Raw genomic sequence first — 56863 nt, 5'->3', positions numbered from 1 at the left:
AACGAAGCCTTCGCCGCCCAGGCCTGCGCGGTGTCGCGCGAACTCGGTTTCGATCCGGAGAAGGTGAACCCCAACGGTTCCGGCATCTCCCTGGGGCATCCGATCGGAGCCTCCGGCGCGATCATCGCCACCAAGGCGATCCACGAGCTGCAACGGATCAAGGGCCGCTACGCCCTGGCCACCATGTGCATCGGCGGCGGCCAAGGCATCGCCGTCATCTTCGAACGCGTCTGAAGGGAGCCGGTCGGGGCACGTCAGCCGGACTCCGCCCACGACACGGATCCTGCGGTATCCCGACCGGTTCCTTCGGCGCGTTCCGCCTTCGTGGCGGTGACATTCCAGCCTAGCCTCGTCCAAACGGAAGGGTTTGAAACATGAATACAGCCAAGTGCATCGAGCCCGTATCGCCGGCCACCAGCGCTGGCTCGCGCTTCGAACGCAACCGCCCCAGAGCCCTGGAACTGTTCGCCCAGCGCGGTTTCGCCCAGGTCAGCCTGCGGGAACTGGCCAGCCATCTCGAACTCACCGCCGGTTCGCTCTACAACCACTGCAGCAGCAAGGAAGAGCTGCTGCTGGAGTTCATCGAAGAGCACTACATGGCGCTGCTGTCGCTGTTCGACCGCCGCCACCGCCGGGAGTCCCCCAAGGCGACCCTGCAGGTGGTTATCCAGGGGCTGATCGCGCTGCATGAGTCCCATCCCTTGCACTTCCAGTTGGCGGCCCGCGACGCCAGCTGCCTCAAGCCGAGCCAGCGGCTGTACATCGACCGTCTGCGCCAGCAGTTGCGCCGGCAGCTCGACTCGCTGCTGTGCGCCGCAGGTCTCGTCGGCCCCGGGCAGAGCAGCGTGCCAGCCCTGGAACTGTTCGAGCACTTGCCGCTGTGGTTATCGAGCTACCCGCTGGACGAGCGGCTACGCGGCGAAGTTCTCATGCGCCTGCTGACGGCGGCCAATCCCGTTCCTACTTCGGAGATCCGGCCATGACCGACTACAAGGCGCCATCCTGGAAGAAGCCGGCAAGCTGGCCAGCGAATCCCTGGCGTCGCTGAACCGCTTTGGCGTTGAGGAAGGCGCACGCTGGAGCGACGGGGTGGTGACCACGCCCACCGGATTCAAGCAGACCTACGCCACCTACGCCTATCTCTGGTCGAGAATGGCCAGCGTGGCCAAGACCAGGCTGGATGCGGACCCCAGCTTCTACTCGGCGATGCTGGCCACCGCCCGCTTCTACTTCGACCGCGTCCGTCCTGCCTCGCATCGAGGGCCTGTCAGCCTGCCTGCGCGGGGGCGCCGACAGCCTCTTCGCAATCGAGGCGGAGCAGTTCTAGCGCTTCCGCGCCGGATTCAGGGTCGGTACATCCCCGTATGTGCCGACTCCCTTTCCTCTTGTCGGCGCTACATCTTCACGACCTGCCACGCAACGCAGCACAGCTACAATAAATGCGGAGCCCCACCCGCTCTCCTCCCTCATGAATGGACGCCTGGCAGCCGTACGACTGGCGCCCTCGCCATCGCGCCGATTGTTCCGGCAGAGGATTCTGGAGATGACAGCTCTTCAGCTTCGCGACATCCGCGACCCATTACCCGATCCCGAACTCGACGGATACGTCAGGTTGGCCGCAATCGCGTGCCAGGTGCCTATTGCCATGATGACGTTCCTTGACAAGGAGCGGGAGTGGTTTGGCGCGAAGCTGGGGGTGGTATCCGGGGAGTTGCCCCGGGCGGGCTCGTTGAGCGCCGTAGTGGCGGAGTCCAACGAACTGGTCCATGTGGAGGATGCCTCCACGAATGGACTGCTCCAGCACTGCACCCTGGTGGCGGGGCCAACAGGTATCAGACTCTTCGCCGGCGTCCCGCTCGCCGTGGCGGAGCGGGACGTGATCGGCGTGCTTTCGGTAGCGGATACCGTAAAACGCAGCCTCGAAGCCTCACAGGTCGAAGCCCTACGCTTGCTGGCTGGCCAGATCTCGAACCTGCTTCAACATAGGGCCTCGCTACGAAGCCGGCTGGAGGCAGCCAGCAAGGAGGCTGATGCGCTCGATGGCCTGAGGGAGAGCCAGCGCACGTTGCAGACCCTGGTCAGCAATCTCCCCGGCGTGGCGTATCGGAGCCTGAATGATATTTCCTGGCGTCTTGAAGTCGTCAGCGAAGGCTGCCAGAAGCTCATCGGCTATTCCGCCGCCGAACTCATCGAGGGGACTGTCAGGATGGTGGACGTCATTCACCCTGACGACATTGCCTCGCTCAGGCGCAAGGTTTCCAGAGCCTTGAAGACCAGGACGCCCTACCAATCCACCTACAGAATCAGGACCGCAACGGGGCAGACCAAGTGGGTCTGGGACAAAGGGTGCGGCGTCTACTCCGCGGACGGTACGGTGCTCGCGCTGGAAGGTTTCATCACCGACATCACTGAGCAGAAGCACGCCGAAGAATGTATCCGCAGAATGGCCTATTTCGATGAACTGACGGGCCTGCCCAATCGCCTGTCCATGAGGGATGCCCTGAGTACGGCCATCTCCACCTCAGGCGACTCGCACGACCCTGTTGCGCTGCTGCATGTCGAAGTCGACAACTTCCGCGAGATCAACGAGACGTTGGGCTACCACGAAGGTGACCGGCTGCTGCAGGAGGTTGCGACAAGGCTGCGGGAGACGGTGGACGCCAGCGAAGTAGTCGCCCGTATTGCCGAATCCTCTTTCTCGGTGTTGCTTCCAGGGATGGATGCCAGCCACGCGGTGCAAGCCGCGCGCAAGGTCCTGGAGGCCTTGAGCACGCCATTCGGGCTGGACGCCCTGCTGGTGTCCGCTGACTGCAGCATCGGAATCACCCTGTGTCCGGGGCATGGCAATGACCCCGATTCGCTGTTGCGTCGCGCGAATGTTGCCCGTTATGGCGCCAGACGCAGTGCGGAAAAAGTTGCCGTATATGCAGGCGCGCTCGACAGTGACAACGCTCAGCGGCTGATCCTGATGACCGACCTGCGTCGCGCTATCGACGGCGACGAGTTACTCCTGATGTTCCAACCCAAACTGCGCATGGATTCAAGGCGGGTGAGCGGCGTGGAAGCGCTGGTGCGCTGGAAGCACCCTGAGCGTGGCCTGATGGGCCCAGGCCAATTCATCGGTTTCGCCGAGAGCGCAGGCCTGATCACCCGGCTCACACATTGGGTACTGGCGGCTGCCGTTCGCGAAAGTCATGCGTGGCATGGCTCAGGCCACGCCGTGCCAATTGCGATCAATCTTTCACCCCATGACATTCGAGACCGGCAGTTGCTCGAGCAGATCTCGAGAGCCCTGGAGACCTGGGGCGGCACACCGGACTGGATCCAATTCGAGCTGACCGAAAGCTGCATCATGGAAGACCTGCCATTCGCCCGGCAAGTCCTCGGGCAACTCCGCGAGGCGGGCTTCAAGCTGTTCATCGATGACTTCGGAACCGGATACTCATCCCTCGCCTATCTCCGGAATCTTCCGGTCGACTACATAAAGATCGACCAGTCATTCGTGAAGGACCTCGACAGCGACAGCGAGTCAGCAGCCATCGTGGAAACCATCATCAAGCTTGCCCACAGCCTGGGCATCGAAGTGGTCGCAGAAGGCGTCGAGTCGGTTTCGACGATGCAGATGCTATCGAGCTGGGGTTGCGAGGAAGCCCAAGGCTACTGCATCAGCAAGCCGATATCCGGACATGACTTCCAGTCATGGAGCAAGGCGTTTGTATGAAAAGCCGTGAACAATGACCTTGCCGAGCTGCTAGATCGATCTTGAAGCCAGCATTTCCTGGATCCTCTGGGTAGCCTCCCGGGTCCGTGCCGCGAGCTTCTTCACCTCGTCAGCCACCACGGAGAAGCCACGCCCCACATCACCGGCTCGTGCCGCTTCGATGGCGGCATTGAGGGCGAGCATGTTGGTCTGGTCGGCAATACCCTTGATCACGCCCACGACTTGCGAAATCTGATCGTAAGTGGCTTGCATGCCAGACACCTCCCGCGCATGGATGGTTTCGGCCAACTTCTCGTCCGAGATGTCCCGTACGGCCCCGATGATGCGACAGAGCGTGCCATTGCAGTCCACGACACCCTGCCCCCTTTCCCGGTACCAGACCTCACCCCTGGATTTGTGCCTCATTCGGTACTCGACCGTATAGGGGAAGGATAGGTCTCCTACGCGCAGGTATTCGGTGACCACCTTCACGACCTGCTTCAGGTCATCCTGATTCACGATGGAGAAGTACCCCTCCCAATCGTCGTTGAAATCCCGTTCCGAATAGCCCACGAGCTCGCGGAACTGCTTCGACCAGCGCAGCTGGTTTCCCGGATGTTCCGGGTCGCCGTCGACGATGAACAGCTCCCAGCAGACCTCCGTCAGTGCATTCCGGGTCACCTCCCAGACCTGCTCCTTTTCCCTGTACAAAGCCAACTGTTCATTCAGGCCGGATAGCGTCAGGTTGCGCGCCTCGATCTCGCGCTGCAGCTCCTGTATTTCATCCCGGGCGGCCTGCAGACACACCCGCAAGTCACGAACCAGAGCGCTTTCAAGCTCTTTCTGTTCCTGCTCACAGTCAGGAAGCTCCTCAAGACTGAGCCGTCGCGCCAATACCTCGAAGCTATCACTCAACCACGGATACTTCTCGATCAGCCCACTCTGGTAGTCGGGTACGGGCGAACCGTTCAACAAAGACGCAATTCGCGAACTGACTTCTTCAGCCAGACGCTTCAGCTTTCTTCCGGAAAACATGGGCCCTCCGCAAAAACAGTGGATTCCATCGTTGGGCTGCGCCCAAAAAGAAGGGGCCAAGCGCCGGGTCACGACGGGGCCCCAAAAGGTCACGCTCACACCTTGCTGCCGCCTCGCGCAGCGGCACCAGCCGCTGGCAAGGAGGGCAATGTCGGCATCACTGGGTCTGCACGGGGACCACGCCACGCCGCGAGAACAGGACGGGATTGTCATTGGCGTCAAGCAGCGCAGCCGTTAGCGAAACCCCATCGGCCGTATGCTGCTCCATGAAGCTCAGCCCGCCGTCGCTGCTGCGCACCATCAACCCATCCAGGCCGACCACAACCACTTGCCGGCCTGATACCGCCACGTCGGTGATGGAGCTCTTGCTTTCAAGGGAAACTCGCTGCCATTGCTGCCCATTCGCCGACCCATGCAGCAGAGTGCCGCGCTGGCCACCGACCAAAAGGGTCCCATCGGCCAGCACAGCACCGGACCACAGGGTGCCTTCGTAGCCGGTGTCCAGATAGCGCCAGCTTTTCCCGTGGTCTTCGGAGCGCAACACCTGACCGCGTTCGGCAGTGGCATACAGGCTACCGTGGTCGTCGGCGAAAAGTCCCATCAGATTGAGGTCGGCGCGGCTATATCCCGGCGGCGCTTGCAGCGCCTGCTCGGTCCAGGTCTTGCCACCATCGTCGGTGGTCAGAACCAGCGACCAGAGGCCTACGGCAACGCCCTGCCGGGCATTGAAGAAATGCACCGCGAACAGCGGGCGATCTTCTTCGCTGGACAGGCGCTGGACCTGCCAGGAGTCGCCACCATCGCTGCTGTTCAGGATCGCCCCCCACTGGCCGACTGCCCAGCCCTGTTGGGCGTCGACGAAGCTCACCCCGGTGAGTGGTGAGGAAAGCGGTACAGAGCCGGCCTGACGGAAACTCTTCCCGCGATCGTCGGACAGCAGCACCATGCCGTGATCGCCCACGGCGACCACACGTCCGTTGGCCCACGTAGCACCCAGCACAGTGGCCTGGGCGGCGTTGCTCGACGGGGCTGCCGGCACGGCCTCCAGCGCAGCGGCCTGCAGCGACGCCAGCGGTAGCACGGCAGCCAGCGCGGCCCCCATGAGTGTATTCAGGTATCCCATGTTTCTCTCCTCAATGCGCCAGCGCGCCGATCATGCGCACGGGGCGCTTGCGCGGGAACACCCGCTCCAGCCAGACGGCGAATGCCGGCAGCACAGTCATGGCCATGACCATGTTGATCATGAACATGAAGGCCAGCAGCTTGCCCATGTCGGCCTGGAACTTGAGCTCGGAGAACGACCAGGTGGCGACACCAATGGCCAGGGTGATGGCGGTGAAGATGGTCGCCACACCGACCTCGAGCAGCGCATGCTCGACGGCCTTGGTGATCGGCTGGCCGTTGGCCTGGTGCAGTTGCAGGCGGTTGTAGATGTAGAAGGCGTAATCGACACCAATACCCACCGCCAGCACCATCACCGGAAGCGTGGCGATGGTCAGGCCGATCTGCAGCTCCTTCATGAACCAGTAGCCGATGAAGGTGCCGATGGTCAGCGGCAGGCAGCACACCAGCACGGCACGCAGGTCGCGGTAGACCACGAACACCAGCAAGGCGATGGCCGCGTAGACGTACAGCAGCATCGGCGTCTCGCTCTTCTCCACCTCCTCGTTGATGGCCGCGAGCACCCCGGCATTGCCCGAGGCCAGGCGCACCGAAACGCCCTGCATGGGGAACTCGGCACGGAAGGCCTTGGCGGCTTCGATCACCCGCTTGATGGTGGTGGCCTTATGGTCTGCCAGGTACAGATGTACGGCGGTCATGCTGCAATCAGCGCGCATGATTCCTGAGATACGAGCGACCTCGGTGGCCAGCGAGGAGTAGTTCATCGAGTCAATGGGGACCGCACTCATCTTCGGATTCCCCTCGTTGTAGCCCTCGTTGAACTGGCGCATGCCGGTTGAGAACGAGGCGACCGACAGGACCCCGGGAACGCCTTGCATTGCCCACACGAAGCGGTCCTGGTATTGCCCCAAGGCCACGTTCTCGCAGGCGCCGACGACCTCGCCGGACTCATCCGGCTGGACCTCGAAGACCACGCTCAGCCAGTCCAGACCGATGTCGTAGTTGCTGGCGATGGACACCGCATCGCGGTTGAAGCGGGAATCCTCGCGCAGCTCCGGTGCACCGGCCTGCAGCGTACCAACCACCCGATCATGGCTCTGCCAGACCGCCACGGCGAACATCAGCCCGGCCGCAACCAGCACCAACCGGGCATTGCGCCATTCGGCGAGGCGGGACAGACCGTGCAACCAGCGGCTGCGGCGCTCACGGGAAAGCTCCTCCGCGGCGGCGTAGCGGCCGTCGACCTTCAGCATCGAGGCCACCAACGGCAGCATCACCAGGTTGGTGATGATCTTGTAGGCCACGCCAAGGGAGGCGGTGATGGCCAGCTCGCGAACCATCGGAATCGGGATCAGCAACAGCGTCACAAAAGACACGAAGGCCGTCACCAACGCCAGGGTGCCGGGAATCAGCAGGCCGCTGAAGCTGGAGCGGGCGGCCTGCTCGGCACTCTTGCCACAGGCGATTTCGCGCACTATGTAGTTGATCTGCTGCACGCCATGGGACACACCGATGGCGAACACCAGGAACGGCACCAACACGGCGAGCGGATCGAGGCCGTAGCCAAGCAGACGCAGGCTGCCGAACTGCCAGACCAGCGAGGTCAGCGAACAGCCCAGGGCAAGCAGGGTGAAGCGCACGGAGTGGCAGTACCAGTACACCGCAGCGGCGGTCAGAAACAGCGCCAGCAGGCAGAACTCCAGTACCGCGGAAGCACCATCGGCGATGTCGCCGATCTGCTTGGCGAAGCCGATTATCTGGACCTCGAACTTGGCGTCCTCGAACTTCGCGCGAATCTGCTGTTCCAGGACCTGGTTGTAGGCCACGTAGTCCAGGTGGGCGCCAGAAGCATCGACCTCGTTGAGCTCGGCGGTGATCATCGCACTGCTCTGGTCACGCGAAACCAGGGTGCCAATGAAGCCTCCCTGGGCCGTGGAGCTGGCAATCTTGCCGATGATCTCCCCGTCGAGGCGCTCCGGCGTCACCGTGCCGGGAATCAACGGGTCGGCGCGAAAGCCCTCCTCGGTGATCTCGTTGACGAAGGAGTTGGGCGTCCACAACGACTGCACGCTACTGCGCGAAACGCTGGGCAGGAAGGTCACCGCCTGGGTTACGTCATACAGGCGCTTGAGCCCCGCCACGCTCCAGATATCACCCTCGCGCGCCTTGACCACTATGGTCAGGCGATTCGCCCCGATCAGGTCGTTGCGGTAGGCATGGAAGGTCTCGACGTACTCATGGCCAATCGGCAATTGCTTTTCGAAGCCAGCCTCCATACGCAGTTGCACGGCGAACCAGGCCATGCCCAAGGTGAAGACAGCCAGCAGCGCCAGTACTGCCCAGCGCTGCTTGAATAGCCAATCCTCCAGGCGTGGCAGCACGCCACGCCTCTTCACTTCGGTTATTTCTAAAACAGGAGTGTTCACAACATGCCTCACAGAGAGTGCGAAACCGACAGGCCAACGTAATCCCGATCACGCAGCAGCTGGTCGTAAGAGGTATCGCCATCGTTGAACTTCGCGTAGTTCAGGCTGACTTGCCAGTTCCCCGGATTGCGCACGAAGTTCACATACAAATTCATCGCGCTGGCGTCTCGGGTATAGGTCGAATAGATCGATGGCGTGCGGCCATTGCCCAGGGAGCGCTGGTAATAGACTCCCGGCGTCACCGTCCAGCCTGGGATGACGGTGCCGTCATAAGTCAGGCTGAAGTCGACATGCATCCCCGAGGAGCTCTTGTCGCCATGGGCTTTAGGCGGAAACTGCGACAGATCTTCCACCCAAGTGTTACCCCCCGCCGCAACCAGCTCACCGTTGAAGCTGTCATGCAGCCCCGGGTATTTCACCAACACCAGTTCCGACAGGAACGTACCCGTGCTGGCCCCGGTGAACTCGAGGAAGTCCGGGGAGTTGGCGTTGGTCATGCTGTAGATGCCCGTCAGGTGCCACTGGAATTTCTTGGTGTCCTTCCAGCATTCCCCTCCCCGCCCCGAACAAGGAGCAGGGCCAAATGCGAGGCCGGGCAAGGGATTGAGCGGTACTGCCTCCTTGGGGCGATAGGACAGCTCGGTGCCCACGGCCCAGTCGCCGATCGGCCGGTTGGCACTGATGCCGTAAAGCATGCGGTCTTCCGGGTAGACCCATGTGGGAGCTAAAGTCGCCTGGTTGTAGCTCACCTGCGGCAGCTTGTCGTGATAGCGCATTACGTAAAAGCCGTAATTTACGTCGCTATCCTCAGGCTGCCAGCGCACCGAGAGCCCCCATTGACCACTGTCGCGGGCATCCTTGTCATCGTATCCATAAGCTTCCATGCCCTCGCCGATCACGTTGTAAGTCGACCAATAGCTGCCCACTGGCGGCAATTCGCTCTTGTTCCAGCCGAACTGGTAATAAGCCTCGACGTTCACGCCGTAGCCCAGCCCCGTGGCGACGCTGAGCATAGGGGCCGGCAGCACGGCTTCCTTGAGCTGAACGCCTGGACTCGAGAGCGCCTGGAAGTCATAGGAGTTGGTGGCATTGATGCCACCAATCGCGAACAGGCTCTCACCCCAGTTGATGACCTGGTTGCCCAGGCGCGCGCGAACCCGTTGGTCGGCCACATCGAAGCTCTTGCTGACCCACAGATCGAGCAGGCGCGCCTTGAACTTCAGTTCGTCACGCGCATCATCGGTCAACCCGTCGCTGCCAATATCCGCCCCCAAGGCCTGCCGGAACTGAGTTTCGGCTCCCAACGACCCCGTGGTATCGGTAGCGGCGAAGTCACGCTTCCAGCTACCGCGCGCCATGAAGGTGAAGTCCTCGGGGAACTTCAACACCAACTCGTGGACACCCTTGATGTAGTTGGTGAACAGATCGCCCTTGCCATAGTTCATGTTGCCCTGATCGCCGATACCGGAAACGGTCGGGTCCAGGCATCCGCTGGGCGGATTGTGGCCACCCGCACCAGCATTGATCAGATCACATCCCGGAGACTGGGTACGCACACCCATGCCCGCCGAGAAAGTGGAGTCAAAAGATCCCCGGATATTGTCCGTCTCGAAGGTAAACCCCAAGGCCAGCGGTGCGGCACACGCAATGGCCAGGCCCGATGCTTGCGAAATTATTCTTTTCATATCGGCACCCTAATTCGCGGTTAGCGCTCGCTGATGGAACGCAGGTTGTCGGAGGTGTAGAAGTCGCGCTTCATGCGCGGGTTGTTGCCGCCCTCGGTGATCCAGCGGTGGTCATCCTTGCCTGCGCCAACCGAGGTCATGTCATACAGATAGCGACCGTCGACCAGGTTGTACTGAACCTGGGCCTCCATATCGCAGCTGCCTGTCTCGTACACCGGAATGGTGAAGCCCTCGCGCACCTTCCAGATCTGCCCCTGCTTGTCGTAGTCAACCGCCATCAGGCCGTTCCAGCTGTCCTCGTCGATGTAGAACACACGCTTCGGCGCCTGGTGACGCATACCCTGGCGCACGGTGGCCTCGACCACCCAGACGCGGTGCTGCTCGTAGCGGCGGAACTCGGGCGCGATGGCGTCGTCCTTGGCGAAGCTCGCGACCTTGGCAGAGGTGTCATAGGCGCCGAAGGAGTTGTAGGGCACGACCAGCTCCTGCTTGCCAACCAGTTTCCAGTCGAAGCGATCCATCGGGCCGTAGAAGATGTTGGACTCATCAATGGTGTACTGATTGTCCAAGCCGATTTGCGGTGCATCGTAGGAATAGGCCGGCATGCGGCGCACACGACGCTGACCCGGGAAGTAATAGAAGGTGGTGGTCTGCTCACCTGCCTTAGTGGTGAGCACACCGGCCTGACCGGCCAGGGAAACCGGATCGAAATAGGAGAAATAGGTCGCTGTCTCCATGCCGTCAGTCGAGGAAAACAGCTTGCTGCCCTTCTCTCCCCAGGGCGTGAACATTGTCCAGTCCAGTGAGGTGTTCAGCCAGTCGCCTCCGGCCTTGCGCGGGGAAATACCGGAGATGGTCTTGGTCATGTGAAAGCCGACGCCGCGGTAGTGCATCTTCATGTTCCACATAACCTGCGCGCCGGTGGTGGGCTGCGGGAACGGGATGCCGGGAACGTGGGCTTCTTCCAGGGCAAGACCGCTTGCGTCGAGCTTGGCGAAGCCGACGTTCTTCCTGGTGTTCTCGGCGACGAAGTCCGGCACGCCACAGCTGCGACGGGTCGGGTACACGTCCATGCGATAGCCTGGGATCTTCTTGAACAGCTCCAACTGCCCGGGCGAAAGCTTGCTCGCGTATTGCGCGACGTTGTTTGAGTCGATGCTGAAGAGCGGCTTGTCATCCTTGAACTTCCAGTGCTGGCCGCGCACCTGGCCGTAGCTCCACCCCAGATCCTGCTGACCGGGCGGCGTCCAGGCTGGAATCACCCCATCAGCGCTCGCGGCAACCTCCCCTCCCAACGGCGTTAGCGTGGTGCCCAGCAGGGATGCATCGCTCTCCGCAGCCTGAACCGAACAGAAGGCGGCCGATACCGCCAGCGCTACCAGCAGTTGCCTGACTCCACCTGCGATGGAGTTGCCGACATCGGGGCGCTGAATCACGTCTTTCATTGGGAGGTCCTCATGGGGCTTTAACCGGCGACCGGAGCTTCCTGGAAGGAAGAATCGGGCTGTGCCAGACTTCTGGTCATTCGACTTGATCAGATGACCAAGTCATTCGACCAACAGCAAACCATGTGCCAATCAACGACATTGCAATATTTTCCTTATATATCAGCTACTTAATATTTTTATAACAATTGTAATGTGATACCTGCACACCCAGCTATGCACCAACTTGCTTCAGGCGCGCGCACCAACATGGGAATTTACGAAACGATTGTTACCTTATTTCTCCAAACAGAAGAAGAGAGACACCGGGTACGAGCTCCACGCCGAATGGCGTTTCTGAAGCATAGGCGCCATTAACAGATACATATCGCTCCATGACGCCGCGAAGTGGCATGGGGTAGCATCCGCCGGCGCTGCCCCAACCCGGGCATTGGCGGCATAGCGACAGCAACGGAGAAACGTTCATGGCCAGAGTGGGCGCTGAACTGCGCAGGCAGGATTTCGTGAAGGCGACGGTCAAGGTGATCGCCGAACATGGCGTGGCCAATGCCACCACACGGCGAATCGCCGCTGAAGCCGGTTGCCCCCTCGCCTCGTTGCACTATGTATTCCGGACCAAGGACGAGCTCTTCTACGCCGTCTACGAATCGCTCTTCACCCTGCCCCAGCAGACCCTCGACCAGGTACCTGCCGGAACGACCCCGTCTGAGACGGCGGCGGAGATGCTGCGCCAACTGGTCAACTGGTTCTCAACCAATCCGGAACTGGCCCGCGCGCAATCCGAACTGTTCTTCTGGACCATGCGCAACCAGCCGGAGATGGCCAGCAAGATCTACTCGGTGGGTGTCGAGGCAACTGAACTGGCCCTTGAGCGCACCATCGGTAACCGTCTCGACCAAGCGGCGCTCAAGGCCACCAGCCGCACACTCATCCTGCTGTTCGACGGCCTGCTCGTAGCCTGGACCGCCCACAGCGACCTCGAGCGCTTGCGGGCGGAAACCGAAACAGCTTGCCGGGCGCTAGCCCTACTGGTGGAAGAGCACTGAGCCAGCCGCCGCGCAAGCGGCGGCCCCGTTACCGCAGGATCAGCCCCCCGCACCCGCCTTTCCGTCCCAGCCGCCGCCGAGCGCACGGAACAGGTCGACCAGGGCGATCTGCCGTTCGGTACTGGTCTCGATCAGCGCCAGTTCGTTGATGAAGCTGCTGCGTTGGGCGTCCAGGTAACGCAAGTGGCTGTCCACCCCACCCTCGTAACGGGCCCTGGCCAGTTTCAGGGTCTCGCTGCTGGTGTCCACCAGCGAGCGTCGGGCCGTTTCCTCGCGGCGCAGGGTATCGGTAGCCGCCAGGGCGTCCGCCACCTCGCGGAAGGCGGTCTGGATGCTGCCCTCGTAGGCGGCCACGGCGGATTCCTTGCGCACCTCCGCGAGGCTCAGGTTGGCGCGGTTGCGGCCGGCATCGAACAGCGGCAGCGTCAGGTTGGGCACGAAGTTCCATGAGCGCGAGCCGCCTTCGAAGAGCCCGGACATTTCCGCGCTGGAAGTGCCGAAGCTGCCGGTCAGGGTGATGCGCGGGAAGAACGCCGCGCGCGCCGCGCCAATATCGGCGTTGCGCGCCTTCAGGCGATGCTCGGCGGCAAGGATGTCGGGGCGCCGTTCTATCAGCTCTGAGGAGGTGCCGGGGGCGATGTCCTGCAACACCCGCAGCCGCTCCGGCGACACCGCCGGAATCGTCGCAGCCGCATCCGGTGTACCCAGCAGCAGCACCAGGGCGTTGAACGCCTGCTGCTTCTGCCGCTGGTTGCGCTCCAGTTCGGCGCGGGACTGTTCCACCAGCCCCAGCGCTTCCTGGTAGTCCAGCGCAGTGGCGGCACCGGCGCTGCGGCGCTGCTCGATCAGTACGAAGGAGTCCTCGCGGCTGGCCAGGGTGCGGTGGGTCAGTTCCAGGCGCTGCTGAGCACCGACATGGGTGAGATAGGCCTGGCAGACCTCGGCCACCAGCGCGATCCGTGCGCTGCGTCCCGCCTCTTCGGTAGCCAGATACTGTTCCAGTGCCGCATCGGTGAGGCTCTTCACCCGCCCGAACAGGTCCAGCTCGTACTCCGGCAGGGTGAGGCCGACCTGGTAACTGCGGCTGACATCCGTCGTGCCAGTAGTGGACAGATCAGCCGGCAGGCGCTGGCGATTGCCCGAGGCGCCGGCGGCGAGGCCGGGTACCCGGTCGGCGCGCTGGATGCGGTACTGCGCACGGGCCTGCTCGATGTCCAACAGCGTCTGGCGCAGGGAACGATTGTTGTCCAGGGCGATCCCCACCAGACGGCGCAGCTCGGCGTCGATGATGAAGGCCTGCCAGTCGAGGCCGCCGACCTCGGCGCCGGACTGATCGCTGGCGGTGTTCCAGGCCTGAGCCACGGGCGCCGCGGGGCGCTCGTAGGTCGGCGCCAAGGAACAGCCGCCGAGGGACAGGGCAAACACCAGCGCCGAAACGGTAAAGACGGAGTTGCGCATGATGATCACTCCAGAACCTGGGCCGGTTGTTCTACGTGAACGGGTTTGCGCCGCAGCAGCGACAGCACCCAGACGAAGCAGATAGGCACGAAGATCACCCCCAGCAGGGTGGCGCCAAGCATGCCGCCGATCACGCCGGTGCCGATGGCGCGCTGGCTGGCAGCGCCGGCTCCCGTGGCCAGGGTCAGTGGTACCACGCCGAGGATGAAGGCCAGGGAGGTCATCACGATGGGGCGGAAGCGCAGGCGCGCGGCCTCGATGGCGGCCTCGCGCAGGCTGCGTCCCTGCTCCCAGAGCTCCTTGGCGAACTCGACAATGAGGATCGCGTTCTTCGCCGCCAGGCCGATGATGGTGATCAGGCCGACCTTGAAGTACACATCGTTGGGCAGGCCGGCGGCGATCACCGCGAGCACTGCGCCCAGCGCGCCGATGGGCACGATCAGCATTACCGTCAGCGGGATCGACCAGCTCTCGTAGAGCGCCACCAGCACCAGGAATACGACCAGAATGGCCAGGGCGAACAGCTGGCTCGCCTGACCGCTGGCGACCTTTTCCTGGTAGGACAGGCCGGTCCACTCGTAGCTGATGCCAGATGGCAGCTGGGCGGCCAGGCGTTCCATTTCAGCCATGGCCTCGCCCGTGCTCACGCCGTACATGGCATCGCCGGAGATACGGATCGAGGGATAGCCGTTGTAACGCACGATCTGCACCGGCCCCTCTTCCCAGTGGGTGCTGACGAAGGCACTCAGCGGTACCAGCTCGCCGCCGGCGTTGGGCACATAGAGCTTGAGAACGCTTTCCGGGGTCATCCGCGCGCCCTGCTCCGCCTGTACCACCACGCGTTGCTGTCGGCCACCATTGGTGAAGTCGTTGATCACCGCCGAACCGAAGGCGGTGGACAGCGCGCTGTTGATCGACTCGAAGCTCACCCCAAGGATGCGCGCCTTGTCGCGATCGATCTCCAGCCGCAGCTGCGGGGCTTCCGCCAGGCCCTCCATCATCGCGTAGAGGATCTTCGGGTTGCCGTAGGCCTGCCCGAGCAATTGGTCGCGGGCCGCCAGCAGCGCTTCGCGCCCCAGACCGCCACGGTCCTGCAGGCGCAGGGCGAAACCGCCGGAGTTGCCCAGGCCATCTATGGGTGGCGGCGTCACCGCCATGATGGTGCCGTCGCCAGGCACGGCGAAGTGCTGGTTCACCGCCAGGGCTTCCGCCTCGGCGGATTGATCCGCGCCGCGCAGGGACCAGTCCTTGAAGGTGGGGAAAGCCAGAGCGGCGTTCTCGCCCATACCGGAGAAGCTGAAGCCCATCACCAGGAACGAATTCTCGACCGCCTCGCGGGACCGCAGGAAGCGCTCCAGCTCCTGGGCGGTGGCGTCGGTGCGTGCACGGGTGGCCCCAGGTGGCAACTGCATGTCGACGATGTTGTAGCCCTGGTCTTCCACCGGAACGAAGGACTCCGGCAGGCGCAGGTAGAAGAAGCCCAGCAACGCGACGATGCCGACGTACACCAGCATGAAGCGTCCGGCACGCTGCACCAGGCCGTTGTTCAGCACCGTGTAGCGTTCGGTCAGGCGGTCGAAGGCACGGTTGAAGGTGCCGAAGAACCCGCGCTTCTCGTGGTGCCCATGGGGAATCGGCTTGAGCAGCGTGGCGCACAGCGCCGGGGTGAAGGTCAGCGCGAGGAAGCCGGAGAACAGGATGGACACCGCCAGCGACAGGGAGAACTGCTGGTAGATGACCCCCACCGAACCCGCCATGAAGGCCAGCGGCAGGAACACCGCCGAGAGCACCAGGGTGATGCCGATGATGGCGCCGGACACCTGTCCCATGGCCTTGACCGTGGCGGCCGCCGGGGACAGCCCCTCCTCCGCCATGATCCGCTCGACGTTCTCCACGACCACTATGGCGTCGTCCACCAGAATGCCGATGGCCAGGACCATGCCGAACATCGTCATCATGTTCACCGAGAAGCCCAGCAGGTACATCACCGCCAGCGTGCCCAGCAGGCACACCGGCACCACGATGGACGGAATCAGCGTGTAGCGGACGTTCTGCAGGAACAGGAACATCACCAGGAACACCAGCACCATGGCTTCGAGCAGCGTATGGATCACCTTCTCGATGGCCACGTCGACGAAACGCGAAGTGTCGTAGGGAACGGAATATTCCACGTCGCTGGGGAAGCTCACCGACAGTTCGGCCAGGCGCTGCTTGACCGCTTCGGCAGTCTGGATGGCATTGGCGCCAGGGGAAAGCTGGATAGCGCCCGCCACCGCCGGTTTTCCGTTCAGGCGGGAAGAGAAGTTGTAGCTCTCGCTGCCGATCTCGATGCGCGCGACATCGGCGAGCTTCACCGTGGAGCCGTCGGCATTGGCGCGCAGGACGATTCGGCCGAACTCCTCCGGGCTGTCCAAGGTGCCTTTCACCGCCAGGGTCGCGGTGAGTTCCTGCTGGGTGCTGCCCGGCGAGCTGCCGAAGCTGCCGGCCGGCACCTGGACGTTCTGCCCGGCAATTGCGCTGCTCACGTCATCGATGGACAGCCCGTAGCCCACCAGTTTCTGCGGGTCGATCCACACGCGCATGGCGGCTTCGGACGAAAAGAACTGCAGCTTGCCGACACCGGGCACACGGCGCAGCTCGTTGTTGATATTGCGCGCGGCGTAGTCGCCCAACGCCGTGGTGTCGGCGTGCTGGGCGCCTTCCTTGTAGCTCAGCGCATAGATCAGCAGGAAACCGGCGCTGGTCTGCTCCACCTGGATGCCCTGGGTCAGCACGGACTGCGGCATGCGCGCCTCGGCCTTCTTCAACCGGTTCTGCACGTCCACCTGGGCCAGTTGCGGGTCGGTGCCGGGCTGGAAGGTGACCACGATTTCGGCGATGCCGTTGGAGTTGTTGGTGGACTCGAAATAGAGCAGGTCCTTGGCGCCATTGAGGGACTCCTCGACCACGCTGGTCACGGAATCCACCAGCACCTTGGCCGAAGCACCCGGATAGGTGGCCGTGACGGTAATCTGCGGCGGCGCCACATTGGGGTACTGCGCCACCGGCAGCAGGGGAATGACCAGCAGGCCGGCCAGGGAGATGAACAGCGCCACCACCCAGGCGAAGTTCGGGCGCTTGATGAAGAAAAGAGACATTGGGAAATCCTCGCGGCGAAGCCGGTGTTACTGACGTGCCGCTTGTTGGTCTTGCGCCTGATGCGCCTCCACCAGGGCTCCCGGCTGCAGGCCGGTGGCGCCACCGACTATGACCTGGTCGCCAGACTTCAGCCCTTCGCTGATCTGCCAGCGCGCCCCCTGCATGACACCGGTCTTCACGCTACGCGCTTCAGCCCGGCCATCCGCGCCGACCACCAGCACGTGGGCGCTGCCATCGGTGGTGCGCTGGACGGCGCGCTGCGGCACCAGGATGGCCTGGTTGTCTACTCCCTGGGGCGCCACTACACGCACGTACATGCCCGGCAGCAGTACGCCGTCGGAGTTCGCGAATTTGCCGCGCAGGGAAACCTGGCCGGTGCCGCGATCTACCGCCACATCGGTGAACAGCAGGGAACCCTTGGTCTCGTATTGAGTTCCTTCGACGCGAATCGATAGCGGACTGCCGTCGCCAGCGGAGAGATTGCCGTCCTTCAGCGCTTCACGGAGGCGCAATACATCCGCGGCGGACTGGGTGAAGTCGGCATAGACAGGGTCCAGTTGCTGGATGCGCGCCATGAGGGTGGCGTCGCCCTGCCCTACCAGCGCCCCTTCGGTCACCAGTGCACGCCCGATTCGCCCGGAAATCGGCGCGGTGACCGAGGCATAGCCCAAGTTCAGGCGCGCGGTTTCCAGGTCAGCCTGGGCCGTGCGGGTTGCCGCCTGGGCGGTGCGCAAGTCAGCAAGGGCACTGTCGTAGACCTGCTGGCTTACCGCCTCAACCTTCACCAGCCGCTCGTACCGTTTCATTCGCGCCTGAGCCTCGTTCAGCACGGCCTGGGCGCGCGCCAGCTCGCCTTCGGCGCGAGACACTGCGGCCCTCAGGGGGGCCGGGTCGATCTGGAACAGGAGCTCGCCGGCCTTGACGTCGGCCCCCTCCTCGAAGCGCTTCTGCACGACGATGCCAGCCACCCGCGCACGCACCTCCGCGACCCGCACCGGCTCGATCCTGCCCGGCAACTCCGAAGTCAGCACCAGCGACTCGGTAGCCACCGCCACCACGGAGACCGGACGCGGCGCCTCGACCGGAGCCACCTGTTCTTCCGCGGGCCCACAACCCACCAGTGCCACCGACGCCACCAGGGCACCGACCATTCCCACTACTCGTAAATTGCCCATGATTCACCCAAGGCTTGATTAAAAACTGGCCAAATGATCCCAGTTAAAATCAAATGAGTCAAACTTGACTCATTTTGGGCATTTGTGATTGAATGCATCACTCCCTTTTGGTGCTAAGGGCTTTTCTGCACAATGCGCGCAACCGAAAACCGAACCGAGGCCCACAGATGCCCCTGACCGCCAATGACGAACGACTCCTGAAGGCACTGGCCGTGGCCATAGTCGATCGCCCACGTGCGACGCTGAAGGAGTTGGCGGAATCGGCGGGGGTGAGCAAGGCGACGCTGCACCGCTTCTGCGGCACCCGCGACAACCTGGTGGAAATGCTGGAGTGTCATGGCGAGACGGTGCTAAATCAGATCATCGTCGCCGCTGACCTGGAGCGGGCCGAGCCGCTCGACGCGCTGCGCCGCCTGATCGGTGAACACCTGAAACACCGCGAGGTGCTGGTGTTCCTGATGTTCCAGTACAGCCCCGACTTCCTGACCCCGGAGGGAGGCGGCGCGCGCTGGCAGTCCTATATGCATGCCTTGGACGCCTTCTTCCTGCGCGGCCAGCAACAAGGCGTGTTTCGCATCGACATCACTGCCGCGGTCTTCACCGAACTCCTCACCATGATGATCTATGGCATGGTCGACGCCGAGCGCCGCGGACGCGTGGCCAGCTCCAACTCGGCCAGCGTGCTGGAGCAGATGTTCCTGCATGGCGCCGCTGTTTGAGCTCGGGCCAGGTCGCATTCCCGAGCTGGTCTTCACCCCCCGCGGAGCAGGCTGGCAAATCGTAGCCCGGATGAAATCCGGGAGCGGCGGTTGGACTTTCCCCGGATTTCATCCGGGCTACTGACACGTATCAGCCCCGAGCTCGGCCTTGCGCGAGCAAGCTCGCGCCTACACAAAGCCCCGCTTCATCCTTCTTTCCAGAGATGGCTACAGGCTACTGACCAGGTGCCCTCCATCCACTGCCAGCACGCTGCCGGTCATGAACGCACCGGCAGCGCTGGCGAGTAGAAGGAACGGGCCATCCAGCTCGTGAAGTTCACCTAGTCGACGCATGGGAACTTGCGCACGGATGTAGCTGTTGCTCTTGTCACTCTCGAAGAACGCCTCGTTCATCTCCGTCTTGAAGTAGCCCGGGGCTATGGCGTTGACACGGATCCCGTAGCGCGCAAGCTCCAGCGCCAGTGACCTGGTCAACTGCACCACACCGGCCTTGGCGGCGCAGTAATGGCTGTAGCCGGTGGCGACACGCAGACCGAGTACCGAGGCAACGTTGACGATGCTGCCGCCACGCCCGGCCTTGGCCAACCGCTGCGCGGCGACCTGGGCAACGCGCCAGACGCCGTCCAGGTTGGTCGACAGCATGGCACGCCAATCTTCCTCGCTGATCTCCAACGGGCGCTGGCCATTACCGATGCCAGCGTTGTTGAGCACCACATCGACCACCCCGAAGTGCGCCTCGGCAGCGTCGAAGGCCGCCTCGACGCTGGCTCGGTCGGTGACGTCGAGGGCGACCGACAGCGCCTGGGCGTTCTCCCACTTGATGTCCCTGGCGACTTGCTCGAGCCGTTCGACGCGCCGCGCAGCCAATACCACGCGGGCGCCGGCGCAAGCGGCCAGCCGCGCCAAGTGCGCGCCTATGCCACTGGAGGCGCCGGTGATCAGCACGGTTCGGTCGGCAAGGGAGAATTTCTGGGCAAAATCGTGACTCATCGGTACACCTCGAGCAGTGTGGCAGCACGCCTTGTATGCGTAGTAGGTTCCCTCTCCCTCCGAGAGACTGCCAGGATGAGGGGATGCGTGGTTGCCCCCATGGCCATCCCCGCTCCCGGGGCGAGAGGGAAATATCAGATTCTTTCGATGCGGGTCCTGCCAGCAGCGACCAGGCGCTCCAGCAGCGGTGTCGGCTGGAACCACATTTCGCCGTACTCACCGAGGGCGTGGCGGTAGCGCTGGATGCCGGCCAGCACCTTGTCCAGCCCCAACTGCTCCGCGTAGTGCATGGGGCCGCCGAGGTGGGCGGGGAAGCCGTAGCCGTTGATCCAGACCAGATCGATGTCGCCGGCGCGCAGGGCGATGCCTTCGTCCAGCAACTGGATGCCTTCGTTGATCAGCACGAACAGGCAGCGGTCCAGGATTTCCTGGTCATCCATGGGACGTCGGGGAACCTGCAGCTCAACGGACAGGCGCTCGGCCATGGCAACGACCTCATGATCGTCCTTGCGGTTGCGGCCCTCGTAGAGATAGAAGCCACGCCCGGTCTTCTGACCGTATCGCCCCATGGCGTACAGTTCCTCCCCAAGACGGCAGTAGCTTTCGTCATGGGCAGTGGTCGCGCGATTGGCGTCGCGTATCAGGAAGTTCACGTCAATGCCGGCCAGATCCAGCATGCTGAACACACCCATGTTCAGATCGAGGTCGGTTAGCACGCCATCTACCTGCGCGGGGGCAGCGCCCTCCAATACCAAGCGATGGGCTTCGCGGACGTAAGGCTCGAGCATGCGGTTGCCGATGAAGCCAAAGCAGACGCCGGAGATCACTGGCAGCTTGCCGATGCGCTTGGCGATCTTCATGGTGGTCGCCAGCACGTCCGGCGCGGTGGCCTTGCCACGCACGACTTCCAGCAGGCGCATGACGTTGGCCGGGCTGAAGAAATGTAGGCCGATCACGTCCTGCGGGCGGGAGACGGTCGCCGCGATGACGTCGACGTCGAGCGACGAGGTGTTGGTGGCGAGGATGGCGCCCGGCTTGCACACCTCGTCCAGGGTGCGAAATACCTGCTGCTTGATCTCCAACTTCTCGAACACCGCCTCGATCACGAGGTCGGCGTCGGACAGGTCTGCGTAGTCGAGGGTGCCGAACAGCAGGTCCATGCGCTGCTCCAGTTGCTCGGTGGTCATCTTTCCGCGCTTGACGCTGATCTCATAATGCTTGCGGATCTGCATCAGGCCGCGGTCCAGCGCCTCACCCTTGAGTTCGAGCAGGGCCACGGGGATGCCGGCATTGGCGAAGTTCATGGCGATGCCGCCGCCCATGGTGCCGGCTCCGATAACCGCAACCTTGTCGACCTTGCGTAGCGGAATGTCCGCCTCGATTCCCGGGATTCGAGCCGCCTCGCGTTCAGCGAAGAACACGTGGCGCAGTGCCTTCGACTGGCGCGAGGCCTCCGCCTGCTTGAACAGCGCCAGTTCGCGGGCGAGGCCTTCCTCCAGCGGCAGCAGGCAGGCGGCTTCCAGCGCTGAGAGCACCAGCCGGGGCGCCAGGCGGCTTTTCCAACGCGGCTCGTGCTCGGCGCGGTAACGGGTGAGGAAATCGTCCGGAAGGCCCTCGGCCGGTTCCGGCCAGGCCTCCGCCGGTCGTGCCGGAGCAGAACAACTGATGAGTTCGTAGGCGTAGGCACGCGCCTCATCCAGAAGCTGGTCGGCGCTGGTGGCTATGCGGTCGAGGATGCCCAGCATGCGAGCGCGCTCCGCATTTATCTGCGCACCCGAAAGAATCAGGTTCAGCGCCGACTCGGCGCCAATGAGCCGCGGTAGACGCTGGGTACCGCCGGCGCCGGGCAGGAGGCCCAGGTTGATTTCCGACAAACCGACTCGCGCGCTGGGCTCACCCACCCGGTATCCGCAGGCCAGGGCCAGTTCCAGGCCACCACCCAGGGCCAGTTTACCGATGGCGGCGACCAGCGGTTTATGGATCTCCGTCAGGCGTACCAGCATGCTGGGCAGGTCCGGTTCGGCGAAGGAGGCATCGCTGCCGAACTCCGAAATGTCGGCACCGGCGCTGAACAGCCCATGTTCGCCGTGGAGGATGATCGCCTGCACCCTGGTGTCGGCGGCCGCGCGCTCGCAAGCGTCGATGATGGCGGCGCGCAGCGGTTGGCTGAGTGCGTTGACCGGGGGACGGGCCAGGCCGATCAGGGCCAGACCGTCTTCGAGGCGGTAGTGGATAAGGTCGCTCATTGGATGGTCCTTACGTTGCGTTACCAGGTTTTCGAAACCCGGCGTTTTGCGGTCGAAGCGCAGCCAATTGCCGGCGCTGAGCGGGCAGACTTGACTTTCCAGACGGGTCAACTCCCGATCCGGGATTCGCATACGGCGTGCAGCCTGTCCCGGAGGAAATCGGCCTCACAGTTGATGGCGGCGACGTTCAGCGCACACGGCTGCGCCTACGCCCGGCAAGCGGAAGTACATTTGGTGGCCTTGGCTAATCAGAAATGCCGGAAAACGTCGCCGATGCTGGCGATCGGCAGTCCCGAACGGGGGCCGGCAATGACAATCAGGATCGGGGTACTAATGGAATGAATGGCACCGGCGGCCAGGATCACGACCAGGCAAGCGAACAGGAATTGGCGCATCAAAAACCTCCTTCATTCGGCCTGGAGCCGAATGCAGTGCCTTTTGTTATTGATGGCTTTGAGTCTGTTCGTTGCCAGGCGCGAAAGCTTTGCAGATCGCGCCACAAAATATGCAAATCATGCCTCAGCGAATCGTGGGCCACCTTCGAGCGTCAACTCCGCTTCCCGCTCTGAGGGCAATGGAAGATCGGATAAACAGGTTGGCGAATGCATACCGATAAGCCGATCGCCCCCGCCTGCCAACGGCTTCAGACCTTGGTGTAGGATCGTTCGGGCAAGCTGTATCCAGAACGGGCGTGTACTGCCCCACTCGTTTCACAAGGGCCGGAGCTCCTGGCCGCGCCATGAATCATTCGGGCATTCGAAATGACGTCCTTTGTCCGTGGCATCGCCCTGTTGGGCTTCGACGAATTCGCCATCAGCCAGGGGCTCGATCCGCACACCGTCCTGGCTGAAGTCGAGCTCCCTGACGACGCCGTGGACAGCCTGCTTTCCGGTGCGCAGTTCAGTGCCCTGCTGGAGCTGTGCGCAAAGCGCTCGGCGAATCCGCTGTTCGGGTTGCAGTTCGGTCTGCACCAGGGCTCCCGGGCGCTGGGCAGCCTGTTGTACGTGATCCAGAGCGCCGACACGGTGGGTGATGCGCTGAAGGCGCTGACACAGTACTTCCACGTCCACAGCAGTGGCGCAGAAATCCATCTCGAACGACAGGGCGGGAGCGCACGACTCTTGTACGAAGTGACCGAGGGAGATGCCGCCTCGGTACGGCAGACCGTGGAGCTGGCGATGGGCATAGGCGCGCAACTCATGCAAAGCCTGCTGGGACACCCCTGGAAGCCGAACGTATTGCTGATGCGACACCCCGCAGGAGAAGCACTCGGTGCATACAGACGCCTGCTGGGGACCACGCCTCGCTTCGACAGCGCGGTCAATGCGTGGGTGTTCGAAGATGCGCTGCTGGAAACGCCTCTCAGCGCGACAGATGAAAGGTTCCAGCAGTTGGCCCGGAGCCATATCGATGAGCTGGCCCGGATTACCTTGCAGGAGCTGCCCTCTTACGTGCAAAAGCTGCTGCGCAACCTCCTCCCGTATGGCCACATCACCATCGAGCAGGTCGCCGGGCACATGCAGCTCAGCCCGCGCACCCTGCAGCGCTACCTCCAGGCCGAGGGCACCGGCTTTCAGGAGCTGCTGGACCAGACGCGCCAGGCGATGGCCACGCGCTACATCTGCGACTCGTCCATCAGACTGACGCAGCTTGCCGAGCTGCTGGGCTATGCCGATCTCAGCGCATTCTCCCGGGCCTTCACCCGCTGGAACGGCGTCAGTCCGCAGAAATGGAAACAGCGCTATCAGCAGACCCAGCGGCTGGCCGAGTCCGTCGCCGCCCCGGCGTCCCCTCGCCAGCCGCGGGCGACCGAGCGGTAGCGGAACATGGCACTCAATCCGTTCGTTCGCGCTCTCAGTCTTGTCGGCTTCGATGCATTCGCCAGTGGCCAGGGCCTCAATCCGGCAGACATGCTTCGGCGCGCGTCGCTGCCACAGGACAGCCTGCGCCGGCAGGACGGCATCCTCTCCTATCGCCGCTACTGCGAGCTGCTGGAACTCTGCGCGGCGCAATCGGGCAATGCCTCGTTCGGCCTGCAGTACGGACTGTTCCAGGGCATCGATGTCTTTGGCGAGCTGTTCTATCTGATTCGCAATGCCGGCACCGTCGGTGATGCGCTGGCCGAGTTGCGCGCGAACTACTCCCTGTACAACGGCGGCGCCGAAGTCGGTTTCGGTCTTGAAGGAGGCATCGCCCGCCTCGGCTACCGCGTCAACGAAAGCGATATTCCCGGACTACGCCAGGCGGAAGAACTGGCCTGCAGCGTCGGCGTGCAATTGCTGCGTGCCCTGGCCGGTGCTGGCTGGCGGCCGGCAACGGTCCGGCTCCGGCACCAGCCGCTGGGCGATGAAGCGACCTATCGCCGGGTACTGGGCGTGCGACCGGTCTTCGCCGCCCCTTGCACCGAACTGGAGTTCGACGCCTCAGTGCTTGCACTGCCCCTGGGCGCGGCCGATGCACGGCTGCACCAGCTGATCACCGAACACATCGCGAGGATGGAGCGGTTGCCGGCCGACGAGCTGCCCAGCTACGTCCGGCAGCTGCTGCGCAACCTGCTGCCCAGCGGCCGCGCCACCCTCGAGAAGGTCGCCGACTGCATGGCTGTCAATCCGCGTACGCTGCAACGCCGGCTGGGACAGGAAGGCACCTCCTTCCAGCGCTTGCTGGATGAAACCCGTCAGGGAATGGCTCGCCACTACCTCGACGACCCGTCCATCAGCATGGCGCAGCTGGCAGGACTGCTCGGCTACTCGGACGCCAGCGGATTCAGCCGGGCATTCAACCGCTGGTTCAACGTCAGCCCTTTGAAGTGGCAAAAGAGACAGTCCTCGAACAGGCAACCACGCCTGCTGCGCAGCCGCCTCCCGAACCTCCCGGGCTAGGTGCGCCTCGCGGCAGCTGGGGCATTGGAAGGTGGATGTGATGAGCGACATCCACCCTACGCGGGTACCAGGCGGCCGATACGCACATGCGGTACAAGCCAACAGCTTCCACTCCCAGTCGAAAGCGTCTTCCTCTATCCGAGTCAGCGCTGCTGCAGTCCGGCGAGCTGCCGGCGGGGCGTGAAAACCGTAATGTCGAGGCCTGGCCGGTGTACAGCTGAGCATCGGGATGTTCAGAGGGTGAAGGGAAGGCTCAGCTTGGCCCAGAGCATCTCGCCCTCGGGACGGTTCTCCACCGCGAACTCCTTCGCCCAGCGCACCTCGATGCTGGCGTACTCGAAGAAGGTCAGGTGCGCGGCGGGGCCGATCGCCAAGGAGCAGATCCTGGCCACCCGCGAAACCCTGATCCAGATGGCCCTGGATTGTCAGTCCGCATTCAACGCCGAGGCTGCCACGAGCAGCCGAACATCAAGCGATACGCCGCGCCTTTTTACCCTCAGCCTTATCCGCCTTCTTGCCCTTGTGCTCGAACTCCCAGCCCTTGCAGGCCAAGGCCACATGCTTGGGAATCAGCGCCGTGCCGCTGCTGTAGGCGGTGATGGTGCGGCGGGTAAAGCCCAACTCGACGGCGGCAGTGGTCAACGACAGCTTGTTAGCGGCCATCCAGCGCTTGAACGCCTGAGCGGGCATCACCTCACCGGCCTGCTCAAGCGCCAGCCGGTGCAGGGTGGTAGCCGCCAGTTCCAGGTCATCGCCCCAGGTCACGATGAGTCTCGCCCTGCGGGCTTCGATCGCTCGAGTCTCCGCGCCGTGCCGGCGCTGCGCGCTTCGTTTTCCCGGGCTACCGCCCGCGTCGTCTATCTCCCCTCCCCTGCGCTATTGACGAACTTCAGCGCGCTTCCCTGCGCACCCTCTTCGCACGCCCTGAACGATGACCTGGCTCGGCCAGGCGAAAAGGTCACTCAGCGAAGCAAGTTCCCATCATCAGCAACCAGGAGAAACCTGAAATGAACAACAACACTCAGAAGCAACAGCAAAAGCCGGCTCAAGGAGCATCTAGCAAAGCAAGTCGGGCAAAACCGAAGGGCATCCCGAGTGGAGTGTGGAAGGAAATCCCGCTCAAGCGAACTTGCGAGCAGTCCAAATTCTGCTTGGTCATACGAAGCTTGAAAGCACCGTCAGATATCTGGGAATCGAGGTCGATGATGCCTTGGAAATGACGGAGCAGACCGAAGTTTGACCCTCCGCCGCGACGGTCAAGGATAGACCGTCGCAATCCTGCCAAGTGCAAACCGAGTAGAAGGAGGAGGTCCCGTTCTGATGCTTCACTGCCTTCGCCACTTGCCCGGCGTGATGAACAGAGCGCCAATTCATGCGTTTTTGGTATTAGTACTATTCGACTATTGATATTTATCGATCAATAGTCTGGCGTTAACTTGCTACTCAGTGAACTCAAGCCGAGAGCAACCCATGACCGCAAACATCATCCGCAAGTGCGCGCCCGCGATTGGGGCGGGAACCCTTTGTCTTGCGTTGTTCTCCAGCGCGGTCGTCAGTGCGAGTGAACGCAGCCCGTTGGTCATCAAGGACCAGGGAAGCCTGATTGCCGGCGGCAAAGGGATCACGGCACCAGGCACCTTTGATCCGTACAACCCGAAGAAGCCCGATGGTCAGACTTACCACGGCGATCACGTCTATGCGTTCTATCAGATCCCGGTGGACGCCCACCCGCTTCCAATCGTCATGTGGCATGGCGCAGGACAGTCCGCAAAGTCCTGGGAGACGACGGCCGACGGACGCGAAGGGTTCCAGAACATCTTCCTGCGCCGCGGCTTCGCCACCTATCTGATCGACCAGCCGCGCCGGGGAGATGCGGGACGCAGCCTGGTGGAAACGACCATCAAGCCGGTCGCGGACGAGCAGCTGTGGTTCAACCAGTTCCGCATCGGCTTGTGGCCCAACTCCTTCGAGGGCAGCCAGTTCCCGCGCGGACAGGGTGCGCTGGAGCAGTTCTTCCGATCGATGACGCCCAACACCGGTCCCTATGACATCGAGGTCGTTTCCGACGGTGTCTCTGCCCTGCTGGAAAAGACCGGCCCAGCCATTCTGTTCACCCATTCCCAGGCTGGTGGACCCGGATGGCTGACTGCGATCAAGAACCGCAATGTGCGGGCCATCGTGGCATTTGAGCCGGGCAGCAGCTTCGTGTTTCCGGAAGGTGAAGCTCCCGCGCCGATCCGCAGCGCGTTCGACACGCTCTCGGCGCATGTCGTGCCGAAGGCGCAGTTCGAAGCGCTGACCCGGATTCCCATCGTCATCTTCTATGGCGACAACATCCCCGCCAAACCAGTGGCGCTGCCTGCACAGGACAGCTGGCGCGCCCGGCTCGAGATGGCACGCATGTGGCGTGACACGGTGAACCGTCATGGCGGCGACGTGAGGCTCATCCACTTGCCAGAGATCGGGATCAAGGGCAATTCCCACTTCCCGTTCTCGGACATCAACAACCTCGAGATCGCAGACCTGGTTTCGAAGTATCTCGCAGAGAAAGAACTTGATTGACCGCGTTGCACGGCGATAGCCGCCGTGCCTCTCAGCAGAAAATGGCAGGAGTATCCAGATGAAGCGAACGATAAAGGCCACCTTCATGGCCGCGATGGTTGGGATGTCGGCGCTTGGCGCCGAGGCGGCGGACTACAAGCAGAACCCGTTCACCCTGGTCTACGACGGCGCCATTGCGAAGAACGAGCCGGGCAAGGTCAACATCCATCCGGTCACGTACAGGCTCAACGGCCTGAAGATTGCCGCCAACGTCTATACGCCGGCGAACTACGATCCTGCGAAGAAGTACCCGGCAGTTGTCGTGGCACATCCCAATGGTGGGGTGAAGGAGCAGGTTGCAGGCTTGTATGCCCAGCGATTGGCCGAGCAAGGCTACATCACGGTTGCCGCTGATGCGGCCTATCAAGGTTCGAGCGAAGGCCAGCCGCGCAATGTGGACAAACCCGCGAACCGCATCGAAGACATCCACGGCATGGCGGACTTCATCAGCCAGTATGCCGGCGTGGATCAGCAACGCTTGGGGCTGCTCGGGATCTGCGGCGGTGGTGGGTACTCGCTGGCCGCAGCGCAGACCGACAAGCGCTTCAAGGCCCTGGCGACCTTGAGTATGTTCAATTCCGGACGAGTTCGTCGCAACGGTTACGGGGATTCGCAACTGGACACTATCGAGCAGCGACTGCAACAGGCCTCGGCGGCCCGCGCCCAGGAAGCGGCCGGGGGGGAAGTTCTCTATGCAGGTGATGCCAACCTCACCGATGAGCAGATCGCCAAGTTGCCATTCGATCTGTACCGGCAGGGCTACGAGTACTACTGGAAGACGTACGCGCACCCCAACTCGACCTTCAAGTACACCATGAGCAGCTTGCTGGACCTGATGCGCTTCGACGCTACCAACCAGATCGAATTGATCGACAAACCGTTGCTGATGATCGCGGGCAGCAAGGCCGACAGCCTGTACATGAGCAAAGAGGCGTTCCCCAAGGCCAGCGGCACGCAGGACAAGGAGCTGTTCCTGATCGACGGCGCCACCCATATCGAGACCTATTGGGAACCAAAGTATGTGGACGCCGCCATGGGCAAGCTGACCGCGTTCTACGCCAGAACTCTCTGAACAGAGGCATGCAGCATGAACAAGACTCTACTTGGGGTCGCGGTATGCGCCGCGATTCCCTTTGCCAATGCGGCCGACGAGGCCAAGGAGTCCTCGGCCGCCCAGCAGATCAGCCGCGCCGGCACGCAGGCTTCGGTCGCAGGCCCGGCGGAATACTTCACCGGGCGGGTGCGCGTTGATCCCTTGTTTCCCGCCAGCAGCGAGATCAATGCCTCCGGCGCCTACGTGACCTTCGAGCCCGGCGCGCGCTCGGCGTGGCACACGCATCCCGCCGGGCAACGACTCGTCGTCGTATCCGGCGTGGGCCTGATCCAGGAATGGGGCAAACCCGTGCAAGAAATTCGTCCAGGCGACGTGGTCGTGTGCCCTCCTGGCGTCAAGCACTGGCACGGTGCCGCGCCGACGACCGCAATGACCCACCTTGCCGTTACTGGCGCGGTGAATGGCAAGAGTGTGGAATGGCTGGAGAAAGTCACCGATGACCAATACACCGCCCGCTAGTTACTTCAAGCCGGGAGTGCTGGCAGCCGCATTCGTGCTGAGCTTGGGGCTGGCGATTACGCCGAGTCACGCTGCCCAGGACGCCGTGGAGCCGCAAGCCATGCCCAATGCACAGCCCACGGCCGAAACCCTGTCCGCCAAGCAGCGGGCCATTCCGTTGATCGCCGCCACCATGGCCACAAGCAACATGCCCAAGCTCAACGCTGCGCTGAACCAAGGTCTGGATGCCGGTCTGACCATCAGCGAGGCGAAGGAGATCCTGGTGCAGCTCTACGCCTACACCGGGTTTCCACGCAGCCTGAATGCGCTCACCGAGTTGATGAAGGTGGTGGAGCAGCGAAAACAGCGCGGCATTCAGGACGCCCCGGGGCGCGAGCCCACTCACGACGTTCCCACTGGTGATGAACTGCTGGCGGTGGGCAAGGCCAACCAGACCCGCATTGCGGGTGCGCCCGTCCAGGGGCCGCTGTTCGACTTTGCGCCCGTCATCAACCAGTACCTGCAAGCACATCTGTTCGGCGACATCTTCGAGCGCGATAACCTGGACTGGCAGAGTCGTGAGCTGGCGACGGTCGGAGCGCTGGCCGCCACGCCCGGCGTGGAGCCACAACTGCGCTCGCACATGGCCGCCAGCATGAGGGTGGGTCTTACCGCTTCACAGTTGCGTCAAGTGATCCAGGTGCTGGCCGACAACGGCGACGCCGATGCGGCCAAGCGTGCCCGCGAGGCGTTGGATACGCATTTGGCCGGAGCTGCCGGGCGTTCATGAGTCCGGACTCCATAGTCCGGCGAGCGAGAGGAAAATCAGCCGGAGTAGCGCAGCGCATCACGGAACAACGTGAAGGCGGGTGAGGTTTGGCGTCTGCTTGGATAGTAGAGGTGGTACCCCGAGAACGGCTCGCACCAATCCGCGAGCACGCGAATCAACCGCCCCTCGTCGACATGCTTCTGCACCAGGTCTTCAGGCATGTAGGCCAGCCCCAGCCCCTCGAGCGCTGCTTCCATTCGCATGGCAATGTTGTTGAAAACCAGTTGCCCCTCGACGCGGACTTTCAGCTCCTGCCCCTTCTTCTCGAACTCCCAAGGGAAGATTCCGCCGTAAGTCGGCATTCGGATGTTGATGCAGTTGTGCTGCATGAGATCGCGCGGGATCTTGGGTTTCGGATTCCGGGCGAAGTACTCCGGAGAGCCGACAACAGCCATCTGCATGTCGGGGCCGATGCGCACCGCGATCATGTCCTTGGCGACTTGCTCACCCAACCGGACGCCGGCGTCATAGCCTTCCGCCACGATATCGGTCAGACCGTAGTCCACGATGATCTCGATGTTGAGATCGGGATTTTCGGGCAGCAGCTTTGCGAGCACGGGTTGCAGGATGGTGATCGCGGAATGCTCGCCGGCCGTGATGCGCAGATTGCCGGCCGGCTTGTCGCGGTACTCGCTGAGCAGAGCCAACTCACTGTTGATTTCATCGAACCTGGGAGCGACTACCTGCAACAAATGTTGGCCCGCTTCCGTGGGCGAAACGCTTCGCGTGGTGCGCGCGAGCAACCGGACGCCCAGGCGTTCTTCTAGCTGACGCATGGCCCGACTCAAGGCGGGCTGTGACATACCGAGTTTGGCTGCGGCGCGGGTGAAGCTACGCTCCTGCGCCACGGTCGCGAAGATCGCGAGTTGGTCGAAGCTATCGACGGTCATTTATTCGACCCTGTTATGAGCCACTCGCGATTATGTCATCTGGCATGGGGAATAGAATCGCCGCAGGTGTTGCTGACGGTTCCGAGTGTCGGATTCGGGGCGAAAGTCGCCCTGTGCAACTGACTGCTTCCGGCCCAGGCCGTATGCAGCCGTTCATACTTGCCCAGTAAGGCAGGGCGATTCGGTGAGCGGATTCATCCGTTTTAATGCCCCTCACCAGAAGACGCAGGCATCGAAGCCGAGCAGTTCGGCCTCGATGCTTTGGCAACCTAACAGCTGCTGCGTTGTGGCGCTGCGCAGTTGGGGGCTCGTCGATAGGCGTGTGACCAAACCCACGAGTCCATTCACCGGGTGTCACCGTTTGCCAGCCTCGACACAAGCGTGACCCACTTCGCCAAAAACGTGACCCAGCTTATTCCAGGCAGCTCGGAGTCAACGGCTGGTGGGGTCCAGCCTATCGCGCACCCAATCCCCCAGCAGGGCAAACGCCAGGGTGGTGAAGAAGATCACAAGCGCCGGCAGGGTCGCCAGCCACCAGGCCGTCATCAGGTAGTCGCGACCGCCCCCGACCATATTGCCGAGGCTGCTCATCGGTGGCTGGATTCCAAGTCCCAGGAAGCTGAGCGATGTCTCCAGCATGATGGTCTGCGGGAAGTTCAGCGTCATGTTGACGATCAGCGCGTTGGCAATATTCGGCAGGATATGACGGCCGTAGACCCGCCATGGCGAGGCACCGAGCGTGCGCACTGCCACTGCAAAACCGTGCTGGACCGACGAAAGCGCCAGGCCTCGGGCGATGCGGGCGTAACGTTCCCAGCCGTAGAGCCCCATCAGCAGGATGAACAGCACCAGGCTGTTGCTGAAGAACGCCACAACGGCCAGCGCCAGGATCATGAATGGGATAGACGCCTGGTAATCGATGGCGATCATTACCACGTCGTCCACCCAACCCCGGAAGTGGGTCGCCAGCAGGCCGATAAAGGTGCCCAGCAGCGCGCTGATCAGGGTACCGACCAGAGCCACCAGGAGGCTGACCTGCACCGACGTGACCAAGCGGCTCAGTACGTCCCGCCCCAGGTGATCAGTGCCGAAGAAATGGCCCCAATTACCGCCCGCCAGCCAGGCAGGTGGCTGCAACCGTGCCCGCAGGTCTATGTGTTGATAGTCATGGGGCAACCACAGGTCGCCACTCAAGGCGACCAGAACCAACAGCGCCAGCCAGCCGATCGAAAGCCAGATCAACAAGGGCAGCCGCATGGACCGGTCCTCAGTATTAACAGCATCGTGGCCGCTACTCGCTTTCGAGTCGCTCATCGTCGTCATCTCAGCCCCCATTTCTCAAGCTGGCCACTCGTGGATCAAGCCAGCCGTACAGAAGATCGACCAGCAGGTTGGTCAGTACCATCGAGCAAGCGATCAGCATCACGATGATTTGCACCACTGCCAGGTCGCGATTGGCCACCGAGCTGACCAGCAACCTGCCCAGCCCGGGCCACGCGAATACGCTCTCGGTCACAACACCGCCTGCGACCAAGGTGCCAACAAAGAATCCGATTACGGTGATCAGCGGTATCGCCACATTGGGTAATGCGTGGTAGAGCACTGCCTGGTTCCAGCGCAGTCCCTTGGCGCGAGCTGTGCGCATGTAAGGCTGGTTCAGCGCCTCCAGCATCGCCGAGCGGGTAAAGCGCGCGAACACTGCGGCTTCCGCCAGGGTCATGGTCAACACCGGCATCACCAGGTGCTGCCAGCTGCCACTGCCGCCAGTCGGCAATAGCTGCCAGGTGACCGAGAACAGCAGGATCAGAAGAATGCCGAAGACGAAATTCGGCAGACTGAAGCCGGCTACCGACGCGAGCATGGTCAAGCGATCGATCCAGCTATTGCGATGCAACGCAGCGTAGATCCCGGCCGGAATGCCGATCAGCAAGGTGCACAGTCCGGTAATCCCCATCAGCAGCAGAGTCTGCGGCAGGCGGTCCAGTACCGCGGCCATTGCGTCACGCTCCTCGAAGTAGGAGTAGCCAAAGTCCCCTTGCAGGCAGTTTCCAAGGAATTGCACATATTGCTGCCACAAGGGTTGGTCCAGTCCCCATTGCTGGCGGAAGGCATCCAGCGCCCGGGGGTCGGCATCCAGGCCCAGCACATAGATCGCCGGGTCGCCAGACAATCGAAGCACGATGAACACCGTGCTGACGATCAGCAGCACGGTCAGCAGGGCTCGGGCGAGTTTCTGCAGGAGGTAGAGCGGGCTCATCAAGCCACCTCCATTATGGGAGGCTCGACATGGAAACACGCGACCGCACGGTTCCGACTATCGCCTTCAAGCTCGGGTTGCTGCTGGCGGCAACGGTCAGTGGCCATGCTGCACCTTGGGTGGAAAGGGCAGCCGGTCGGGAGGTTGGCCGGGCTGGGGGGTTCACCTTTGAGCCGGACCCGCTGCTGAGGCGTACCGGGCTGCAGGGTGGGAATCGCCGAAACCAACGCGCGCGTGTAGGGATGGCGGGGTGCGTGAAACAGTTCGTTCGCCCGGCCCACTTCGACGATTCGGCCCAGGTACATCACGGCTACCCGATCGCACAGGTGCCGCACGACCGATAGGTCATGGCTGATGAACAGGAGCGTCAGACCCCTCTCACGGCGCAGTTGCTGCAGCAGATTGACGATCTGGGCCTGAATGGACACGTCCAGTGCAGAGATCGGCTCGTCGCAGATCAGCAGCTCGGGCTCCAGGACCAGCGCCCTGGCCAGGACCACCCGTTGACGCTGTCCGCCGCTCAGCTCATGCGGGTACTTGGTCATCTGCCCGGTCAGCAACCCAACGCTTCGCAGAAGCTCCTGCGCCAGCTCGCGTCTCTTCTCCCGACCATGCAGGCGATGGATGACCAGCGGCTCGATCACCTGATCAAGCACGGTCATGCGCGGGTCCAGCGCGCCCAGTGGATCCTGGAACACGTACTGCAGGCGTTGACGCAGTGGAACCCACTCGGCATCCGAACGGCCGATCAGTTCATGGCCGCGATATCGCACCGATCCGGCGCTGGCGCGGGCCATGTTCAGGATGAGCTTGGCGGTAGTCGATTTGCCGCAGCCGCTTTCGCCAACCAGGCCGAACGCTTCGCCCGGACGGATATCGAAGCTGACGCCGTTGACTGCATGGATCCACTGACGTGGAGCGAACAGGTCCCGGCGCTTGCTGCTTGGGAAGGCACAACGTAGATCAGAGACCTGTAGCAAGGGCTGATCCATGGTTCCGAGAGTCATCGTTGCTGCACTCGTGTCGATTGCACGGAGAAGGGAGAGAAGCAAGCGAACATCCGGCCGGCTTCGCTGTGCTGGCTGGTTGGCATGCTGCTCAAGCAGATAGCCGATGCGCTCGGGCAACGCGGTGCGAACGCACAACCCACGCCCAGCTCCTGGGGTGGCGGCACCGTGCCGGGAATCGGCATAAGCGAATCCTCGTCGCTGTCGATCCGCGGCAGCGAAGCCAGGAGCCCTCGCGTGTAGGGATGGTGCGGCGAGCGGAATACAGCGTCGACCGGACCGCTTTCGACGATCTGGCCGCAGTACATGACCACGACCCGGTCACAGGCTTGAACGACCACGCCGAGGTCGTGGGTCACCAGGATGATCGACATGTCACGCTGGTCGCGCAGCTGGCGCAAGAGGTCGATGATCTGCGCCTGCACGGTGACGTCCAACGCGGTGGTGGGTTCATCGGCAATAAGCAGACGTGGATTACCGGCCAGCATCATGGCGATGACCACCCGCTGGTTCAGACCACCCGACAGCTGGTGCGGATAAGCATCCAGGCGCTGCTCGGGGGCCGGCACACCGACAAAGCCAAGCAATTCGAGGGCACGTTGTTTCAGGGCATGGCGGCCGCTTCGCCCGGGATCGTTCAGCCGGATAGCCTCATAAAGCTGCCTGCCGACAGTCTGCACCGGGTTCAGCGCGCTCATCGGATCCTGGAAAATCATCGCCAACTGGCTGCCACGCAGGCGGCTCATGGCGCGGTCATCCTGACTGGGGATTGGCTGGCCATCCCAGCGCATTTCGCCGCGCAGCCGGGCGTTGCCGTCCAGCAGCCCCATGGCGGCCATGCAGGTAACACTCTTGCCGCTGCCGCTCTCGCCGACGAGCCCGACAATCTCGCCTCGGCCCACCTGCAGATCGACGCCGCGTACCACCGGGACGCTGGATCGCCCGGCGGAAAAGGCAACATGCAAGTCGCGGATATCCAACAGAGGTTGCATTGAAACTCCTGGCTAGACAGGAAGGGCGGGGTGACCCGCCCTGTACAGATGGAGAGACCTCGATCAGTGCTTGATCCGCAGCACTCGGCTGCTCAGGTCCATGAAGGGATTGTCGGTGGGTGTCCATTCCAGTTCGCTACGCACGCCGTAGTACATCGGCAAGGTATGCAGGTAGGTGCCTGGTGGATCCTGGCGCTCGTAGATATCCAACAGATGGCGCATGGCCTCGATCCGCTTCGCCTTGTCAGTGCCCTTGAGCTGTTCACCCCACTGATTGAAGGCGTCACTCTGGAAGGTGTGATTGCGCTGGAACCAGCCCTCGGGTCCATACAGTCGGTAGATCTGGCCCAGGGGATCAGGGTATTCGGCGCTGTTGGACCAGTTGAAAATCCCTCGGCCTTTCGGGTCGTCCTCGATCTGGGCCCAGTTCTCCTTCGGCTCCAGCGTGACGTTGAGGCCTACCTGGCGCCACATCTCGACCAGAATCTGCGCGGTGTTGACCTCTCCGGCGTAATAGTCCTGAAGATAGCGATAGGAGATCGGCTCACCCTTGTAGCCAGCCTCCTTCAGCAGTTGTCGTGCTTTCTCGGGGTCGTATGGATTGCCTTTGAAGTCACCGATAAAGAGATCACCGAAAACCTCCATCTGCAGTCCATTGGGCACAGACGTGTGGCCCGCATAAAGGGTGTCCACGATCAGCTGGCGATCGATGGCGAGGCTGAGCGCCTGGCGCATCTTCGGATTTTTCAGCTGCGGGTGGTTCTCATCGAAAACGATGACGCGGATATTGCGGATCGGGCCGCCAGCGATCCGGGTAGAGGGATCAGACTTGAGCAGCTCGAACTGGTCCGGAGTCAATTCGGTGGCAATCTGGTACTCGCCGGTTTTCAGGCCGGCGATACGGGCCGCGGTCTCAGGCACCTCCTTGAAGGTGACGCTGCTCGCTGGTGCACGCTCCCCCCAGTAGTGGTCGAACGCCTGCAGCTTGATGTAGTCGCCATGCTTGACCTCGACCAGGCGGTAAGGTCCGGTTCCGATCGGTTGCTTGAGCCAGTTCTCCCAGCTACCTGCAGCCTGGAAGGCGTCCTTGCAGACCATTTCGCTCATCCAGTTGGCGAAGCGCAGCTCCAGCAATGGGTCTGGCTGCGTGAAGTGGATCCTGACCGTATGTCTGTCACGCACTTCAACTTTTTCCAGGCCTCCAAGGTATTCCCGCGCGATGCCCCAGCCAGGCGCCTGCTCCCCCAGAAAACGCTGTGGTCCCAAGCTGAAAGCGACGTCCTCGGCATCGAAGGCCTCGCCGTTATGGCACTGCACCCCCTGACGCAGGCTCAGTTCCAGCGTCCGGTCGTCAAGCCGCTTCCAGCTCTCTGCGAGCCCGGGCTGCAACGCACCTCCCGCCGAGCTGTCCGTGTAGATCAGCGTCTCCAGGACGTTCTTCATCACTCGGGCATTTACGTTGCTGTTCTCAGCCATCGGGTCCAGGCGGGACGGGTTTTTGGTGACTGCGACGGTCAGGTCCATCTGGCTGGCGGCTATTGCCGAGCCAGCGCCCGCACTGAGCAAGGTGCTGCCCAGCAGTGTGCAGAGCGCGTGTGAGAAGCGATTCATCTTCCGGTTCCTCAAGCTGTTGTCGGTGTCATCAAACGGTCACTGTCATTTATCAGTGGTTCCGTTAGATTGGTTTAAACCAGAACGCGCTTATTGGTTTAAACCAACTTTGTGACGCTTTCGTTAAGACATGAGGAATTCAGAAGCATGGAAACAGAGTCCACCATGACTTCCGCCTGCCTTGCCCGGCAGGCGTTGAAGGAGGCGCTGGCTCAGCAGCGCTGGCAGGCAGGCGAGAAGCTTCCGCCAGAGCGCGAGCTATGCGACTCCCTGGGTGTGAAGCGGATGTCGCTGCGCCAGGCATTGCTGGCGCTGGAGAATGAGGGGGCGATTTTCCGCCTGGATCGAAAGGGCTGGTTCGTGGCGCAGCCTCGTTTCATCTATGACCCGCTGAGTTACGTCAGCTTCCAACGTGCCGCATCCGAGCAGGGTGAAGCGAGCTGGCAGGACCTCTCGCAGGAGCGGATCGAAGCCGACGCCGATCTGGCCGCCGATTTCGGCATCCAGCCGGGGGAACCGCTATTGCGCGTCTACGGCTGGGGTGCCTTCAACGGTCACCGGATATTCGTCCATGACGTGCTGATCAACTGCCAACGCGCGCCAAACTACCCCGCGAAGCTGGCCGGGCGCTCCTTCACCGAGGTCTGGGAGCAGGAGTTCAACATCACGCCGAAACTGGCAGATCTGAAAGTCCGCCCTGTGCGGTTGGAAGGGCAGCCCCAACAGTTGCTTGGCTGCACCAGCGGGGCGCCGGGGCTCTACATCAGACGTATCAAGACCGATGAGCAGGGGCAGGTGATCCAGCTCGACCGGGAGTTCTGGCGCTTTGAGGCATTGGAGCTGCACTTTTCACCGGAGCAAGTCAGATGAATTCGATTTCCCGCCCGGGGTTACCCGCGGCAGCGCTACCCCTTGCCCAACAGATGGCCGATGAGGCAAGGACCATCATCAAGTGCTACTTCCGCACCCGGCCGGCGGTAGATGCGAAGGGCGATGACAGCCCCGTGACCATCGCCGACCGCGAAGTCGAACGAATGATGCGCCAGCACATTGAAGAGGCCTTTCCGGAGCATGGCATCAAGGGCGAGGAGTTTGCCCACCGCAATCCAGAAGCAGACTGGTGCTGGCATCTCGACCCGATCGACGGGACCAAATCGTTCCTGTCTGGTTCGCTTTGCTTCGGCACACAGATAGCCCTCAGCTACCGGGGTGATCCGGTGTTGGGCCTGATTGATCAGCCGATAACCGGCGAGCGCTGGTTGGCGAGTCCTACTCGGACAAGCGAGTTGAACGATCAGCCAATCCGTACCTCATGTTGCACCGAGCTGGCCGAAGCAGTGCTCTATACGTCTGACCTGGCCTGCTTCCAGCAGGGCCAACTCGGCCACTTCAAACGCTTGCAGCAGGCAGTCAGCCTGACCCGCTATTCGCACGACTGCTACGCGGCAGGTCTACTGGCACTTGGTCAGATCGACTTGTTGGTGGAGGCCAACGTCTATCCCTACGACATCGCTGCGCAGATCCCGGTGATTGAAGGGGCGGGCGGCATAGTCACAGACTGGCAAGGTAGTCCGTTGCGCCTGGAGGGGCGAGTCTGTGTGTTGGCGTCGGCCAATGCCGAGTTGCATGCCAAGGCACTGGCGACGCTGATTGAAACAGGACGTTCGTAGCCTTAGGTCATTACGGACAGGGGCTACCGTCTTCGCAGGAAGCAGGCAGACAACTCGTAGAGGCCATGGAGATAAGCCGCCAGCTCGAAAGGCCAACCCTGAACGCAGTGAAGCCCAACATTCGGGGCGTTGGGCTTCGCAAGCTCAGCACCAGCCTGCACTTGCTGCGCCTGGTCACCAGTCATACGATTCGACTGTTCCTCAGCCGGAGGAGTCATCGTGAAGCCGGTGACGCTCCTGATGCGCATCCTGGCGCCTGCCATCGCCCTGGCGCTGGCATCCGCCGGCCTGCATGCCGACGACCAGTTCGCGCCGTTGCGCGACGCCATGGTGCGGGAGATCGCCGCCATGACGTCCGTCACCCGCGCCGAAACCGGCCGGGCCGAGTTCGCGGCGCCGGTGATGGCCGCCATGGTCAGGGTGCCGCGCCACCAGTTCGTCCCGCCCGATGAGCAACCCTACGCCTACGAGAACCGGCCGCTGCCGATCGGCTACGGCCAGACCATCTCCCAACCCTACATCGTCGCCCTGATGACCGACCTGGCGCAGGTCGGGCCCGGCGACGTGGTGCTCGAGATCGGCACCGGCTCGGGCTACCAGGCGGCGATCCTCGCCGAGCTGGCGCAGGCGGTCTACACGCTGGAGATCATCGAGCCGCTGGCACTGCAGGCCAGGGAACGCCTGGGCCGGCTGGGCTATTCGAAAGTGCGGGCCCGGCTGGGCGACGGCTACCAAGGCTGGCCCGAACAGGGTCCCTTCGACGCGATCGTCGTCACCGCCGCCGCCAGCCATGTGCCGCCGCCACTGATCGCCCAGCTCAAGGCCGGCGGGCGGATGGTGATCCCGGTCGGCGCGCCGTTCATGACCCAGTACCTGCTGCTGATCGAGAAGGCCGGCGATGGCAGTCTGTCCACCCGGCAGGTGCTGCCCGTCCGCTTCGTGCCGCTGGTCGGGGGCGGCTGAGCATGCATTCGCCGCCGTTGCTCGCCCTGGCGCTGCTGTCGGCCTCCGCGCTGGGCTATGAGGTGCTCCTGCTGCGGTTGCTGTCGATCATCCAGTGGCACCATTTCGCTTACATGATGATCAGCGTCGCGCTGCTCGGCTACGGCGCTGCCGGCACCGCCGTGGCGCTGGCGCGGCCTGTGCTGGCGTCGCGCTTCCACGGCGTGTTCATCGGCGGCGCGCTGCTGTTCGGGCTGAGCGCCATCGCCTGCTTCAGCCTGGCCCAGCACGTTCCGTTCAATCCCCTTGAGATCCTCTGGGACCCTTGGCAGCCGGCGCGTCTGCTGTGGATCTACCTGCTGCTGTTCGTGCCATTCTTCTGCGCGGCGCTGTGCATCTGCCTGACCTTCACCTGCTTTCAGGAACAGATTCACCGGATCTACGCCTTCGACATCCTCGGCGCCGGCATGGGCAGCCTGGCGATCGTTGCCGCGCTGTTCGTGCTGACGCCGGTCGATGCGCTGCGCCTGCTGGGCGGCAGCGGCATCGCCGCCGGGGCGCTGGCCTGCGGAAGACGCCAACGCTGGCTGGCGGCGCTGCTGCTGGCGCTGGCGGTGGCGCTGCCGGCCGGCGTGCCTGGGCGCTGGATCGCCCTGTCGCCCTCGGAGTACAAGGAGCTGAGCCAGACGCTGCGCATCAAGGATGCCCGCGCGATCGCCCAGACCTGGAGCCCGCTGGGCCTGCTCACGGTGGTCGACAGCCCGACCATTCCCCTGCGCCACGCACCGGGACTGAGCCTCAACGCCACGCAGGAGCCCCCCGCGCAACTGGCCATCTTCACCGACGGTGACGGCCTTTCCGTGCTGAACCGTAATGACGGGCGCCGCGAGCCGCTCGCCTATCTGGACTATCTGACCTCGGCCCTGCCCTACCACCTGCTGCGGCAGCCCCGCGTGCTGGTGCTCGGCAGCGGCGCCGGCGCCGATGTGCTGCAGGCGCTCTACCACGGCGCCAGCGCGGTGGACGCCATCGAACTGAACCCGCAGGTGATCGACCTGGTCCAGCGCCGCTTTGCCGATTTCTCCGGCAGGCCGTACAGCGCACCCAACGTCCGCGTGCTGATCGGCGAAGCGCGTGGCCTGGTGGCGTCGCGCCGCGAGCCGTACGACCTGATCCAGATCGCCCTGCTGGACTCCTTCGGCAGCGCCTCGGGCGGCCTGCATGCGCTGTCCGAGAACTACCTGTACACGGTGGAGGCGTTCGAGGAATACCTGCGCCACCTCAAGCCCGGCGGCCTGCTGGCCATCACCCGCTGGGTCACCCTGCCGCCGCGCGACATTCCCCGGCTGCTGGCTACCGCGGCCGAGGCCATCGAGCGCGATGGGCAGGCCAGCGCGGCACGCCGCATTGCCATGATCCGTGGCTGGAAGACCGCGACCCTGCTGGTCAGCAACGGCGACATCGGCGCCGCCCGCATCGCCGCGCTGCAGGCGTTCTGCCGCCAGCGCTCCTTCGACCCGGCCTACTTCCCGGGGATGACCGAAGCGCAGGCGAACCGCTACAACCTGCTCGACCAGCCGTACTTCTTCGACGCGGCGCAGGCCCTGCTGTCCGGCGAGCGCGCGCAGTTCCTGGCGCGCTACAAATTCGACGTGCGCCCCGTCACGGACGACCGGCCGTATTTCTTCCACTTCTTCAAGTGGCGCTCGCTGCCGGAACTGCTGGCGCTGAAGGCGCAGGGCGGCCTGTCGATGCTGGAGTGGGGCTACCCGGTGCTGATCGCCACGCTGCTGCAGGCCGGCGTGGCCGCCGTGCTGCTGATACTGCTGCCGCTATGGCTGGCGCGGCGGCGCTCTCGAAGCGCGGTTCCGGGCAGGTTCGAAGTGCGGGTAGTGTGCTACTTCGCCGCCATCGGCTGCGCCTTCATGTTCGTGGAAATCGCCTTCATCCAGAAGTTCACCCTGTTCCTCAGCCACCCGCTGTATTCGGTGGCGGTGACGCTGAGCGCGTTCCTGATCTTCGCCGGCCTCGGCAGCCGGTATTCCGGCCGGCAGCGGGCGGGCACGGGTGGAGGATTCCGCCATCCGCTGGCGCGGCCGGTGCTGGCGATCTGCATGTTCGCCCTGCTCTACCTGATCGCCCTTCCCCCGCTGTTCCAGCTGCTGGCGCCGGTATCGACCGTGGTCAGGTTCGCCGTCTGCGCCGCGCTGGTCGCGCCGCTGGCGTTCGCCATGGGCATGCCGTTTCCGCTCGGGCTCGGGCGCGTCTCCGCGCGCGCCGAAGCGCTGGTGCCGATCGCCTGGGGCGTCAACGCCTGCGTATCGGTGGTGGCGGCCGTGCTGGCGACGCTGCTGGCGATCCACCTGGGATTCACCGTGGTGCTGCTGCTGGCGCTGCTGGTGTACCTCGCGGCGGCGGTCGCGTTTCCCTGAGAGCGGCGGTCCGCAGCGAAACGTCGACAGACCTGGCTGAGACGAATTGGCCTGTTGGAACGTGGCTTGTCGCAATTCATCGTGTCGCTGTCCACCTCGATGTTGCAGCGGGAGTTCAGACTAGGCGGCCCGGGTGTTTCTGGCGGCAGAGTGTCCAAGGGTAGTGCAGCTGCGAAAAGCCAAATTCTGGGCGTACGGAAGGGAATGACGCTTGCTGATCTCCTGCCGATTGTTCAATCCCGGATGAGCGGCACAGTGTTTCCTTGCATGTACGCGAGGATATCCTCGATCAGTACACATGCCCTCGTCGGCTGGATCAGCCGAGTTCCTGGATCAACTCAGGGTGCTTGCCCAGGAGGCGGATCAAGACGGTGGCCTGGTCATTGGGGGTGGAGCGATCCTGTTCCCAGTTCTTCAGGGTGGCCGGCTTGGCGTGCAGGGCCTGTGCGAACACCGCGGACCTGACCAATGCCGCCACACGTTCGCCAGTCAGGCGCTGTCGTGCTATGTCCCGGTCGAATGGGTTGCGTGCCAGCTGGGGCACACCGACACCACCATGGTGAAGAAGCACTACGGGCGCTGGATTCCCGCTGATACCCGGAGCATGGCCGGCATCGTATCCCAGATGATGGGGGGGCGATTTGGTCCTAAACCCAAATCCCAGAAAGCAAAAACCCCCGACTTCACTAGGAATATCAGGGGTTTGCTTGAGTCGGAAAGTGGCGGCGAGGGAGGGATTCGAATCCTCCAAATATCAGCACAGGGACGCCCACGACGGCACAACGCGTTGATATTTAAGGGCTTTATCTCAACCGACTGCACTCTTCTGCCCTTTGTCCCACAACGTTTTCGACACTTTTTCGACAGCTTCACTGAGCCCGAAAGGACCTTGCCTGAAGGGTTACATCCAGGCTCTGCGTGATCGCTGCAAAGATGCTCGAAAGGTTGTCCATGCTCGGATTGCCACGGGCGGACAGCATCCGATTCAGGCTCTTCCTCGGCTTACCTGTCGCCACGGCGAGTCCTTCAAATCCAAGTGTGGCATCAACCAGGTTGCGCAGTATCAGGCGTGCGGTAGCAGCTTCGCCCTGGAGGAACAGGGAGCCTGCTTCGGCAAGCAATGCTCTGCTCAAGGCAGGATCTCGTCTGGCCCTCTCAAGCAGGGCTCCATCCCGGGTCAGTTCCATGTCAGATGCTGAGCTGGTCCTGGGTAATACCGAGGACCTTGGCAATGCGCTCGCGTGTGGCCTTGCGCGGGCGGGAAGAGGCCTCCTGCTGGGCATAGGCGGACTGGGTGATACCGAGGCGCTCGGCGACGTCAGTCTGCGTCAGGCCCAGGTGTTCGCGCCAGGCACGAATGGCGGTGGCGCCGTCGACCATGCGGCTGACCACATCATGGGGGATCAGGTCCTCATCGAGACGACGTTGGGCAATGTATTCCTCATAGGGAATAACAACGAACGCCGGCTTGCCGTCCGGGCCGTTGATAATCTGTACGCTAGTAGGTTCGTTCATCGCGTTTCTTTACCTGCTGGACGTCGACCACCCTGATACCTCCATCCCAGTCGAAGAGGACACGGTAGTTGCCGACCCTGAGCCGGTATCCGTATTGGTGGTTGGCCAGTGCCTTGACGTTCTGGCAATCGGGCATTCTGCTGAGCTCGCCCACCGCATCGCGGATCTGCACCTGGTGCTGATGGTGCAGCTTGAGCAATTGCTTAACGGCCTTCCTGGTCCAGTTAACTGAATTCATCGCCGGATATTAGCCTTTTATTAGACTTTGTTAAACAACCTAATAGCTAGGCCGCCATCCCATATCGCACATACCTCTCCTCCAGCTTCTTGGCCAGGTGCTTCTTGAGCCAGGTGGTAGACCTGCCTTTCTCGCGGTAGTACTCCTCCACCAGGTGGAAGATCGGCAACGTCTTGAGAGCTGCCCAGCAGGACGGAAAGTCCATGCGGTTACGGGCAAAGAGCGTGATGGCGTTGCCCAGCATCAGCTCTATGTTCTTTCCCGAGAAGCCCCGTGCCGTCTTGTAGTAGCGGCGGTAGACGAAGCGTTCCAGGGGTGCTTCGAAGCGGGTTTCGGTCTGCAGGATGGTCCAGAGCGGATCGGTGTAGCGCTTGTTGTGCAGGAGCTTGAAGTTGCCAAGGCCGTAGTCAAAGAGGCCCTGGAGGTGGTTGGCGAGTTCGGCGAAGGTGGACGAGTCCAGGATGTTGCCGCTGGCGTCATGGGAGCCCTGTGCGAACTGTTCGACTACCGAGTGATGGAAGCGGAATTCGACGCGGTAGACGTCCTGGGCGGCGTCGTAGTTGGCGGGATCGTCCTCGAAGGGGTTGTCGGAGTCGCGCCAGCGGTTCTCCCAGTAGTCGAGCTTGTCGATAGCCCGGGCCTGGTTGGTCTTGTTGTAGAGGGCGCATTGCAGGGCTCCTGCGGAGCCGAACAGGAAGGACTGGCCACAGCTGTAGGTGGCGGCCATCTCGTCGAATTCGATGGTGCCGATACCGTCGAGCTGACGGACGTTACGGGACTTGCAGCGCATCCTGGACACGAGGTCGGCGGTTGGTTTCCAGCCCTGGAAGTCGACGGCCAAGTGCACGGCGCACTGGCTGGCTTCGCCAGCCAGGCGCTGTCGAGCTACGTCCCGGTCGAATGGGTGGCGCGCCAGTTGGGACACACCGATACCACCATGGTGAAGAAACACTATGGCCGGTGGATCCCTTCGGACACCCGAAGCATGGCCGGAATCGTTTCGCAGATGATGGATTTCCGGGCGGACGAGAGCGGCACCTAGCGGTTTGGAAAGTGCTGTTTTTGCCCTAAATTTGCCCTAAACCCCGAACCCCAGAAAGCAAAAACCCCTGACTTCACTAGGAATATCAGGGGTTTGCTTGAATCGGAAAGTGGCGGTGAGGGAGGGATTCGAACCCTGGAAGCCAGTACCCCATGCCGCGCCAACCCGCTTTAGATCAGCCTCCCAGCTTTGCTGGCCGGTCTGAAGCGGTTCTCGACGGTGCCGTTTTTGCCCCAGCTTTGCCCCAAAGCCGACTTCCATACCTGTCTCCATGCAACACTGCAGCGCCCTGGTAAGCGAAGCGTGCGACGCGTATTCACCAATACAGCGCAAGGCCCTACTCCAAGCTGCAATCGAAAGAGCACAAATGTGAACCTTCAGGACGCCACCCTTGCCCTTTTCCTTGCCGCCCGCATCCACGGTACCGACAGCGCCATCAAGGCAACGGCTAAACGCTGCGCCAATCGCCTTCCCCGTAGTAAGCGCAATCTGCTGGAGCGAGTCGCCTTGCTTCCAGCGATCCCACATCAATGCCTTCTGGCTCTCGGTGTAATGGATGCGGAGTCTTTGCTGCATCTGTAACACTCCTCCTGGCTACCTGAACGAATCTAGTGCGTTGCATCCACCGGTTGAATCCACAGCCGAAAGCGGACACCTTGAATCGGTGTCCGCCACTTAGGCCCTAGCTATACCTCACCAGATTGAGAGCCGGCAGCGGTCCACCGGGGAACTGCGCAAGGCGTCCCTCGGCAAGACCGCCCAGGTCGATGCCAGCAAAGCCCAGGCGCTCGATCAGCGCCGCCACCTCGGTCTTGGCCTCGGCATCCTCCCCTGCATAGAACAGCACTCGGCGTCCTCCCTCGGCTTGCGGGTCGCCAACCAGCAGTGCCGGCGCCAGATGGTTGAAGGCCTTGACCAGGCGGGCCCCGGGCAGCAGCTGCGCCACCACTTCGCTGGAGCTCTGGGCGCCCAGGTCGAAGGGCCGAAAGGTCGGCGCCTCGATAGGGTTGTTGGCATCCACCACGATGCGCCCGTTCCAGGGGCCGAGCCCGTCCAGCGCGGCGGGGATCTTCGACCAGTTCACCGCGAGAAAGACGAGATCCGCCCGGGCGGCCTCCTCGCGGCTGACCGGCCTGACCTTCGGCCCCAGTTCATTGGCCAGCGCTTGCAGGCTCTCGCTCCCGCGACTGTTGGCGATGACGACTTCGATGCCCGCGTTGCTCAGGGCGCGGGCGATGGCGCTGCCTATGGCTCCGGCGCCGATGATGCCTATCTGCATGTCCCATTCCTCCCTCAGGCGGTGAAGCCGCCATCGACCAGCAACTCGGCACCACTGACGAAGGCCGCCTCGGGGCTGGCCAGCCAGGCCACGGCGGCGGCGATGTCGCGACCCTCGCCATAGCGGCCGACAGCGATGTTGGGGCGGACGAAGTCAGCCACCGGGCCGTCCGCCGGGTTCATGTCGCTGTTGGTCGGGCCGGGATGCACGGTGTTGACCGTGATGCCACGCGGGCCGAGGTCGCGCACCAGGCCGCGACTGAAGCCGGCCAGGGCGCCCTTGGTGAGGGTGTAGGCCGAGGCGGTGGCGAAAGCGGCGTACTGCACCATGGAGCTGCCGATATGGATGATGCGACCGCCGCGCCCCATATGTTTGAGCGCCTCCTGGGTGGCGACGAACACGCCGGTGACATTCACCGCGACGATGCGCTGGAAGTCCTCGAAAGCGATCTCCTCCGGGGCGCCAAGCACGCTGATACCGGCATTGTTGACCAGGATTTCCAGCCTGCCGAAGGTGCTGGCGACCTGTTGCACGGCGCTGCGTACCGCTTGCGGGTCGCCGGCATCGGCGGCGATGGCGATGGCCTTGCCGCCGGCCGCGACTATCTCGCCGACCAGCACGTCGGCCTTGTCCGGCGAGGCGTGGTAGGTGATGGCGACGCTGGCCCCGTCGGCGGCCAGGCGCTTGGCGATGGCGGCGCCGATGCTGCGCGAGCCGCCGGTGACCAGGGCGACCTGGCCGTTGAGGGGGAGAGTGGCGTTGTTCATGATGCAAACCTCGTGTGGGTGGTGGGTGTGCTCATGAAACGCCTTGGGCTTTCCCTGCAGTAGTGGGTAATGGCTAGAATCACCTTCAACTGATGATTGAAGGTGTCGCTATGGAAACCCTGGCCAATCTGGAATCCTTCGTGCGCAGTGCCGAGTGCGGCAGTTTCTCCGCCGCGGCACGGCGTCTGGGTCTGACGCCGGCGGCGATCAGCCGCAACGTCGCCCAATTGGAGGCCAATCTCGGCGTGCGCCTGTTCCAGCGCAGCACCCGGCGCCTGACCCTGACCGAGGCCGGCGAGCGCTTTCTCGGCAACGTCGGCGGCGGGCTGGAAAGCATTCAGGCGGCCATCGCCGATCTCACCAGCAGTGCCGGCGCACCGGCTGGCGTGCTGCGCCTGTCGGCGGCCCCGGCCTTCGGCCGCGATTTCCTGTTGCCACTGATGCCCGGGTTTCTCGCCCGCTACCCGGCGGTAACGCCGGAGTGGCACTTCGACAATCGCCAGGTGGAGCTGATTGCCGATGGCTTCGATGCCGCCATCGGCGGCGGTATCGAGCTGTCGCCTGGGGTGGTGGCGCGGGAACTGGCGCCGGCGCATCTGGTGCTGGTGGCGGCGCCTGGTTATCTGGCTGGACGACCCGTGCCGAGGCGGCTGGAGCAGTTGGCCGAGCTCGATCAGTTAGCAATGCGCTCACCCCAGAGCGGCAAGGTGCGCAACTGGATGTTGCAGGGACCGAAGGGCGAGCGTGTGCCGCTGGAGCTGCGCCCGCGCATGCTGGTCAATGATCCCCAGGCGCTCTGTATCAGCGCACTGCTCGGTCTGGGCGTGGCGCTGCTGGCCGTGCCGGATGTGCTGGGGCATCTCGAGAGTGGTGCCCTGGTGCGACTGTTGCCGGACTGGCATGTGGATGCCGGCTCCATCTCGCTGTACTTCGCCAGCCAGAAGCTGCTGCCGGCCAAGACCCGCGCCTTCGTCAATCACCTGGTCGAGCATGCCCGCGAGCAGCAGTGGCCGCGACGCTTCGACGCCAGGGGTAGAGGCTTGATTTAGCGAACGTCCGATTCCGGCCGATTCTGTTGAAAAACTCCCTTCGAGATTTCTGCCCACAAAAGTGCATTGCTTACGCTGAAATTTGAGCGATTTGCGGGGCAGAGAACTGCCTTGGATTTCACGTAGCAACGCTTCAGTCGGGCGTTTTTCGGCTTCTTGCTAGCGAGCCGAGGCGGCTCTGCCGTTTTCAACAGAATCGGCCAATAGCAGTCGCTCGCCGAAGCCCGCTTCCGCCCTTTCCAGTTGTTCGAAGATGTCTGCAAAGTCCGGGATGAGGGGTTCTCTACTTGAAGGGACAACTTGAGCGTGTGCCTTATCTCACAAACGGGTTGGCGCAGATATTCCAGATTGCGCAGCAATAGCCAGCGCGCCTGCTTGATGCCCCATCGCGTCGGGTTGCCATGCCGGAGACGGTTGGCCGGACCTCACGAATCAAGCTGCAGAAACAGGTTGGCCTGATGAGTCAGCAGAATATCCAGTAGAGTTGCCGTCGCCGGCGACTTGTAACCCTCGGAGCGATAGCTCACTCCGATTACCCGCGTCATGGTGGTTTCCGCCAGTGGAACTTCCCGCAGACTGGCCTCCGCCTTCCCACCTAACAGGTGTTCACGGGCAATGAAACTGAGTAAGTCAGTACGGGCAATCAAACGTGGCATCAAGGAAATCGACGTGCTTTCCACCTGCACCATGGGTGTCGGCAGTTGTCGGCTGATGAAGGCGTTGTCAATCCACTTGCGCGCACTGGCTGAGAGAGGTGGCAGCACCCAGCGGTAACGGCACAGCTCGCGCTGGCTGATAGGCCTGCTGAAAAGCGGATGATCGCGGCGTGCCACAACCACGGCTTGGTCCTCCAGCAGAGCATGGGTTTCCAGCCCCTCTACCTTGTCGACGAAGGGACTAATGACCAGGTCCAGATTTCCCTGCAACAGCCCCTCGCGAAGCACATCGTCCATCCCAACCGTAAGTGTCAATGTCACATTGGGAGCGAGGCTCAGCAGCGTCGCTGTGAGCTGTGGCAGCAGGTATTCGGCCATAGAGACTGCACAGCCCAGTCGAATATTTCCTACCAAACCATTGGCGAAGTCGCGTACCTCACGGCGCGTCTCATCAACGCTGTGCCGTAGCTGACGGCTTCGCTCCAGGAGCAAATGCCCCGCTGGGGTCAGCTTGATGCGTCGGCCATCACGCTGGAACAAGCTGGCTCCAAGGGATTCCTCCAGGCGTTGAATGCTCTTGGTTAAAGCAGGTTGGCTACGACACAGGCGCTCCGCAGCGCGGCCTAGGTGGCCAAGCTCAGCAATGGTCTCGAAATAGGCGAGGTCCCGCAGATCCATAATTGATAACTCTGAATTATCGGTTTATCACAATTAGAAAATAGACTTGATGAATCAGCACCAGAATACTGCCGATGCGCGTTGGACACACCCTGCCCCACAGCGCGCACGGAGAATCGCCTTGCCTACCCGTCCCTCTCTCGACTCCATTGCCCTCATGCGACAGTGGCTGCTTCTGCTCGTTCTTGCGGTAATCGCTGGCCAAGTGCTGCGACTGATCGGAATGCCAGCTGCTGACTTCCTCGGTCCCATGCTGGTAGCCATTGGACTTGGCGTGTGGGGCGCGCGTATCCGCGTACCAGCGCTCGCTTTCAAATTTGGTCAGGGGTGCATCGGCTTGCTGGTGGCTCATTCTCTGAGTGCCGAAACGCTTGCCAGCATTGCTCATGATTGGCCCGTCATGCTGCTGGCCACGGCGATAACGGTGGTTATGAGCTTGCTCGTCGCGCTTTTTCTCGTGCGCTACGGTGACCTACCGGGTAGCGCCGCGGCCTGGGGCCTGTCTCCCGGGGCGGCGTCCGCCATGGTGGCTCTGGCCGAGGATCACGGAGCAGACTCCCGAGTGGTCGCCACGATGCAGTACGTGCGAGTGGTCTGCGTAGTGCTAATAGGTGCAGTTGTCAGCCACGCCCTCGGTAGCGAAGTTGCTTCCCCCCAAATCCCGGCTGGCACAGCCCCCCTCGGCTTCACTGTGCCTGCCAATGGCATCCTCACCATCCTTGTTCTGATCGGCAGTGTGTTGATCGGTGCTCGCTTCCCGGCAGGCGCTCTGCTCGTGCCACTACTGGCTGGGGCGGCGATGCAATTGGGCGGTGTATTCATCATCGACCTGCCACAGTGGCTGTTGTGCCTGGCCTACGGAGCCCTTGGTTGCTACGTGGGATTACGATTCGATCGCGAGACCTTCGACTTCGTCGTCCGTCGGCTGCCGTCCATGCTCCTCAGCGCACTTGCCCTGATTGCTCTTTGCGCCCTGTCCGCACTTTTCATTGCGAAACTGCTGGGCAAGGACTTCCTCTCCGTTTATCTCGCCACCAGCCCGGGAGGGCTGGATTCCATGGCAATCATTGCTCTGGATACCCAGGCGGATGTCGGTCTGGTACTGGCCATGCAGACCATGCGCCTGTTCGGCGTCATTCTGGTCGGCCCATACTTGGCGCGACAGATCATCCGCCTGTCTCGATGAACGCACCGTCAATTATCTGGATTGATGGAGCCAGTAGGCAGGGCCAGAAGAGTCATCGCCAGGGAAGTCAGCATTGCCCTTTTCCAGGTGAACGTCAGGAAGTCGCTGATATCGCGATCCAGCATCCCCACCAGCAACAGTGTCGAAGCTACAGGACCTCGGCGATGAGTAGAGGGCTGGAGGGTAGCCGGATTGCTAACGCTACCGCAGCCTGGATCCGACTCCATACCTGGCGAGCACCGAGATCCTGGAAATCAGCCGTTTAACTAATCAACCACTGCTGATGCACGCGTGCGCAGCAATAGACCTGTGCCCATCACCAGGGCAGCGCCACCGGCTGCAGTCAGGTGCTTGGACCAGGCCTCGTTCGGAATCCAGCTCGCCACCGCGATGTCGGTTACAGCCATGCCCCCGGCAATCCAGCCCAGCAAGCCGCCCCCCAGCAGTACAACCTGCGGGTAACGATCCATCAGTCTGAGCACCAGCTGGCTACCCCAAACGATGATCGGAATGCTGATCAGCACGCCCAGGCTGACGAGGACCAGGTTGCCGCCGGCAGCCCCGGCCACCGCGAGCACGTTGTCCAGACTCATGACAGCGTCGGCGATGATGATCGTTTTGATTGCGGCGAAGAAGCTCGCGCCTGCCCTGACTTCGTGGCCCTGTTCGTCTTCGGGCAGCAGCAATTTCACGCCGATCCATAGCAACAGCGCCGCACCTACCAGTTTCAGATACGGCAAGGCCAGTAGCTGCATGGCAAAGAACAACAATGCGATGCGCAGTAGGATTGCCCCAGCTACTCCACCGACGATGGCTCGGCGTCGTTGTTCCTCCGGAAGATGCCGACACGCTAGTGCAATGACCACTGCGTTATCGCCGCCCAACAGGATGTCGATGGCGATAATCTGCATAAGTGCCATCCAGAAAACAGGGTCACTCAGCCACTCCATAAATCCATATCTCCGCTATCGATAAAAAAATCCGGGGGCAAAGCCCCCGGCTCCGGAACCTCCGCCGGCGCGACGGGTAGTCGAGACGGGTGGTCGAGACGGGTGGTCGGAAAAGCGTGGTTTGAGGATTAAGGGCCCGCGCGCCTTGTGGGCACGCGGGCGCGGCGCCCGCTCTTCTAAGCGCCACTTCGGGCTGGTAAGCCCGCATTCGGGACCTACCAGAGCGCGATGTCGTAGGTGAAATACAGGCGATTGTTGTCGCGGCCCCTGCTGTAGCTGGAGCGATAGGCGATGTTGCGCAGCTTCACACCAAGCCCTTTGAGAGCCCCCTGCTGCACCACGTAGGCAAGGTCAATGTCCCGCTCCCACTCGTGAGCGTTCACCTCGTTGCCGCGCAGTTCGGTCGTGCCATCCCGGCCTTTGAAATAGCGAACGCCAGCTGTCAGTCCAGGCACTCCGATGGCCGCAAAGTCGTAGGCATAACCGAGCATCCAGGTGCGCTCGTCCTCCTCGATGAACTTGCCGACACCAGCATTGCTGAAGCTGTAGACCGTGGCGCCGTTGACGAATGGCAGCCCGCCTTCGCCATTCAGTTGCTGGTAGCCTGCGCTTAAGGCATGGCCCTTCAGGGTGTAGGTCAGCAGGCCGCTGTACATGTCGTTGTCCAGCTCGCCATTGCGTGCCTCTCCCGCATCCTGGCTGTGGAAGTAGCGCAGGTCGGTGGTGAGGCTGCCTGGCCCCAGGGGCAGGCTGTGGACCAGGCCGATGAAGTGCTGCTGGTAGAACTCTTCCAGCTCGCCATAGTAGTAACTCAGGGTAAGGGCCTTGCTGGGCTTGTAGTCGGCACCGGCGAACCAGAAGCCCTCACCGTCATCACCTGCGTATCCGTCGGCAGTGATCGAATGGTTGTCACTGGAGTCGCGCATGCGGAACTCGTCGAAGTAACCACCTGTGAGGCTTAGGTCGGCTATATCGGCGCTGGTGACCTGGGTGCCTTCGAAGGTTTGCGGCAACAAGCGCGCATCGTTGCGCACCAGCACCGGCAGCTTGGGCTGATGAGTGCCGTGCTTGAGCGTGGTACCGGCGAAGCGCGCCTTGGCGGTCAGGCCCAGGCTGGAAAATTCGTCCGCGGCCCGACCGTCATCGTGCAGCGGTAAAAGCCCGGTACCGGCGCGGCCGGTGCCGGAATCCAGCTTCACACCCAGCAGTCCCAGGGCGTCCAAACCGAAACCGAAGCGGCCAGGGGTGAAGCCGGATTGCATATCCAGCAGGAAACCCTGGGCCCATTCTTCCTTCTTCGACTGTGCGTTGGCAGCGGACTTGGCGGTCATGCCCGTCTCGTCCTTGAAGTCATCGTTGAAGTAGATGTTGCGCAATTGCAGGTTGGCTTTGCTGTCTTCGATGAAGCCGACGGCCCCTGCCGCAGGTGCCAGGCAGGCGACTAGGCACGCCAGGGTGGAAGGCAGGGGCTTGGCGTTGGTATTCATGGTGTCTTCACCTTTTTGTTCTGGACGCACTCGGCCAGCGGGCGCGCAGGAACACACCACGGGGCCAGATCTCAGGGGGCTTGCCCGACTTCGCCGGGCGAGGAAACTCAGGCGAGCAGCGTGATGGCACCCGTCAGCAGGGCCAGCACGGTAATGACGAGCGAGGTGAGGATCGCCCACTTGTAGGTGAAGCGCTGGAAGTCGCCGATGTCACTATCGACCATACCCACCAGCAGGAGTGTCGAGGCCACCAGCGGACTCATCAGGTGCACCGGCTGGCCGAGGATGGAAGCGCGTGCGATTTCCACCGGATCGATGCCATAGGCCGCAGCGGCCTGGGCGAGGATGGGCACCATGCCGAAGTAGTACGCGTCGTTGGAGAGCACGAAGGTAAGCGGCATGCTGGTGATGGCCACCACCAGCGGGAAGAAGCTGCCCCAGGAGGATGGGATCATCTCCACCAGGGAGTTGGCCAGGGAGTCCACCATCTTGGTGCCGGAGAATATGCCGGCGAATACCCCGGCGGCGAACACCAGCAGCACCACGGTCATGGCGTTACCCGAGTGAGCGAGGATGCGCTCCTTCTGCAGGTCCAGCTGCGGGTAGTTGATCATCAGCGCCACCACGAAGCCGAGCATGAACAGCACCGCCGCATTCATCAGCCCCATCACCAACGCCACCATCACCGCGATCACCAGCAGCAGATTGAGCCAGATGAGCTTCGGCCGCTTGTTCGGGTTATCGGCAAGAATCAGCTTGATGTAGCAATCGTCGCCACCGGTCTTCAGGTGGGTGTTGCCAATCCGCTTCAGTTCTTTGCGCCCGAGGATGTAGGCGGTGAACACCACCCAGAGGGCGCCGCCCGCCATGGTCGGCAGCATGGGAATGAAATACTCGCTGGCGTCCAGCCCGAGCACGGCAATGGCGCGAGTGGCCGGACCGCCCCAGGGGCTCATGCCGCTCATGATGCTCAGCGACAGCATGGATACGCACGCGAGGATCAGCGGGTTCATACCGATACGCTTGTACAGCGGCAGCATGGCGGCCACGGTGATCATGTAGGTGGTGGTACCGTCACCATCCAGCGCCACCAGCAGCGACAGCACAGCCGTGCCCATGGCGATCTTCACCGGGTTGCCGTTGACCGTCTGCAAGATGCGGCGGATCAGCGGGTCGAACAGCCCGGAGTCGATCATGATGCCGAAAAACAGGATGGCGAAGAGCAATAGCGCTGCCGAGGGCGCCACCGTCTTCAGGCCGTCGAGCATCATCTTGCCGAGCTCGGGCGCGAAGCCGCCAACCAATGCGAAGACGATGGGGACCACGGTCAGGGCCACGACCGGAGACAGGCGTTTGGTCATGATCAGGTAGGTGAACACGACGACCATGGACAAACCGAGCAGAGAAAGCATGGCGTTGGACTCTTGTAATTATGGTTTCCAGCTCCATTTGGGCGTACGAGTCGCCGCACATGAAGCAGCTAATCGCCAGGGCGTGCAAGCGCCCCAGGCATCCTCACGACGAACGTGGATGACCGGTTGCAGCGCAGTTGTGATGTAAGCAGCGAGTGATGGAAGACTTCATTTTTTTTACCCGTCTTGTGATTGTTGTCTGGGCGCATCGAGACGCGGGACAGCATTTGGAATCAGTGGATTGCATCCGGCATGCGGTAATAGAGACGACCATCCATGATCTTGCGCGCAGTACGGATCAGCGAGACTCGGGCGATATCCATCGGGTTGCCTTCACGCAACTCGACTCGCAGGTCCAGATGACCTGAGGGGTGCTCGATACGTATGGACGCGAGGGGTTTGCCAGCTTCTACGCGACTGGTTTCCAGGGCGAGGCGATGGGCCACGCTACCGGAAACATTCACTGCGGCGCCAAGAGCGATCGCGCCAGTTACGGCAAGCGCCTTGTGGCAGCGCTGTGGTACGAAGTAGCGCGCGCACAGCGTTCCGTCTTCGCCAACTGCCGGCGACAGCAGAATGGGTTTTGGCAGCACCGACTGGCTGACATCTCCCATGCCCATGCGGCGGCCCGCTTCACAGCGAATGCGCTCCAGACGCTCAAGCATTGCGCTGTTGGCATCCAGTGCAGCCGGATCGGCGTGACCATCCACACCCAGGTCGCTTGCACGAATCATCACCGTCGGGGTTGCGGCATCCAGGCAGGTGACGTCGACACCCTCAATCTGCTCGATAGCATGACCTGTAGGAAGCAGGGCCCCGGTCTTGGCACCAGCGACGTCCAGGAAGCTGAGACGAATACCCGCTGCAGAACCTGGAACGCCACTGATACTGGTATCGCCTTCGTATTCCACGCGACCACGCGGAGTAGGTACGAAACACTCAATGATGCGCTGAGTGTTGACGTTGAACACTCGCACTCGCGTCTCGCCGTAGGTGGGAGCCACAAGGCCAGTCTCGATCGCGAATGGGCCAACGGCCGAGAGCATGTTGCCGCAGTTGGGCGTGAAATCTACCCGGCGCTCGGTCACGTCCACTTGGGCGAACAGGTAGTCCACATCTGCGTCCGGGCGACTGGAGCGTCCAACGATGGCCACTTTGCTGGTAAGGGAGTTACCGCCACCAATACCGTCCACCTGGAGCGGATGACCGGAGCCCATCAAATCGAGTAAGACCTGGGCACGCGCTTCCTGCGAATCAGGCAGATCGGTCATGTGGATGAAGGGGCCGCGTGAGGTGCCGCCACGCATAATCATGCAAGGGATGCTGTTCATCATCTTGGTTTAATCCGTGACCGTTCCAACGATGGCTACAGCTTGTCAGCGCTCTTTTGATGCTTCAAATGCAAATATCAACAGCAACTGATAGGATATGCGCATTAATGCACAGAGCAGAACCATAGAGGTCCTTTCATGCATAGAATAGAATTCCTCGACCTCGCAGCTTTTGTGCGAGTGGCTGAATCACAGTCCTTTCAGGAAGCCGCCCAGGCACTCCATCTATCCCAGCCGGCGCTGTCTCGCCGCCTTCAGAAACTGGAAGAAACCCTTGGAGCCAAGCTGCTGGAGCGCACCACCCGGCGCACCTGGCTAACCGAAATAGGCAAGGAATACCTGCCCCGGGCTCGACGGATGCTGGAAGACTACGAGTCCTCGATACAGGGCATACGTGAGCTCAAGACACACCAAAAAGGTACCGTGACGATCGCGTGCATCCCGACCGCGGCGTTCTACTTCCTGCCCAGCGTGATACGGGTGTTCAACGAGGCCTACCCGGGCATACGCATCCGAATACTCGATGTCAGCGCCAACGAAGGTCTGGAGCGCGTGGTGAGCGGAGACGCTGACTTCGGCATCAACATGATCAGCGCCCAACATCCTGACGTTAGCTTCACACCGCTGCTTCGTGACCCATTCGTACTCGCAATGCGGAGCGACCATCCTTTGGCAGCGCTGTCTGAAGTGAACTGGCAAGATCTCCAGAACGTACGCCTGATCACTGTGAGTCGAGACAGCGGCAACCGCATGTTGCTGGACAGTGCCCTTTCAGGCCATGGAATCCGCCTCAACGGCTTTTACGAAGTGCAGCATCTATCCACCTCGCTGGGCCTGGTCGAATGCGGCCTTGGTGTAGCGATTTTGCCGCGGATGGCCATGCCTGATGCCGAACATGAAAACCTCTGTTCCAGGGAGTTACCTCCCCCTCATATCGAACGCACCATCGGGCTGGTGCGTCGAGACGGCGAGCCCCTATCGAGCACAGCAGAACTCTTCATTGAGATGCTGCTCAAGCGATGGCGTGAATAGGCCTTTAACGCCCCTACCTTGTATTTGTGGAAGGTAATTGTCCATACGGCCACTGCCGGCAAAACTGTAGTGGTCAACCCATCCCGGACAGTGGGTTGAGTTTTTCTTCGGCCACCGCAGGCGGTAGCCCGTCGTTGTACTGATGCGGCCTGATCCAGTTGTAGCGGTGCATCAGGTAATGGCTGACGTCCCGCCGGGCCTCCTGCGCCGTCAGGTAGCCCGTCGACGGGATCCACTCCGACTTCAGGCTGCGGAACAAGCGCTCCATTGGCGAATTGTCCCAACAATTCCCCCGACGACTCATGCTCTGCTGCATCCGGTAGCGCCAGAGCCGTTGCCGGAACAGGCGACTGGCGTACTGGCTGCCCTGATCCGAATGGAACAGCACCTG

Annotated in this window: 50 protein-coding genes and 4 pseudogenes (1 of these 54 cut by a window edge); 21 read left to right on the top strand and 33 right to left on the bottom strand. The window is 62.4% G+C overall.

Translation table 11 applies throughout. The features are described from left to right. The 4 genes from E8F11_RS13760 to E8F11_RS13745 all read left to right on the top strand — a co-directional run. A protein-coding gene (locus tag E8F11_RS13760) for an acetyl-CoA C-acyltransferase family protein (RefSeq protein WP_280289367.1) crosses the window boundary here: on the top strand, window positions 1–234 show its end. The gene continues 951 nt to the left of window position 1, outside the view; only the last 234 of its 1185 coding nucleotides appear in the window; its start codon lies beyond the left edge, outside the window; its stop codon occupies window positions 232–234. A 140-nt stretch (window positions 235–374) separates the two neighbouring features. Further along, window positions 375–983: a helix-turn-helix domain-containing protein gene (locus E8F11_RS13755; protein WP_280289366.1), complete on the top strand. Its 609-nt coding sequence runs from the start codon at window positions 375–377 to the stop codon at window positions 981–983. Between the two features lie 169 nt (window positions 984–1152). Further along, entirely contained in the window at window positions 1153–1662 is a 510-nt protein-coding gene (locus E8F11_RS13750) for an acyl-CoA dehydrogenase C-terminal domain-containing protein (protein WP_280289413.1), read from the top strand. Continuing rightward, entirely contained in the window at window positions 1544–3721 is a 2178-nt protein-coding gene (locus tag E8F11_RS13745; protein WP_280289365.1) for an EAL domain-containing protein, read from the top strand. The genes E8F11_RS13750 and E8F11_RS13745 overlap by 119 nt, the downstream gene beginning before the upstream one ends. A gap of 30 nt (window positions 3722–3751) precedes the next feature. Here the strand turns inward: E8F11_RS13745 and E8F11_RS13740 are convergent, their stop codons facing one another. The 5 genes from E8F11_RS13740 to E8F11_RS13720 all read right to left on the bottom strand — a co-directional run bounded on the left by E8F11_RS13740 (window position 3752) and on the right by E8F11_RS13720 (window position 11413). Further along, window positions 3752–4735, bottom strand: coding sequence for a methyl-accepting chemotaxis protein (locus E8F11_RS13740; RefSeq protein ID WP_280289364.1), 984 nt, complete (start codon window positions 4733–4735; stop codon window positions 3752–3754). Window positions 4736–4892: 157 nt separating this feature from the next. Beyond that, on the bottom strand, window positions 4893–5858 hold the full coding sequence (locus tag E8F11_RS13735) for a YCF48-related protein (RefSeq protein WP_280289363.1): 966 nt from the start codon (window positions 5856–5858) through the stop codon (window positions 4893–4895). A gap of 10 nt (window positions 5859–5868) precedes the next feature. Further along, entirely contained in the window at window positions 5869–8283 is a 2415-nt protein-coding gene (locus E8F11_RS13730; protein WP_280289362.1) for an efflux RND transporter permease subunit, read from the bottom strand. An 8-nt stretch (window positions 8284–8291) separates the two neighbouring features. Further along, entirely contained in the window at window positions 8292–9968 is a 1677-nt protein-coding gene (locus E8F11_RS13725; RefSeq protein ID WP_280289361.1) for a DUF1302 domain-containing protein, read from the bottom strand. Window positions 9969–9988: 20 nt separating this feature from the next. Beyond that, window positions 9989–11413, bottom strand: coding sequence for a DUF1329 domain-containing protein (locus E8F11_RS13720; protein WP_280289360.1), 1425 nt, complete (start codon window positions 11411–11413; stop codon window positions 9989–9991). A 464-nt stretch (window positions 11414–11877) separates the two neighbouring features. On the opposite strand from E8F11_RS13720, the gene E8F11_RS13715 reads away from it, so the two are divergent. Then, the gene (locus E8F11_RS13715) at window positions 11878–12459 is read left to right on the top strand and encodes a TetR/AcrR family transcriptional regulator (protein WP_280289359.1); all 582 of its coding nucleotides are present in this window, start codon (window positions 11878–11880) and stop codon (window positions 12457–12459) included. 39 nt (window positions 12460–12498) lie between these two features. On the opposite strand, the gene E8F11_RS13710 is transcribed toward E8F11_RS13715, so the two are convergent. The 3 genes from E8F11_RS13710 to E8F11_RS13700 are packed head-to-tail and all read right to left on the bottom strand — an operon-like array spanning window position 12499 to window position 18230. Further along, the gene (locus E8F11_RS13710; protein ID WP_280289358.1) at window positions 12499–13917 is read right to left on the bottom strand and encodes an efflux transporter outer membrane subunit; all 1419 of its coding nucleotides are present in this window, start codon (window positions 13915–13917) and stop codon (window positions 12499–12501) included. A 5-nt stretch (window positions 13918–13922) separates the two neighbouring features. Beyond that, the gene (locus tag E8F11_RS13705) at window positions 13923–17054 is read right to left on the bottom strand and encodes an efflux RND transporter permease subunit (RefSeq protein WP_280289357.1); all 3132 of its coding nucleotides are present in this window, start codon (window positions 17052–17054) and stop codon (window positions 13923–13925) included. A 27-nt stretch (window positions 17055–17081) separates the two neighbouring features. Then, a complete protein-coding gene (locus E8F11_RS13700; RefSeq protein ID WP_280289356.1) occupies window positions 17082–18230 on the bottom strand; it encodes a MexC family multidrug efflux RND transporter periplasmic adaptor subunit in 1149 nt (382 codons plus the stop codon). A 167-nt stretch (window positions 18231–18397) separates the two neighbouring features. Here E8F11_RS13700 and E8F11_RS13695 point away from each other — a divergent pair, with 167 nt between their 5' ends. Then, on the top strand, window positions 18398–18949 hold the full coding sequence (locus E8F11_RS13695) for a transcriptional regulator (RefSeq protein WP_280289355.1): 552 nt from the start codon (window positions 18398–18400) through the stop codon (window positions 18947–18949). 207 nt (window positions 18950–19156) lie between these two features. Here the strand turns inward: E8F11_RS13695 and E8F11_RS13690 are convergent, their stop codons facing one another. From E8F11_RS13690 to E8F11_RS13680, 3 genes are all read right to left on the bottom strand, one after another. Next, window positions 19157–19939 (bottom strand): SDR family oxidoreductase, encoded by a 783-nt coding sequence (locus E8F11_RS13690; RefSeq protein WP_280289354.1) that lies wholly within the window; start codon window positions 19937–19939, stop codon window positions 19157–19159. Between the two features lie 134 nt (window positions 19940–20073). Beyond that, window positions 20074–22185 carry a 3-hydroxyacyl-CoA dehydrogenase NAD-binding domain-containing protein gene (locus E8F11_RS13685; protein WP_280289353.1) on the bottom strand — a complete coding sequence of 704 codons (2112 nt, stop codon included), beginning with the start codon at window positions 22183–22185 and terminating at the stop codon, window positions 20074–20076. A 248-nt stretch (window positions 22186–22433) separates the two neighbouring features. Then, window positions 22434–22580, bottom strand: coding sequence for a hypothetical protein (locus tag E8F11_RS13680; protein ID WP_280289352.1), 147 nt, complete (start codon window positions 22578–22580; stop codon window positions 22434–22436). A 396-nt stretch (window positions 22581–22976) separates the two neighbouring features. Between E8F11_RS13680 and E8F11_RS13675 the strand changes: the two genes are divergently transcribed. Then, the gene (locus E8F11_RS13675) at window positions 22977–24005 is read left to right on the top strand and encodes an AraC family transcriptional regulator (RefSeq protein WP_348529780.1); all 1029 of its coding nucleotides are present in this window, start codon (window positions 22977–22979) and stop codon (window positions 24003–24005) included. 6 nt (window positions 24006–24011) lie between these two features. Further along, window positions 24012–25067, top strand: coding sequence for an AraC family transcriptional regulator (locus tag E8F11_RS13670; RefSeq protein WP_280289350.1), 1056 nt, complete (start codon window positions 24012–24014; stop codon window positions 25065–25067). A gap of 233 nt (window positions 25068–25300) precedes the next feature. Here the strand turns inward: E8F11_RS13670 and E8F11_RS13665 are convergent. Then, window positions 25301–25438, bottom strand: a pseudogene (locus tag E8F11_RS13665) (hypothetical protein); the annotation flags it as partial. 97 nt (window positions 25439–25535) lie between these two features. Further along, window positions 25536–25832, bottom strand: coding sequence for a hypothetical protein (locus E8F11_RS13660; RefSeq protein ID WP_280289349.1), 297 nt, complete (start codon window positions 25830–25832; stop codon window positions 25536–25538). A gap of 361 nt (window positions 25833–26193) precedes the next feature. Here E8F11_RS13660 and E8F11_RS13655 point away from each other — a divergent pair. From E8F11_RS13655 to E8F11_RS13635, 5 genes and pseudogenes are all read left to right on the top strand, one after another. Next, a pseudogene (locus E8F11_RS13655) lies at window positions 26194–26307 on the top strand (integrase); the annotation flags it as partial. Window positions 26308–26537: 230 nt separating this feature from the next. Beyond that, complete coding sequence (locus tag E8F11_RS13650; RefSeq protein WP_280289348.1) at window positions 26538–27629, top strand: alpha/beta fold hydrolase; 1092 nt, start codon at window positions 26538–26540, stop codon at window positions 27627–27629. Window positions 27630–27687: 58 nt separating this feature from the next. Next, complete coding sequence (locus tag E8F11_RS13645; RefSeq protein WP_280289347.1) at window positions 27688–28740, top strand: alpha/beta hydrolase; 1053 nt, start codon at window positions 27688–27690, stop codon at window positions 28738–28740. A gap of 15 nt (window positions 28741–28755) precedes the next feature. Continuing rightward, window positions 28756–29241: a cupin domain-containing protein gene (locus E8F11_RS13640; RefSeq protein WP_280289346.1), complete on the top strand. Its 486-nt coding sequence runs from the start codon at window positions 28756–28758 to the stop codon at window positions 29239–29241. After that, window positions 29219–30010: a carboxymuconolactone decarboxylase family protein gene (locus tag E8F11_RS13635; protein WP_280289345.1), complete on the top strand. Its 792-nt coding sequence runs from the start codon at window positions 29219–29221 to the stop codon at window positions 30008–30010. The genes E8F11_RS13640 and E8F11_RS13635 overlap by 23 nt, the downstream gene beginning before the upstream one ends. Window positions 30011–30045: 35 nt before the next feature. On the opposite strand, the gene E8F11_RS13630 is transcribed toward E8F11_RS13635, so the two are convergent. From E8F11_RS13630 to E8F11_RS13605, 6 genes are all read right to left on the bottom strand, one after another. Beyond that, window positions 30046–30939, bottom strand: coding sequence for a LysR family transcriptional regulator (locus tag E8F11_RS13630; protein ID WP_280289344.1), 894 nt, complete (start codon window positions 30937–30939; stop codon window positions 30046–30048). A 432-nt stretch (window positions 30940–31371) separates the two neighbouring features. Further along, window positions 31372–32196 (bottom strand): ABC transporter permease, encoded by an 825-nt coding sequence (locus E8F11_RS13625; protein ID WP_280289343.1) that lies wholly within the window; start codon window positions 32194–32196, stop codon window positions 31372–31374. Window positions 32197–32263: 67 nt separating this feature from the next. Continuing rightward, the gene (locus E8F11_RS13620; RefSeq protein WP_280289342.1) at window positions 32264–33196 is read right to left on the bottom strand and encodes an ABC transporter permease; all 933 of its coding nucleotides are present in this window, start codon (window positions 33194–33196) and stop codon (window positions 32264–32266) included. Further along, complete coding sequence (locus E8F11_RS13615) at window positions 33196–34188, bottom strand: ABC transporter ATP-binding protein (protein WP_280289341.1); 993 nt, start codon at window positions 34186–34188, stop codon at window positions 33196–33198. The genes E8F11_RS13620 and E8F11_RS13615 overlap by 1 nt, the downstream gene beginning before the upstream one ends. Before the next feature lie 11 nt (window positions 34189–34199). Then, window positions 34200–35195 (bottom strand): ABC transporter ATP-binding protein, encoded by a 996-nt coding sequence (locus E8F11_RS13610; protein WP_280289340.1) that lies wholly within the window; start codon window positions 35193–35195, stop codon window positions 34200–34202. Window positions 35196–35258: 63 nt separating this feature from the next. Then, a complete protein-coding gene (locus E8F11_RS13605; RefSeq protein WP_280289339.1) occupies window positions 35259–36806 on the bottom strand; it encodes an ABC transporter substrate-binding protein in 1548 nt (515 codons plus the stop codon). Between the two features lie 147 nt (window positions 36807–36953). Between E8F11_RS13605 and E8F11_RS13600 the strand changes: the two genes are divergently transcribed. The 5 genes and pseudogenes from E8F11_RS13600 to E8F11_RS13580 form a co-directional block, all read left to right on the top strand. Next, a complete protein-coding gene (locus E8F11_RS13600) occupies window positions 36954–37676 on the top strand; it encodes a GntR family transcriptional regulator (protein ID WP_280289338.1) in 723 nt (240 codons plus the stop codon). Continuing rightward, complete coding sequence (locus tag E8F11_RS13595; protein WP_280289337.1) at window positions 37673–38476, top strand: inositol monophosphatase family protein; 804 nt, start codon at window positions 37673–37675, stop codon at window positions 38474–38476. Before E8F11_RS13600 ends, E8F11_RS13595 begins: the two co-directional genes overlap by 4 nt. A 219-nt stretch (window positions 38477–38695) precedes the next feature. After that, on the top strand, window positions 38696–39439 hold the full coding sequence (locus E8F11_RS13590) for a protein-L-isoaspartate(D-aspartate) O-methyltransferase (protein ID WP_280289336.1): 744 nt from the start codon (window positions 38696–38698) through the stop codon (window positions 39437–39439). 2 nt (window positions 39440–39441) lie between these two features. After that, window positions 39442–41850: an SAM-dependent methyltransferase gene (locus tag E8F11_RS13585; protein WP_280289335.1), complete on the top strand. Its 2409-nt coding sequence runs from the start codon at window positions 39442–39444 to the stop codon at window positions 41848–41850. Window positions 41851–42301: 451 nt separating this feature from the next. Continuing rightward, a pseudogene (locus tag E8F11_RS13580) lies at window positions 42302–42484 on the top strand (site-specific integrase); the annotation flags it as partial. A 235-nt stretch (window positions 42485–42719) separates the two neighbouring features. Here the strand turns inward: E8F11_RS13580 and E8F11_RS13575 are convergent. The 7 genes from E8F11_RS13575 to E8F11_RS13545 form a co-directional block, all read right to left on the bottom strand. Continuing rightward, complete coding sequence (locus E8F11_RS13575) at window positions 42720–43037, bottom strand: transcriptional regulator (RefSeq protein ID WP_280289334.1); 318 nt, start codon at window positions 43035–43037, stop codon at window positions 42720–42722. 1 nt (window position 43038) lies between these two features. Then, complete coding sequence (locus E8F11_RS13570; RefSeq protein WP_280289333.1) at window positions 43039–43365, bottom strand: helix-turn-helix transcriptional regulator; 327 nt, start codon at window positions 43363–43365, stop codon at window positions 43039–43041. Next, window positions 43349–43603 carry a type II toxin-antitoxin system RelE/ParE family toxin gene (locus tag E8F11_RS13565; RefSeq protein WP_280289332.1) on the bottom strand — a complete coding sequence of 85 codons (255 nt, stop codon included), beginning with the start codon at window positions 43601–43603 and terminating at the stop codon, window positions 43349–43351. The genes E8F11_RS13570 and E8F11_RS13565 overlap by 17 nt, the downstream gene beginning before the upstream one ends. A 46-nt stretch (window positions 43604–43649) precedes the next feature. After that, window positions 43650–44528, bottom strand: a complete 879-nt coding sequence (locus E8F11_RS13560; RefSeq protein ID WP_280289331.1) for a hypothetical protein — start codon at window positions 44526–44528, stop codon at window positions 43650–43652. Window positions 44529–44681: 153 nt separating this feature from the next. Continuing rightward, complete coding sequence (locus tag E8F11_RS13555) at window positions 44682–45221, bottom strand: hypothetical protein (protein WP_280289415.1); 540 nt, start codon at window positions 45219–45221, stop codon at window positions 44682–44684. Window positions 45222–45327: 106 nt separating this feature from the next. After that, window positions 45328–45924, bottom strand: coding sequence for an NAD(P)-binding domain-containing protein (locus tag E8F11_RS13550; protein WP_280289330.1), 597 nt, complete (start codon window positions 45922–45924; stop codon window positions 45328–45330). A 14-nt stretch (window positions 45925–45938) separates the two neighbouring features. After that, complete coding sequence (locus tag E8F11_RS13545; protein WP_280289329.1) at window positions 45939–46691, bottom strand: SDR family oxidoreductase; 753 nt, start codon at window positions 46689–46691, stop codon at window positions 45939–45941. 110 nt (window positions 46692–46801) lie between these two features. Here E8F11_RS13545 and E8F11_RS13540 point away from each other — a divergent pair, with 110 nt between their 5' ends. After that, window positions 46802–47740: a LysR family transcriptional regulator gene (locus E8F11_RS13540; RefSeq protein WP_280289328.1), complete on the top strand. Its 939-nt coding sequence runs from the start codon at window positions 46802–46804 to the stop codon at window positions 47738–47740. 425 nt (window positions 47741–48165) lie between these two features. Here E8F11_RS13540 and E8F11_RS13535 read toward each other — a convergent pair whose 3' ends face one another. Further along, complete coding sequence (locus tag E8F11_RS13535) at window positions 48166–49074, bottom strand: LysR family transcriptional regulator (RefSeq protein WP_280289327.1); 909 nt, start codon at window positions 49072–49074, stop codon at window positions 48166–48168. 115 nt (window positions 49075–49189) lie between these two features. On the opposite strand from E8F11_RS13535, the gene E8F11_RS13530 reads away from it, so the two are divergent. Then, window positions 49190–50260 (top strand): AbrB family transcriptional regulator, encoded by a 1071-nt coding sequence (locus E8F11_RS13530; RefSeq protein WP_280289412.1) that lies wholly within the window; start codon window positions 49190–49192, stop codon window positions 50258–50260. An 8-nt stretch (window positions 50261–50268) separates the two neighbouring features. Here the strand turns inward: E8F11_RS13530 and E8F11_RS13525 are convergent. The 5 genes and pseudogenes from E8F11_RS13525 to E8F11_RS13505 form a co-directional block, all read right to left on the bottom strand. Beyond that, window positions 50269–50415, bottom strand: a pseudogene (locus E8F11_RS13525) (damage-inducible protein CinA); the annotation flags it as partial. 111 nt (window positions 50416–50526) lie between these two features. Then, entirely contained in the window at window positions 50527–51210 is a 684-nt protein-coding gene (locus tag E8F11_RS13520; RefSeq protein WP_280289326.1) for a TerC family protein, read from the bottom strand. Between the two features lie 215 nt (window positions 51211–51425). Continuing rightward, a complete protein-coding gene (locus E8F11_RS13515) occupies window positions 51426–52697 on the bottom strand; it encodes an OprD family porin (RefSeq protein ID WP_280289325.1) in 1272 nt (423 codons plus the stop codon). 107 nt (window positions 52698–52804) lie between these two features. Next, on the bottom strand, window positions 52805–54109 hold the full coding sequence (locus E8F11_RS13510) for a citrate:proton symporter (RefSeq protein WP_280289324.1): 1305 nt from the start codon (window positions 54107–54109) through the stop codon (window positions 52805–52807). Between the two features lie 233 nt (window positions 54110–54342). Continuing rightward, window positions 54343–55440, bottom strand: a complete 1098-nt coding sequence (locus E8F11_RS13505; protein ID WP_280289411.1) for a 4-oxalomesaconate tautomerase — start codon at window positions 55438–55440, stop codon at window positions 54343–54345. A 138-nt stretch (window positions 55441–55578) separates the two neighbouring features. Between E8F11_RS13505 and E8F11_RS13500 the strand changes: the two genes are divergently transcribed. Continuing rightward, window positions 55579–56472 carry a LysR family transcriptional regulator gene (locus E8F11_RS13500; protein ID WP_044874439.1) on the top strand — a complete coding sequence of 298 codons (894 nt, stop codon included), beginning with the start codon at window positions 55579–55581 and terminating at the stop codon, window positions 56470–56472. A 73-nt stretch (window positions 56473–56545) separates the two neighbouring features. Here E8F11_RS13500 and E8F11_RS13495 read toward each other — a convergent pair. Continuing rightward, on the bottom strand, window positions 56546–56863 hold a 318-nt coding region (locus E8F11_RS13495), incomplete at its 5' end, for an integrase core domain-containing protein (protein WP_280289323.1).

The organism is Pseudomonas sp. BN417 (genome assembly GCF_029871205.1).
Taxonomy (GTDB): Bacteria; Pseudomonadota; Gammaproteobacteria; order Pseudomonadales; family Pseudomonadaceae; genus Metapseudomonas.
Note: the sequence above shows the minus strand (reverse complement) of the source record. Positions and strands in the feature narration are given on the sequence as shown.

Excerpts from the sequence above, each read along its gene's own strand:
- E8F11_RS13755 (WP_280289366.1), top strand. The coding sequence starts at position 375 with ATGAATACAGCCAAGTGCATCGAGCCCGTATCGCCGGCCACCAGCGCT.
- E8F11_RS13750 (WP_280289413.1), top strand. The coding sequence starts at position 1,153 with ATGGCCAGCGTGGCCAAGACCAGGCTGGATGCGGACCCCAGCTTCTAC.
- E8F11_RS13745 (WP_280289365.1), top strand. The coding sequence starts at position 1,544 with ATGACAGCTCTTCAGCTTCGCGACATCCGCGACCCATTACCCGATCCC.
- E8F11_RS13740 (WP_280289364.1), bottom strand. The coding sequence starts at position 4,735 with ATGTTTTCCGGAAGAAAGCTGAAGCGTCTGGCTGAAGAAGTCAGTTCG.
- E8F11_RS13735 (WP_280289363.1), bottom strand. The coding sequence starts at position 5,858 with ATGGGATACCTGAATACACTCATGGGGGCCGCGCTGGCTGCCGTGCTA.
- E8F11_RS13725 (WP_280289361.1), bottom strand. The coding sequence starts at position 9,968 with ATGAAAAGAATAATTTCGCAAGCATCGGGCCTGGCCATTGCGTGTGCC.
- E8F11_RS13720 (WP_280289360.1), bottom strand. The coding sequence starts at position 11,413 with ATGAAAGACGTGATTCAGCGCCCCGATGTCGGCAACTCCATCGCAGGT.
- E8F11_RS13715 (WP_280289359.1), top strand. The coding sequence starts at position 11,878 with ATGGCCAGAGTGGGCGCTGAACTGCGCAGGCAGGATTTCGTGAAGGCG.
- E8F11_RS13710 (WP_280289358.1), bottom strand. The coding sequence starts at position 13,917 with ATGCGCAACTCCGTCTTTACCGTTTCGGCGCTGGTGTTTGCCCTGTCC.
- E8F11_RS13705 (WP_280289357.1), bottom strand. The coding sequence starts at position 17,054 with ATGTCTCTTTTCTTCATCAAGCGCCCGAACTTCGCCTGGGTGGTGGCG.
- E8F11_RS13700 (WP_280289356.1), bottom strand. The coding sequence starts at position 18,230 with ATGGGCAATTTACGAGTAGTGGGAATGGTCGGTGCCCTGGTGGCGTCG.
- E8F11_RS13695 (WP_280289355.1), top strand. The coding sequence starts at position 18,398 with ATGCCCCTGACCGCCAATGACGAACGACTCCTGAAGGCACTGGCCGTG.
- E8F11_RS13690 (WP_280289354.1), bottom strand. The coding sequence starts at position 19,939 with ATGAGTCACGATTTTGCCCAGAAATTCTCCCTTGCCGACCGAACCGTG.
- E8F11_RS13685 (WP_280289353.1), bottom strand. The coding sequence starts at position 22,185 with ATGAGCGACCTTATCCACTACCGCCTCGAAGACGGTCTGGCCCTGATC.
- E8F11_RS13680 (WP_280289352.1), bottom strand. The coding sequence starts at position 22,580 with ATGCGCCAATTCCTGTTCGCTTGCCTGGTCGTGATCCTGGCCGCCGGT.
- E8F11_RS13670 (WP_280289350.1), top strand. The coding sequence starts at position 24,012 with ATGGCACTCAATCCGTTCGTTCGCGCTCTCAGTCTTGTCGGCTTCGAT.
- E8F11_RS13650 (WP_280289348.1), top strand. The coding sequence starts at position 26,538 with ATGACCGCAAACATCATCCGCAAGTGCGCGCCCGCGATTGGGGCGGGA.
- E8F11_RS13645 (WP_280289347.1), top strand. The coding sequence starts at position 27,688 with ATGAAGCGAACGATAAAGGCCACCTTCATGGCCGCGATGGTTGGGATG.
- E8F11_RS13640 (WP_280289346.1), top strand. The coding sequence starts at position 28,756 with ATGAACAAGACTCTACTTGGGGTCGCGGTATGCGCCGCGATTCCCTTT.
- E8F11_RS13635 (WP_280289345.1), top strand. The coding sequence starts at position 29,219 with ATGACCAATACACCGCCCGCTAGTTACTTCAAGCCGGGAGTGCTGGCA.
- E8F11_RS13630 (WP_280289344.1), bottom strand. The coding sequence starts at position 30,939 with ATGACCGTCGATAGCTTCGACCAACTCGCGATCTTCGCGACCGTGGCG.
- E8F11_RS13625 (WP_280289343.1), bottom strand. The coding sequence starts at position 32,196 with ATGCGGCTGCCCTTGTTGATCTGGCTTTCGATCGGCTGGCTGGCGCTG.
- E8F11_RS13620 (WP_280289342.1), bottom strand. The coding sequence starts at position 33,196 with ATGAGCCCGCTCTACCTCCTGCAGAAACTCGCCCGAGCCCTGCTGACC.
- E8F11_RS13615 (WP_280289341.1), bottom strand. The coding sequence starts at position 34,188 with ATGGATCAGCCCTTGCTACAGGTCTCTGATCTACGTTGTGCCTTCCCA.
- E8F11_RS13610 (WP_280289340.1), bottom strand. The coding sequence starts at position 35,195 with ATGCAACCTCTGTTGGATATCCGCGACTTGCATGTTGCCTTTTCCGCC.
- E8F11_RS13605 (WP_280289339.1), bottom strand. The coding sequence starts at position 36,806 with ATGAATCGCTTCTCACACGCGCTCTGCACACTGCTGGGCAGCACCTTG.
- E8F11_RS13600 (WP_280289338.1), top strand. The coding sequence starts at position 36,954 with ATGGAAACAGAGTCCACCATGACTTCCGCCTGCCTTGCCCGGCAGGCG.
- E8F11_RS13595 (WP_280289337.1), top strand. The coding sequence starts at position 37,673 with ATGAATTCGATTTCCCGCCCGGGGTTACCCGCGGCAGCGCTACCCCTT.
- E8F11_RS13585 (WP_280289335.1), top strand. The coding sequence starts at position 39,442 with ATGCATTCGCCGCCGTTGCTCGCCCTGGCGCTGCTGTCGGCCTCCGCG.
- E8F11_RS13575 (WP_280289334.1), bottom strand. The coding sequence starts at position 43,037 with ATGGAACTGACCCGGGATGGAGCCCTGCTTGAGAGGGCCAGACGAGAT.
- E8F11_RS13570 (WP_280289333.1), bottom strand. The coding sequence starts at position 43,365 with ATGAACGAACCTACTAGCGTACAGATTATCAACGGCCCGGACGGCAAG.
- E8F11_RS13565 (WP_280289332.1), bottom strand. The coding sequence starts at position 43,603 with ATGAATTCAGTTAACTGGACCAGGAAGGCCGTTAAGCAATTGCTCAAG.
- E8F11_RS13555 (WP_280289415.1), bottom strand. The coding sequence starts at position 45,221 with ATGCAGCAAAGACTCCGCATCCATTACACCGAGAGCCAGAAGGCATTG.
- E8F11_RS13550 (WP_280289330.1), bottom strand. The coding sequence starts at position 45,924 with ATGCAGATAGGCATCATCGGCGCCGGAGCCATAGGCAGCGCCATCGCC.
- E8F11_RS13545 (WP_280289329.1), bottom strand. The coding sequence starts at position 46,691 with ATGAACAACGCCACTCTCCCCCTCAACGGCCAGGTCGCCCTGGTCACC.
- E8F11_RS13540 (WP_280289328.1), top strand. The coding sequence starts at position 46,802 with ATGGAAACCCTGGCCAATCTGGAATCCTTCGTGCGCAGTGCCGAGTGC.
- E8F11_RS13535 (WP_280289327.1), bottom strand. The coding sequence starts at position 49,074 with ATGGATCTGCGGGACCTCGCCTATTTCGAGACCATTGCTGAGCTTGGC.
- E8F11_RS13520 (WP_280289326.1), bottom strand. The coding sequence starts at position 51,210 with ATGGAGTGGCTGAGTGACCCTGTTTTCTGGATGGCACTTATGCAGATT.
- E8F11_RS13515 (WP_280289325.1), bottom strand. The coding sequence starts at position 52,697 with ATGAATACCAACGCCAAGCCCCTGCCTTCCACCCTGGCGTGCCTAGTC.
- E8F11_RS13510 (WP_280289324.1), bottom strand. The coding sequence starts at position 54,109 with ATGCTTTCTCTGCTCGGTTTGTCCATGGTCGTCGTGTTCACCTACCTG.
- E8F11_RS13505 (WP_280289411.1), bottom strand. The coding sequence starts at position 55,440 with ATGAACAGCATCCCTTGCATGATTATGCGTGGCGGCACCTCACGCGGC.
- E8F11_RS13500 (WP_044874439.1), top strand. The coding sequence starts at position 55,579 with ATGCATAGAATAGAATTCCTCGACCTCGCAGCTTTTGTGCGAGTGGCT.